Annotated in this window: 42 protein-coding genes, 1 tRNA gene and 2 pseudogenes (1 of these 45 running past the window's edge); 30 read left to right on the forward strand and 15 right to left on the reverse strand. The window is 71.9% G+C overall.

What is annotated here, in order from left to right; genetic code table 11:
• Positions 1-102: 102 nt before the first annotated feature.
• Both QIS96_RS19490 and QIS96_RS19495 read left to right on the forward strand, forming a co-directional pair.
• On the forward strand, positions 103-780 hold the full coding sequence (locus QIS96_RS19490; protein ID WP_282543935.1) for a DegT/DnrJ/EryC1/StrS family aminotransferase: 678 nt from the start codon (positions 103-105) through the stop codon (positions 778-780).
• An 85-nt stretch (positions 781-865) separates the two neighbouring features.
• Positions 866-938: transfer RNA gene (locus QIS96_RS19495), tRNA-Thr, on the forward strand.
• An 88-nt stretch (positions 939-1,026) separates the two neighbouring features.
• Here QIS96_RS19495 and QIS96_RS19500 read toward each other — a convergent pair.
• A complete protein-coding gene (locus tag QIS96_RS19500; RefSeq protein ID WP_282543936.1) occupies positions 1,027-3,696 on the reverse strand; it encodes a SpoIIE family protein phosphatase in 2,670 nt (889 codons plus the stop codon).
• 275 nt (positions 3,697-3,971) lie between these two features.
• Here QIS96_RS19500 and QIS96_RS19505 point away from each other — a divergent pair, with 275 nt between their 5' ends.
• The 9 genes from QIS96_RS19505 to QIS96_RS19545 all read left to right on the forward strand — a co-directional run bounded on the left by QIS96_RS19505 (position 3,972) and on the right by QIS96_RS19545 (position 18,457).
• Positions 3,972-9,503, forward strand: coding sequence for a HAMP domain-containing protein (locus QIS96_RS19505; RefSeq protein WP_282543937.1), 5,532 nt, complete (start codon positions 3,972-3,974; stop codon positions 9,501-9,503).
• A gap of 254 nt (positions 9,504-9,757) precedes the next feature.
• Positions 9,758-10,441 (forward strand): response regulator, encoded by a 684-nt coding sequence (locus QIS96_RS19510; RefSeq protein ID WP_282543938.1) that lies wholly within the window; start codon positions 9,758-9,760, stop codon positions 10,439-10,441.
• Positions 10,442-10,593: 152 nt separating this feature from the next.
• Positions 10,594-13,353: a DNA translocase FtsK gene (locus tag QIS96_RS19515; RefSeq protein ID WP_282543939.1), complete on the forward strand. Its 2,760-nt coding sequence runs from the start codon at positions 10,594-10,596 to the stop codon at positions 13,351-13,353.
• Positions 13,354-13,581: 228 nt separating this feature from the next.
• The gene (locus QIS96_RS19520; RefSeq protein ID WP_282544054.1) at positions 13,582-14,424 is read left to right on the forward strand and encodes a helix-turn-helix domain-containing protein; all 843 of its coding nucleotides are present in this window, start codon (positions 13,582-13,584) and stop codon (positions 14,422-14,424) included.
• Positions 14,425-14,584: 160 nt separating this feature from the next.
• Positions 14,585-16,057 (forward strand): 30S ribosomal protein S12 methylthiotransferase RimO, encoded by a 1,473-nt coding sequence (rimO, locus tag QIS96_RS19525; RefSeq protein ID WP_282543940.1) that lies wholly within the window; start codon positions 14,585-14,587, stop codon positions 16,055-16,057.
• Positions 16,054-16,713 carry a CDP-diacylglycerol--glycerol-3-phosphate 3-phosphatidyltransferase gene (pgsA, locus tag QIS96_RS19530; RefSeq protein WP_282543941.1) on the forward strand — a complete coding sequence of 220 codons (660 nt, stop codon included), beginning with the start codon at positions 16,054-16,056 and terminating at the stop codon, positions 16,711-16,713. The genes rimO and pgsA overlap by 4 nt, the downstream gene beginning before the upstream one ends.
• Complete coding sequence (locus QIS96_RS19535) at positions 16,710-17,240, forward strand: CinA family protein (RefSeq protein WP_282543942.1); 531 nt, start codon at positions 16,710-16,712, stop codon at positions 17,238-17,240. The genes pgsA and QIS96_RS19535 overlap by 4 nt, the downstream gene beginning before the upstream one ends.
• 109 nt (positions 17,241-17,349) lie before the next feature.
• Positions 17,350-17,751: a helix-turn-helix domain-containing protein gene (locus QIS96_RS19540; protein ID WP_282543943.1), complete on the forward strand. Its 402-nt coding sequence runs from the start codon at positions 17,350-17,352 to the stop codon at positions 17,749-17,751.
• Positions 17,752-17,986: 235 nt separating this feature from the next.
• Positions 17,987-18,457: a Dps family protein gene (locus QIS96_RS19545; RefSeq protein ID WP_282543944.1), complete on the forward strand. Its 471-nt coding sequence runs from the start codon at positions 17,987-17,989 to the stop codon at positions 18,455-18,457.
• Positions 18,458-18,995: 538 nt separating this feature from the next.
• Here the strand turns inward: QIS96_RS19545 and QIS96_RS19555 are convergent.
• The 3 genes and pseudogenes from QIS96_RS19555 to QIS96_RS19565 form a co-directional block, all read right to left on the reverse strand.
• Positions 18,996-19,781: an SDR family NAD(P)-dependent oxidoreductase gene (locus QIS96_RS19555; RefSeq protein WP_282543946.1), complete on the reverse strand. Its 786-nt coding sequence runs from the start codon at positions 19,779-19,781 to the stop codon at positions 18,996-18,998.
• 215 nt (positions 19,782-19,996) lie between these two features.
• Positions 19,997-20,717 (reverse strand): annotated as a pseudogene (locus QIS96_RS19560) (DNA-formamidopyrimidine glycosylase family protein); the annotation flags it as partial.
• Positions 20,718-20,799: 82 nt separating this feature from the next.
• Positions 20,800-25,458, reverse strand: coding sequence for an ATP-dependent helicase (locus QIS96_RS19565; protein WP_282543948.1), 4,659 nt, complete (start codon positions 25,456-25,458; stop codon positions 20,800-20,802).
• A 187-nt stretch (positions 25,459-25,645) separates the two neighbouring features.
• Here QIS96_RS19565 and QIS96_RS19570 point away from each other — a divergent pair, with 187 nt between their 5' ends.
• From QIS96_RS19570 to QIS96_RS19580, 3 genes are read left to right on the forward strand one after another with little or no spacing between them, the layout of a single operon-like run.
• Complete coding sequence (locus tag QIS96_RS19570) at positions 25,646-26,629, forward strand: AraC family transcriptional regulator (RefSeq protein WP_282543949.1); 984 nt, start codon at positions 25,646-25,648, stop codon at positions 26,627-26,629.
• 29 nt (positions 26,630-26,658) lie between these two features.
• Positions 26,659-27,402, forward strand: a complete 744-nt coding sequence (locus QIS96_RS19575) for an AzlC family ABC transporter permease (RefSeq protein WP_408907222.1) — start codon at positions 26,659-26,661, stop codon at positions 27,400-27,402.
• Positions 27,399-27,704, forward strand: a complete 306-nt coding sequence (locus tag QIS96_RS19580; protein ID WP_282543950.1) for an AzlD domain-containing protein — start codon at positions 27,399-27,401, stop codon at positions 27,702-27,704. The genes QIS96_RS19575 and QIS96_RS19580 overlap by 4 nt, the downstream gene beginning before the upstream one ends.
• 114 nt (positions 27,705-27,818) lie before the next feature.
• Here the strand turns inward: QIS96_RS19580 and QIS96_RS19585 are convergent, their stop codons facing one another.
• Both QIS96_RS19585 and QIS96_RS19590 read right to left on the reverse strand, forming a co-directional pair.
• The gene (locus QIS96_RS19585; protein ID WP_282543951.1) at positions 27,819-28,787 is read right to left on the reverse strand and encodes a hypothetical protein; all 969 of its coding nucleotides are present in this window, start codon (positions 28,785-28,787) and stop codon (positions 27,819-27,821) included.
• 309 nt (positions 28,788-29,096) lie between these two features.
• Complete coding sequence (locus tag QIS96_RS19590; protein WP_282543952.1) at positions 29,097-30,167, reverse strand: class I SAM-dependent methyltransferase; 1,071 nt, start codon at positions 30,165-30,167, stop codon at positions 29,097-29,099.
• 339 nt (positions 30,168-30,506) lie between these two features.
• Here QIS96_RS19590 and QIS96_RS19595 point away from each other — a divergent pair, with 339 nt between their 5' ends.
• The 7 genes from QIS96_RS19595 to QIS96_RS19625 all read left to right on the forward strand — a co-directional run bounded on the left by QIS96_RS19595 (position 30,507) and on the right by QIS96_RS19625 (position 39,547).
• Entirely contained in the window at positions 30,507-31,562 is a 1,056-nt protein-coding gene (locus tag QIS96_RS19595; RefSeq protein WP_408907216.1) for a FecCD family ABC transporter permease, read from the forward strand.
• Positions 31,559-32,617 (forward strand): FecCD family ABC transporter permease, encoded by a 1,059-nt coding sequence (locus tag QIS96_RS19600; RefSeq protein WP_408907217.1) that lies wholly within the window; start codon positions 31,559-31,561, stop codon positions 32,615-32,617. The genes QIS96_RS19595 and QIS96_RS19600 overlap by 4 nt, the downstream gene beginning before the upstream one ends.
• 32 nt (positions 32,618-32,649) lie before the next feature.
• A complete protein-coding gene (locus QIS96_RS19605; RefSeq protein ID WP_282544058.1) occupies positions 32,650-33,489 on the forward strand; it encodes an ABC transporter ATP-binding protein in 840 nt (279 codons plus the stop codon).
• 86 nt (positions 33,490-33,575) lie between these two features.
• Entirely contained in the window at positions 33,576-34,574 is a 999-nt protein-coding gene (locus tag QIS96_RS19610; RefSeq protein ID WP_282543953.1) for an ABC transporter substrate-binding protein, read from the forward strand.
• A gap of 230 nt (positions 34,575-34,804) precedes the next feature.
• Positions 34,805-36,769, forward strand: coding sequence for an oxidoreductase (locus tag QIS96_RS19615; protein ID WP_282543954.1), 1,965 nt, complete (start codon positions 34,805-34,807; stop codon positions 36,767-36,769).
• Positions 36,770-36,955: 186 nt separating this feature from the next.
• Complete coding sequence (locus QIS96_RS19620; RefSeq protein WP_282543955.1) at positions 36,956-38,554, forward strand: sodium:solute symporter family protein; 1,599 nt, start codon at positions 36,956-36,958, stop codon at positions 38,552-38,554.
• Positions 38,555-38,731: 177 nt separating this feature from the next.
• Positions 38,732-39,547 (forward strand): hypothetical protein, encoded by an 816-nt coding sequence (locus tag QIS96_RS19625; protein ID WP_282543956.1) that lies wholly within the window; start codon positions 38,732-38,734, stop codon positions 39,545-39,547.
• A 57-nt stretch (positions 39,548-39,604) separates the two neighbouring features.
• Here QIS96_RS19625 and QIS96_RS37890 read toward each other — a convergent pair whose 3' ends face one another.
• Positions 39,605-40,276: a GbsR/MarR family transcriptional regulator gene (locus QIS96_RS37890; RefSeq protein ID WP_408907218.1), complete on the reverse strand. Its 672-nt coding sequence runs from the start codon at positions 40,274-40,276 to the stop codon at positions 39,605-39,607.
• 192 nt (positions 40,277-40,468) lie between these two features.
• Here QIS96_RS37890 and QIS96_RS19640 point away from each other — a divergent pair, with 192 nt between their 5' ends.
• Entirely contained in the window at positions 40,469-41,659 is a 1,191-nt protein-coding gene (locus QIS96_RS19640) for a cytochrome P450 (protein ID WP_282543957.1), read from the forward strand.
• A gap of 114 nt (positions 41,660-41,773) precedes the next feature.
• On the opposite strand, the gene QIS96_RS19645 is transcribed toward QIS96_RS19640, so the two are convergent.
• Positions 41,774-42,889, reverse strand: a complete 1,116-nt coding sequence (locus tag QIS96_RS19645; protein ID WP_282543958.1) for a PP2C family protein-serine/threonine phosphatase — start codon at positions 42,887-42,889, stop codon at positions 41,774-41,776.
• A 354-nt stretch (positions 42,890-43,243) separates the two neighbouring features.
• On the opposite strand from QIS96_RS19645, the gene QIS96_RS19650 reads away from it, so the two are divergent.
• The 3 genes from QIS96_RS19650 (at position 43,244) to QIS96_RS19660 (ending at position 45,883) form a co-directional block, all read left to right on the forward strand.
• Positions 43,244-43,702 carry a DUF7144 family membrane protein gene (locus QIS96_RS19650; RefSeq protein ID WP_282543959.1) on the forward strand — a complete coding sequence of 153 codons (459 nt, stop codon included), beginning with the start codon at positions 43,244-43,246 and terminating at the stop codon, positions 43,700-43,702.
• Between the two features lie 28 nt (positions 43,703-43,730).
• Positions 43,731-45,173: a chloride channel protein gene (locus QIS96_RS19655; protein ID WP_282543960.1), complete on the forward strand. Its 1,443-nt coding sequence runs from the start codon at positions 43,731-43,733 to the stop codon at positions 45,171-45,173.
• A gap of 185 nt (positions 45,174-45,358) precedes the next feature.
• Complete coding sequence (locus QIS96_RS19660; protein ID WP_282544060.1) at positions 45,359-45,883, forward strand: potassium channel family protein; 525 nt, start codon at positions 45,359-45,361, stop codon at positions 45,881-45,883.
• Between the two features lie 6 nt (positions 45,884-45,889).
• Here QIS96_RS19660 and QIS96_RS19665 read toward each other — a convergent pair whose 3' ends face one another.
• The 4 genes from QIS96_RS19665 to QIS96_RS19680 all read right to left on the reverse strand — a co-directional run bounded on the left by QIS96_RS19665 (position 45,890) and on the right by QIS96_RS19680 (position 49,690).
• Entirely contained in the window at positions 45,890-46,855 is a 966-nt protein-coding gene (locus tag QIS96_RS19665; RefSeq protein WP_282543961.1) for a pirin family protein, read from the reverse strand.
• A 262-nt stretch (positions 46,856-47,117) separates the two neighbouring features.
• A complete protein-coding gene (locus QIS96_RS19670) occupies positions 47,118-47,921 on the reverse strand; it encodes a VOC family protein (RefSeq protein WP_282543962.1) in 804 nt (267 codons plus the stop codon).
• Positions 47,922-48,048: 127 nt separating this feature from the next.
• Positions 48,049-48,534, reverse strand: coding sequence for a nucleoside deaminase (locus QIS96_RS19675; protein WP_282543963.1), 486 nt, complete (start codon positions 48,532-48,534; stop codon positions 48,049-48,051).
• A 262-nt stretch (positions 48,535-48,796) separates the two neighbouring features.
• Positions 48,797-49,690, reverse strand: a complete 894-nt coding sequence (locus QIS96_RS19680) for a helix-turn-helix transcriptional regulator (RefSeq protein ID WP_282543964.1) — start codon at positions 49,688-49,690, stop codon at positions 48,797-48,799.
• A gap of 201 nt (positions 49,691-49,891) precedes the next feature.
• Between QIS96_RS19680 and QIS96_RS19685 the strand changes: the two genes are divergently transcribed.
• The 5 genes and pseudogenes from QIS96_RS19685 to QIS96_RS19705 all read left to right on the forward strand — a co-directional run bounded on the left by QIS96_RS19685 (position 49,892) and on the right by QIS96_RS19705 (position 54,533).
• Complete coding sequence (locus QIS96_RS19685; RefSeq protein ID WP_282543965.1) at positions 49,892-51,142, forward strand: MFS transporter; 1,251 nt, start codon at positions 49,892-49,894, stop codon at positions 51,140-51,142.
• A 206-nt stretch (positions 51,143-51,348) separates the two neighbouring features.
• Positions 51,349-51,960 carry an RNA polymerase sigma factor gene (locus QIS96_RS19690; protein ID WP_282543966.1) on the forward strand — a complete coding sequence of 204 codons (612 nt, stop codon included), beginning with the start codon at positions 51,349-51,351 and terminating at the stop codon, positions 51,958-51,960.
• 203 nt (positions 51,961-52,163) lie between these two features.
• Positions 52,164-52,376 carry a hypothetical protein gene (locus tag QIS96_RS19695; protein WP_282543967.1) on the forward strand — a complete coding sequence of 71 codons (213 nt, stop codon included), beginning with the start codon at positions 52,164-52,166 and terminating at the stop codon, positions 52,374-52,376.
• A gap of 436 nt (positions 52,377-52,812) precedes the next feature.
• On the forward strand, positions 52,813-53,235 hold the full coding sequence (locus QIS96_RS19700) for a VOC family protein (protein ID WP_282543968.1): 423 nt from the start codon (positions 52,813-52,815) through the stop codon (positions 53,233-53,235).
• 105 nt (positions 53,236-53,340) lie between these two features.
• Positions 53,341-54,533 (forward strand): annotated as a pseudogene (locus QIS96_RS19705) (LOG family protein).
• A 64-nt stretch (positions 54,534-54,597) separates the two neighbouring features.
• Here QIS96_RS19705 and QIS96_RS19710 read toward each other — a convergent pair.
• The 3 genes from QIS96_RS19710 to QIS96_RS19720 all read right to left on the reverse strand — a co-directional run.
• A complete protein-coding gene (locus QIS96_RS19710) occupies positions 54,598-55,296 on the reverse strand; it encodes a hypothetical protein (protein WP_282543969.1) in 699 nt (232 codons plus the stop codon).
• A gap of 121 nt (positions 55,297-55,417) precedes the next feature.
• On the reverse strand, positions 55,418-56,449 hold the full coding sequence (locus tag QIS96_RS19715) for an ABC transporter ATP-binding protein (protein ID WP_408907219.1): 1,032 nt from the start codon (positions 56,447-56,449) through the stop codon (positions 55,418-55,420).
• On the reverse strand, positions 56,449-57,671 hold the 3' portion of the coding sequence (locus tag QIS96_RS19720; protein ID WP_408907220.1) for an ABC transporter permease. The gene runs 409 nt beyond the window's last position; 1,223 of the gene's 1,632 nt are visible here — the last part of the coding sequence; the start codon falls outside the window, past its right edge; the stop codon is at positions 56,449-56,451. The genes QIS96_RS19715 and QIS96_RS19720 overlap by 1 nt, the downstream gene beginning before the upstream one ends.

The raw sequence follows: 57,671 nt of genomic DNA on the forward strand, positions 1-57,671 counted from the left end.
AATTTTGATAAAGACGCTGGTCCCTGAACTTCGGTTCAGGGACCAGCGTCTTTTTATTTTACGTCACCTTGCGTTCACGTTGCGCCTCCAACATCCCGAGGTATGGGGACAGTTGGAATGCTCAAGGCCGCCGGAGTCGGGCTCGGTGACGAGGTCATCGTGCCGGCCTACGGGAACGCCGCCATGGCCGAAGAAGTCGCCCGCGCCGGAGCGCTGCCCGTGTTCGCGGACATCGACCCGGCGACGTACTGCCTGGACGCAGCGGCAGTCGAAGCCGTCGTCAGTGCCCGGACCGCAGCAGTGATCGTCGTCCACCGCTTCGGACGGCCCGCAGACATGGGGCAGTTGGGCGATGTGGGACGGCGGCGCGGGCTGCTCGTCCTCGAACAGGCCGAAAGCAGCGAATCGTACGGCGAAGTCACGCGGCGGCAGGCGCACGCCAAGTACCTCGACGGGCGGCTCACCGGAGTCAGCACACCGGAGCCGGCGCGCGGACACACGTATCAGCAATACGTCGTGCGGATACCCGGGAACGGGCGGCCCGATCGGGACGCCTTCGCACGAGCCGTGAAGAGCAAGGGAGTTGACTGCCGGGTTCCAGTGAAGACGCCCGTGCATCGGCTGCCGCAATTCCGGCGGGACGTCGTGCTGCCCGAGACCGAACGGGCCGCCGACGAGACCCTGGCGCTGCCCGTCGCCGGAAGCATGACGCGGCGCGAACTCCAGCGGCTCGTGTCCGCGTGCAACGCGCTCGGCGGACTTCTGCAGCCCGCGTTCTGAGCTTCGGGTGCAGATGGTTCGAGGCACCCTTCGAAACGGGGTATGATCTATTCCGTTGCCGCGCGGGAGACCGCGAGGACAACAGGCCCCTATAGCTCAGTCGGTAGAGCGTCTCCATGGTAAGGAGAAGGTCTGCGGTTCGATTCCGCATGGGGGCTCAGAGCAAAGGCAGAGAAAGGCCCCGCCCGGGTGAACCGGGCGGGGCCTTTCTTCGTTGTACGGGCCCTGCGGGGGCGGGAGTTGGGCTCACTCCTGGTGCGGCTCCGGGACGCGCATCGCGAGGATCGCCATGTCGTCCGAAGGGGCGTCCGAGGCGAAGCGCTCCACCGCGCGCATGATGCGGGCCGCGACCGCGCCGGCCGTGAGGCCCGTGCACGTGGTGAGGACGTCGGCCAGGCCGTCGTCGCCCAGCATGCGGGTGCCCTCGCGGCGCTCCGTCACGCCGTCCGTGACGCACAGCAGGACATCGCCCGGGTCGAGCGTCACCGTCTGCTCGTACAGCTCCAGGTCGTCCATCACGCCGAGCAGGGGCTGCGGTTCGGCGTACGGCTCGACCGTGCCGTCCTGGCGGAGGCGGAGCGGGAGCGGGTGGCCGGCGCAGACGATCTTGAGGATCGCCGAGCCGTCCTCCTGGGGCCACAACTCGCCGTACAGGAGCGTGAGGAAGCGGCTGCGGGCGCCCTCGTCGAGGATTGCGGCGTTGAGCCGCTCCAGGACCGCGGGGCCGCCGAAGCCCTCCCGGGCGAGCAGGCGAAGGGCGTGCCGGGCGAGGCCGGTGACGGCGGCGGCCTCCGGGCCCGTACCGCAGACGTCGCCGATGGCGAAGCCGTACGCGCCGTCGCGGATGGGGAACAGGTCGTAGAAGTCGCCGCCGACCTCGTTGCCCTCGCCGGCCGCGCGGTAGATGACCTCGACCTCGACGCCGGGGACCTCCGGGAGCTCCGGGGGCAGCAGGCTGCGCTGGAGGGACTGGCTGATGGCCATGCGCTCCGAGTACAGGCGGGCGTTGTCGAGGGCGAGAGCGGCCCTGCGGGAGAGGTCCTCGGCGAGTTCGAGGATCTCCTGGCGGAAGTGCTCCTCGGTGGGCTTGCCGAGGGTCAGCATGCCGATGACGCGGTTGCGGGCGACCAGGGGTAGCACGACGGTCTCGCCGCCCACTGCGGCGGCCGTGGCGAGCGTCGTGCCGATGCCCGCGCCCAGGGGCGTGGTCTCGCCGCGGCCGAGGCTGCGCATGGAGGACCGCAGGGCGGCCTGGTGGGCGGCCTCGCCGGGGGCGTTCCAGACGCGCGCTCCGGGCGTCGGGACGGGGTCGGGCGGGGCGATGCGGGAGAGCAGGGCCTTGAGGCCGTCGATGCGCTCCTCGTCCTCGTGCAGGACGTACGAGAGATACGGCTCGGAGGACTGGTCGGCGATCGTGTAGACCGCGCACCAGGTGGCCAGGGTGGGGACCGTCATCTGGGCCATGAGCGCCAGGGTCTGGTTCCGGTCGAGGGTGCCGGCCAGGAGGTCGGAGGCCTCGACGAGGAAGGAGAGGGAGCCTCTGCGGAGCCGCTCCAGCTCGCCGAGGCGCGCCGACTCGACGGCGAGGGCGATGCGGTCGGCGGCGAACTGGAGGCGGAGCGCCTCCTCGTTGGAGTACCGGCCGGGGGCTTCCGCGGCGACGCCGAGGGAGCCGGTGAGGCGCCCCTCGACCTTCAGCGGGACCGTGACGACAGAGCGCATGCCGGTGCCGTTGAGGAGCGGGGCGGCGCCGGGGACGACGGAGAGGTCCTCGTGGACGGAGGGCATCCGCGCGGAGCCGTACCGTCCCGTGCCGGCCTCGACGGGGACGCGGGCGAACCGCTGGCGGGCGGAGGGGAGGCCGGTGGAGGCGCGGACCTCCAGCTCCGTCTCGTCGTCCGTGGCGAGGAGCAGGAAGGCGGCGTCGCCGTCGAGCATGTCGCGGGCGCGCTCGACGGTGCGCTGGAGCAGGCCGTCGAGGTCGTCGGGGGCGGGGGAGCCGATGAAGGCGTCGAAGGGGTCGGCGCCGGGCTTGCCCTCGGAGACGGAGGCCGCGTCGGGTGCGGGGCCGCGCAACGGGGTTTGCAGGACGGCGCGTTCGTGGTCGCGGACGAGGAGGCAGACCGTGGACGGGTCGCCCTCGGTGTCGCGTACGCGGAGGTGTGATGCGTAGACCGGGACGACGCGGCCGTCGGCGCCGCGGATGCCGTAACTGCCTTCCCAGCGCGAGAGTTGGAGGGCCTCGGCGATGCCGGTGCCGGTGCCGGGGGTGTGCGGCCAGGCGGCGAGTTCGACCAGGGGCTTGCCGTTGACTTTTTCCGCCGGGTACCCGAAGAGTGTCTCGGCGTCCTCGTTCCAGGCGGAGACGTTGCCGGTGCGGTCGATCTGGACGACGGCCACGCGGACCCGGGTGTCGGCGAGGGGCAGGAGGTCGGTGGCGATCTCGGGCCCGGCCGTGCGGGTGCCCACCGGGCGTTCCGGGAGGTCGAGTTGGAACCAGACGCGTTTGTGCGTCGGCGTGTAGTCCACGCCCCAGCGGGCGGCGAGGGCGGCGCAGAGTTGCAGGCCGCGGCCGCCTTCGCGGTCGGGGCTGCCCATGGTGTGCAGGGACTGCTGGAGCGGGATCTCGCGTTCCGGGTAGCGGTCGGCGACCTCGATGCGTACGGAGTCCTCGGAGCGCAGGCACAGGACGTCGGCGTTGGTGCCGGCGTGGACCACGGCGTTGGTGACGAGCTCGCTGGTGAGGACGACGGCGTCGTCGACGATGTCGGCGTGGCCCCAGCCCTGCAGGGTGTCGCGTACGAACGTGCGCGCCGCCGCTACGGAGCGTCCGACGGGGTCGAAGGTGGCAGCCGCCCGCGCGGTGATCACAGAGCTCCTAGTTCGAGTGTCGACGCCGAGATCTCCCATGCCCATGCTGCGGCCGCCCCTCCGATCGCGTCTGCCCGCCGTTCTGTCTTCCGCCGCCCAGGCCGGGCGTACCGGGGTGGTTGGACAGCCGGATGCCAGGTTACTTACCTTCGCGGTCCATGCGGATGCCGGTCGACAGTGTTTCCGCCCGGAGGGTGCGGGGACGCTGTGCAAAGCTGCCGAACTGTTATGGCCTGGTTCAGGCATGGTGAAACACTGGGCAGGCTCTGAATGAAGGCGGAGTGCCCTAGGAAGTGGTCGACCCCTGCGGGAGGGACACAGTGGAGTCTGGCGCGGCGGCGCGTGGCACTGGCACGCGCGCAAAAGGCGGCCCGTCCCGAAGCAAACAGCGAAGTGGGACCACCGCGGTCGACACCGCGGCTCTGAACCGGCTGCTCACGGCGCTCGTCGCGATGAGAGACGGCAATTTCCGCAAGCGTCTGACCGTCTCCAACGACGGTGTGATGGCGGAGATCGCCGCGGTCTTCAACGAGGTCGCGGACCGCAATCTGCACCTGACCAGCGAGCTGGCGCGGGTGCGGCGCGTGGTGGGGCGTGAGGGAAAGCTCACGGAGCGCCTGGAGCACGGTGCGGGCGAGGGTTCGTGGGTCGCGGCGATCGACGCGTCCAACGCGCTCGTGGACGATCTCGTACGTCCGGTCTCCGAGGTCGGACGGGTGCTCTCCGCGGTCGCGGAGGGTGACCTGGAGCAGCGTATGGAGCTCAAGGCGCCCGCTCCGGACGGGGTGGCGCAGCATCCGCTGCGGGGCGAGTTCCTGAAGGTCGGGCGTACGGTCAACAACCTCGTCGACCAGCTTTCGCGGTTCACCGACGAGGTGACGCGGGTGGCCAGTGAGGTCGGTACCGAGGGCAAGCTGGGCGGCCAGGCCCGGGTGCGCGGTATGTCCGGTTCGTGGAAGGACCTCACGGATTCGGTCAACACCATGGCGTACCGGCTCACCGCGCAGGTACGTGACATTGCTCTCGTGACGACGGCGGTGGCCAAGGGCGATCTGTCACGCAAGGTGACCGTCCATGTCGCGGGCGAGATGCTCGAGCTGAAGAACACCGTGAACACGATGGTGGACCAGCTGTCGTCGTTCTCGTCCGAGGTGACCCGGGTCGCCCGCGAGGTGGGCACCGAGGGCGAGCTGGGCGGTCAGGCGAAGGTCCCCGGCGTGGCCGGGGTGTGGAAGGACCTCACCGACTCGGTGAACCTGATGGCCGGCAACCTCACGGCGCAGGTGCGGGGCATCGCGCAGGTGACGACGGCGGTGGCGAACGGCGATCTGTCACAGAAGGTGACGGTCAATGCACGCGGCGAAGTGGCCCAACTCGCCGAAACGATCAACCAGATGACGGAGACGCTGCGCACGTTCGCCGACGAGGTGACCCGCGTGGCCAACGAGGTCGGCGCCTCCGGTCAGCTCGGCGGTCAGGCCAATGTGCCGGGCGCGGCGGGTACGTGGAAGGACCTGACGGACTCCGTCAACACGGTCTTCCGGAACCTGACGACGCAGGTGCGGGACATCGCGACGGTGACGACGGCGGTGGCCAACGGCGACCTGTCGCAGAAGGTCACCGTCGATGTCGCGGGCGAGATGCTGGAGTTGAAGAACACCGTCAACACGATGGTGGACCAGCTTTCGGCCTTCGGTTCCGAAGTCACGCGTGTGGCACGGGAGATCGGCGTCGAGGGTGAGCTGGGCGGCCAGGCGCAGGTGGTCGGCGCGGCCGGCACGTGGAAGGACCTGACGGACTCGGTCAACACGGCCTTCCGCAACCTGACGGGCCAGGTGCGGAACATCGCCCAGGTGACGACGGCGGTGGCCAACGGCGACCTGTCGCAGAAGGTCACTGTGGACGTGTCCGGCGAGATGCTCCAGCTGAAGAACACCGTGAACACGATGGTGGACCAGCTCTCCAGCTTCGCCGACCAGGTGACCCGTATGGCCCGTGACGTGGGCACGGAGGGCCGCCTCGGTGGTCAGGCGCGGGTGGACGGCGTCAGCGGTACGTGGAAGGAACTGACCGACTCCGTCAACTTCATGGCGGGGAACCTGACTTCACAGGTGCGGCAGATCGCTCAGGTCACGACGGCGATCGCCAAGGGCGACCTGACGAAGAAGATCGACATCGACGCCCGGGGCGAGATCCTGGAGCTGAAGAACACCATCAACACGATGGTCGACCAGCTCTCCGCGTTCGCGGACCAGGTGACCCGGGTGGCCCGCGAGGTGGGTACGGAGGGCCGCCTCGGCGGTCAGGCGCAGGTGCCCGGCGTGGACGGCACGTGGCGGGACCTGACGGACTCCGTGAACGGCATGGCCGGCAACCTCACCACGCAGGTGCGGAACATCGCGCAGGTGGCGACCGCGGTGGCCCGTGGTGACCTGTCGCAGAAGATCGACGTGGACGCGCGCGGCGAGATCCTGGAGCTGAAGAACACCCTCAACACGATGGTGGACCAGCTGTCGGCCTTCGCCGAGCAGGTGACGCGGGTGGCCCGCGAGGTGGGTACGGACGGCATCCTGGGCGGTCAGGCCGAGGTGCAGGGGGTCTCCGGCACCTGGAAGGACCTCACGCAGTCCGTGAACGGCATGGCCAACAACCTGACCAGCCAGGTGCGGAACATCGCCGAGGTCACCACCGCGGTGGCCAACGGCGACCTGTCGAAGAAGATCACCGTCGACGCGAAGGGCGAGATCCTCGAACTCGTCACCACGGTGAACACGATGGTCGACCAGCTCTCCAGTTTCGCCGAGCAGGTGACCCGGGTGGCCCGCGAGGTGGGCACGGAAGGCCAGTTGGGCGGTCAGGCGCGGGTGCCGGGTGTCATCGGCATCTGGAAGGACCTGAGCGACAACGTGAACCTGATGGCCAACAACCTGACCAGTCAGGTGCGGAACATCTCCCAGGTCGCGACGGCGGTGGCCAACGGCGACCTGACGAAGAAGGTCACGGTGGAGGCGCGCGGCGAGGTCGCGCAGCTCGCGGACACGGTCAACACGATGGTGACGACGCTGAGTTCGTTCGCCGACGAGGTCACCCGAGTCGCCCGCGAGGTGGGCACGGACGGCATCCTCGGCGGCCAGGCGCGGGTGCCGGGCGTCGCCGGTACGTGGAAGGACCTCACCGAGTCGGTGAACTCGATGGCGTCCAACCTGACCGGTCAGGTGCGGAACATCGCGATGGTCACGACGGCCATCGCCAAGGGTGACCTGACGAAGAAGATCGACATCGACGCGCGCGGCGAGATCCTGGAGCTGAAGACGACCATCAACACGATGGTCGACCAGCTCTCCAGCTTCGCCGAGCAGGTGACCCGAGTGGCCCGAGAGGTGGGCACCGAGGGCCAGTTGGGCGGCCAGGCGCGGGTGCGCGACGTGGACGGCACGTGGCGCGACCTGACCGAGTCCGTGAACGAGATGGCCGGGAACCTGACCCGGCAGGTGCGCGCGATCGCGGCGGTCGCCACTGCGGTGACCCGCGGCGACCTGAACCTGAAGATCGACGTGGACGCCTCGGGCGAGATCCAGGTCCTGCAGGACAACATCAACACGATGATCGCCAACCTGCGCGACACCACGATCGCGAACAAGGAGCAGGACTGGCTCAAGGGCAACCTGGCCCGTATCTCGGGTCTGATGCAGGGCCGCCGCGACCTGGAGGACGTCGCGGGCCTGATCATGAGCGAGCTGACGCCGGTGGTGTCGGCGCAGCACGGCGCGTTCTTCCTCGCGCTGCCCACGGACGACGGCGCGGAGCTGGCGGTCGAGGAGGACGACGAGGCGTACGAGCTGCGGATGCTGGGCAGTTACGGCTACTCGATGGGCTCGATGCCGACGTCGTTCAAGCCCGGCGAGACGCTGATCGGCACGGCCGCGACGGAGAAGCGCACGATCCTGGTGGAGAACGCGCCGAGCGGCTACCTGAAGATCGCCTCGGGGCTCGGGGACGCGCCGCCGGCGCAGGTGATCGTGCTGCCGGTGCTGTTCGAGGCCAAGGTGCTCGGCGTGATCGAGCTGGCGTCGTTCCAGCCGTTCACGCAGATCCAGCGGGACTTCCTGAGCCAGATCGCCGAGATGATCGCGACGTCCGTGAACACCATCTCCGTCAATACGAAGACGGAGGTGCTGCTCAAGCAGTCGCAGGAGCTGACCGAGCAACTCCGGGAGCGTTCGGCCGAGTTGGAGAACCGGCAGAAGGCGCTGCAGGCCTCCAACGCGGAGCTGGAGGAGAAGGCCGAGCTGCTCGCCCAGCAGAACCGCGACATCGAGGTGAAGAACACCGAGATCGAGGAGGCGCGGCAGGTCCTGGAGGAGCGTGCCGAGCAGCTGGCGATCTCGATGCGCTACAAGTCGGAGTTCCTGGCGAACATGTCGCACGAGCTGCGCACGCCGCTGAACTCGCTGCTGATCCTCGCCAAGCTGCTCGCCGACAACGCGGAGGGCAACCTCTCGCCGAAGCAGGTCGAGTTCGCGGAGACGATCCACGGGGCGGGTTCGGACCTGCTGCAGCTGATCAACGACATCCTGGACCTGTCGAAGGTCGAGGCGGGCAAGATGGACGTCTCGCCGACGCGGATCGCGCTCGTACAGCTCGTGGACTATGTGGAGGCGACGTTCCGCCCGCTGACGGCGGAGAAGGGTCTCGACTTCTCCGTACGGGTGTCGCCGGAGCTGCCCGCGACGCTGAACACGGACGAGCAGCGGCTGCTCCAGGTGCTGCGCAACCTCCTTGCGAACGCGGTGAAGTTCACCGAGAGCGGCGCGGTCGAGCTGGTGATCCGGCCGGCCGGCGCCGATGTGCCGGACGGCATCCGGGAGCAGCTCCTCGAGGCGGGCTCGCTGCGGGAGGCGGACGCGGAGCTGATCGCGTTCTCGGTCACCGACACGGGCATCGGCATCGCGGGCAGCAAGATGCGGGTGATCTTCGAGGCGTTCAAGCAGGCGGACGGCACGACGAGCCGCAAGTACGGCGGTACGGGCCTCGGCCTGTCCATCAGCCGGGAGATCGCGCGGCTGCTCGGCGGCGAGATCCACGCGGCGAGCGAGCCGGGGCGCGGCTCGACGTTCACGCTGTACCTGCCGCTGCACCCGAGCGAGCTGCCGCCGCAGGGCTACTCGCAGCTGCCGACGGTGCTGCCGGCCGGGATGCAGTCGATGGCACCGGCGCTGCCCGCGGCGCCGGAGGAGGACGACGAGGCGCCGGTGGTCGAGGAGAGCGCGCCCGAGCCGGCGGCCGCCGAGCCGCAGGCGCCCACGCCGACCTCGGGGACGCTCTTCCGGCGGCGCAGGCGCAGCGTGCAGGCCCCGGAGCAGCGTCCGGCGCTGCCCGGCCAGCCGGCGCCCGGCGGCTCGGCGGCGGCGCAGCAGGCGTCCGAGCAGTGGCCCACGGACGAGCCGGAGGAGAACGCGCGCCCGACGTTCCACTTCGGCGGCGAGAAGGTGCTGATCGTCGACGACGACATCCGCAACGTGTTCGCGCTGACGAGCGTCCTGGAGCAGTACGGCCTCTCGGTGCTGTACGCGGAGAACGGCCGTGAGGGCATCGAGGTCCTGGAGCAGCACGACGACACGACGCTGGTCCTGATGGACATCATGATGCCGGAGATGGACGGGTACGCGACGACGACGGCGATCCGCAGGATGCCGCAGTTCGCGGGGCTCCCGATCATCGCGCTCACCGCGAAGGCGATGAAGGGCGACCGGGAGAAGGCGATCCAGTCCGGAGCCTCCGACTACGTGACCAAGCCAGTGGACCCGGATCACCTTCTTTCGGTCATGGAGCGGTGGATGAGCGGAGAGTGAGATGTCATGGCGTATTCGCGGACAGACCAGGCGTAGTTGCTGACTGAACGTGGCCGATTCCGTGTAAGGGTGCGGGGATCGGGGAACCTTCCCGACTCCCGCGCCGTTTCTGGTATGGGCGCAGTGACATCGCGGTGACAGGGTGTGGCGACGAGTGGGGTGCAGTTACCATGACCGGCACAAGGACGGGCGGCGAGACGGAGTCGTCCCCTGGGGCGGCGACCGGTGCTCAGCCGGGGCGAGGAGGACGGGCCATGGTGCAGAAGGCCAAGATCCTCCTGGTCGATGACCGGCCGGAGAATCTGCTTGCGCTGGAGGCCATCCTCTCCGCGCTCGATCAGACGCTGGTGCGGGCATCGTCCGGGGAGGAAGCGCTCAAGGCGCTGCTCACGGATGACTTCGCAGTGATCCTGCTGGATGTCCAGATGCCCGGCATGGACGGCTTCGAGACCGCCGCGCACATCAAGCGCCGGGAGCGGACCCGGGACATCCCGATCATCTTCCTCACGGCTATCAACCACGGCCCGCACCACACCTTCCGCGGGTACGCGGCGGGAGCGGTGGACTACATCTCGAAGCCCTTCGACCCATGGGTGCTGCGCGCCAAGGTCTCGGTGTTCGTCGAGCTGTACATGAAGAACTGCCAACTCCGGGAGCAGGCGGCGCTGCTGCGCCTCCAGCTGGAGGGCGGCGGCAAGGCAGCCGTCGGCGAGGCGCAGGAGCCCACCGGGCTGCTCGCCGAGCTGTCCGCCCGCCTCGCCGCGGTCGAGGAGCAGGCCGAGGCGCTCTCCAAGCAGCTCGACGACGACTCGGCGGACGCCGCCGCGGTCGCCACCGCGGCCCACCTGGAGCGCAAACTCACCGGACTTCGCAGGGCACTTGACGCCCTGGAGCCCGGCGCCGAAGCCGGCGCGCCCACGCTGCCCTCGCAGAACTGACCGCGGCACGGCCGTAGAGACTTCCGTAGAACTGCCCGCAGGGCCCCGGCCGCTGAGTACACGTCAGCCGCCGGGCCCGGTGCGGGCGACACGGAAGGGTGAAGCGGTGGGCACACGTGTCCGCTGTGGCCCGCGCAGGTAACCTCACCCTCATGGCCTCACGTCCGTCCGCAGCCAAGAAGGCGCCCGCGAAGAAGGCGGCCGCCGCCAAGAAGGCTCCGGCTAAGAAGGCCGTGGCGAAGAAGGCGCCCGCGAAGCCCGCGAAGAAAGCCCCCGCCAAGAAGGCGGCGGCGAAGAAGCCCGCACCCAAGCCGGCCCCCAACCCCACCGGCGGTGTGTACAAGTTCGCGCGCGCCTGCTGGCTCGGCCTCGCTCACGCCGTCGGTGCGATGTTCCGCGGCATAGGGCGCGGAGCGAAGGGACTCGACCCGGCCCACCGCAAGGACGGGCTCGCGCTGCTGCTGCTCGGCCTCGCCCTGATCTGCGCGGCCGGCACCTGGTCGAACCTGCGCGGCCCGGTCGGCGACCTCGTCGAGATGCTCGTCACCGGCGCCTTCGGCCGACTCGACCTGCTCGTGCCGCTGCTGCTCGGCGCCATCGCCGTACGGCTCATCCGGCACCCCGAGAAGCCCGACGCCAACGGGCGGATCGTCATCGGCCTGTCCGCGCTCGTCATCGGCGTGCTCGGCCAGGTCCACATGGCGTGCGGGGCACCGGGGCGCGACGCGGGCACCGAGGCCATAAGGGACGCGGGCGGACTGATCGGCTGGGCCGTCTCCCGGCCGCTGGTGTTCGCGATGGGCGAGGTCCTCGCCGTACCGCTGCTCGTGCTGCTCACCGTGTTCGGGCTGCTCGTCGTCACCGCGACGCCCGTGAACGCCATTCCGCAACGCCTTCGGCAGCTCGGCGAGAAGCTCGGCGTCGTCCAACCTGACGCCGTGGACGAGCAGTTCACCGACGACGACGTGCGGTACGAGGAGCAGTGGCGCGAGTCCCTGCCCGCCCGGCCGAAGCGCCGCACGCGCCAGAGTCCGCCGGACGCGTACGACCCCGACCACGCCGAGGAAGAGGCGCTCAGCGGCCGTCGCAGCCGGCCCCGACGCCCCAGCGCACAGCCGGACTTCGACAAGCCGATGGACGCCGTGGACGTGGCCGCCGCTGCCGCCGCGGCACTCGACGGCGCGGTCCTGCACGGCATGCCGCCCTCGCCGCTCGTCGCCGACCTCACGCAGGGCGTCTCGCCCGCGGAGCGGCCCGAGGAGACCACGCCGACGCCCGTGCCGACGGCCCGCGGCGCCGAGAAGAAGGCCCCCAAGGCCCCCGCGGCCCCCAAGGGCGCCGACACGGGCGAGCGGTCCGTGCCCGACCTCACCAAGGCCGCCCCCGAGACGCACCGTGAACTGCCGCCCCGCGCCGAGCAGTTGCAGCTCTCCGGCGACATCACCTACTCGCTGCCCTCCCTCGACCTGCTCACCCGAGGCGGCCCCGGCAAGTCCCGCAGCGCCGCCAACGACGCGGTCGTGGAGTCGCTGTCGAACGTCTTCACCGAGTTCAAGGTCGACGCTGCCGTCACCGGCTTCACCCGCGGCCCGACGGTCACGCGGTACGAGGTCGAGCTCGGCCCCGCCGTGAAGGTCGAGAAGATCACGGCCCTGACCAAGAACATCGCGTACGCCGTTGCCTCCCCGGACGTGCGGATCATCTCGCCGATCCCCGGCAAGTCCGCCGTCGGCATCGAGATCCCGAACACCGACCGGGAGATGGTCAACCTCGGCGACGTGCTGCGCCTCGCCGACGCCGCGGAGGACGACCACCCGATGCTGGTCGCGCTCGGCAAGGACGTCGAGGGCGGCTACGTGATGGCCAACATGGCGAAGATGCCGCACATCCTCGTCGCCGGCGCCACCGGATCCGGCAAGTCCTCCTGCATCAACTGCCTGATCACCTCGATCATGGTGCGCGCGACGCCCGAGGACGTCCGCATGGTCCTGGTCGACCCCAAGCGCGTGGAACTCACCGCGTACGAGGGCATCCCGCACCTGATCACGCCGATCATCACCAACCCGAAGCGGGCCGCCGAGGCGCTGCAGTGGGTCGTACGGGAAATGGACCTGCGCTACGACGACCTCGCGGCGTTCGGGTACCGGCACATCGACGACTTCAACCAGGCCGTGCGCGAGGGCAAGCTCAAGACGCCCGAGGGCAGCGAGCGGGAGCTGCAGCCGTACCCGTACCTCCTCGTCATCGTCGACGAGCTCGCCGACCTGATGATGGTGGCGCCGCGCGACGTGGAGGACGCGATCGTGCGCATCACGCAGCTCGCGCGGGCCGCCGGCATCCACCTGGTGCTCGCCACGCAGCGGCCCTCCGTCGACGTCGTCACCGGCCTCATCAAGGCCAACGTGCCGTCCCGGCTCGCCTTCGCCACCTCCTCGCTCGCCGACAGCCGCGTCATCCTCGACCAGCCCGGCGCCGAGAAGTTGATCGGCAAGGGCGACGGACTCTTCCTGCCGATGGGGGCGAACAAGCCGACGCGTATGCAGGGCGCCTTCGTCACCGAGGCCGAGGTCGCCGCGGTCGTGCAGCACTGCAAGGACCAGATGGCGCCGGTCTTCCGCGACGACGTCACCGTCGGCACCAAGCAGAAGAAGGAGATCGACGAGGACATCGGCGACGACCTCGACCTGCTCTGCCAGGCCGCCGAGCTGGTCGTCTCCACCCAGTTCGGGTCCACTTCGATGCTGCAGCGCAAGCTGCGCGTCGGCTTCGCCAAGGCCGGCCGGCTCATGGACCTCATGGAGTCACGGAACATCGTCGGACCGAGCGAGGGTTCCAAGGCGCGTGACGTTCTTGTGAAGCCTGACGAACTGGATGGAGTGCTCGCCGTGATCCGCGGGGAGGCTCAACCGTAGGAACACGTCAGCCGAGACTCCACCGAAAGGATTCGGCAGGCAACCGTTTCCCTTTCCCGTACGTCAAGTTGGAGAGGTTGACGGAAGGATGCCTCACCTCTGGTTCGCCACTGGTGAGACCGGCCATACCGATGGCGTAACCACTGCATCCGCCCGCTTGCCCCACCCTTTCGTACCCCCCCTAGACTGAACCTCCAGCAGGTGGCTGCACGCTCGAAAGGCGCCCTCGTGTCCATCGGCAACTCTCCTGAAGAAGACCGTCCTTCGATCCACGAAGACGACCGGCCTTCGGTCGGCCGTGCCCTCCAGCAGGCGAGAATCGACTCGGGTCGCACCGTCGAAGAAGTCAGCGCGGCGACGCGGGTGCGCGTCCCGATCGTGCACGCCATCGAGCAGGAGGACTTCTCCCGCTGCGGCGGCGACGTGTACGCACGCGGCCACATCCGCACGCTCGCGCGCGCCGTCGGCGTCGACCCCGAGCCGCTCCTCGCCCAGTACGACGCCGAGCACGGCGGCCGTCCCTCACCCACCCCCGCCGCGCCGCTCTTCGAGGCCGAGCGCATCCGGGCCGAACCGCGGCGGCCCAACTGGACCGCGGCCATGGTCGCCGCCATCGTCGCGGTCATCGGCTTCGTCGGCTTCACGCTCGTCAACGGCGGGGAGGACGGCCAGGGTTCGAAGAACCCGGTCGCCGAGGGCTCCCCGTCGAGCGGTGACAGCGAGTCCAAGCCCGCGCCCAACAAGCCGACCGACTCCACGCCCGCGCCGACGGACAGCGCCATCGCGGGCGCCCCGAAGGACAAGGTCACCGTGATGGTCAGCGCCACCGAGGGCCGCAGCTGGATCTCGGCGAAGGACCACAACGGCGCGATCATGTTCGACGGCCTCCTCGAAGAGGGGCAGTCCAAGTCCTTCACGGACAAGCAGAAGATCGACCTCGTGCTCGGCGACGCAGGAGCGATCAAGCTCTTCGTCAACGGCAAGGAGGTCAAGGACGAGTTCAAGCCCGGCCAGGTCGAGCGCCTGTCGTACACCCGCAGTGACAACGGCGGAGCGCCCGAGGTCGGCTGATCCCGGGCACCTGAGCCACCGCCCTCATGAGGCCCGGTTCCCTTCGGGGGCCGGGCCTCAGGCGTGCCCAGGGCCCGAGAGGCAGGCCCTGGGGCGCTCTCGCGTACCGCCGGGAACCTCGCGGCAGGGGGGCCGGTGGGGACGAAGTACGCTTGTCCCCATGCCCGAACGCCGTACCGTCGCTCTCGTCACTCTTGGCTGCGCCCGTAACGAGGTGGACTCGGAGGAGCTCGCAGGCCGCTTGGAGGCGGACGGCTGGCAACTCGTCGAGGACGCCGCGGACGCGGACGTAGCCGTCGTCAACACCTGCGGATTCGTCGACGCCGCCAAGAAGGACTCCGTCGACGCCCTCCTCGAAGCCAACGACCTCAAGGATCATGGCAAGACCCAGGCCGTCGTGGCCGTGGGCTGCATGGCCGAGCGGTACGGCAAGGAGCTGGCCGACGCCCTCCCCGAGGCCGACGGTGTGCTCGGCTTCGACGACTACACCGACATCTCCAGCCGTCTGAACACCATCCTCAGCGGCGGCAACGTGGAGGCGCACGCCCCGCGCGACCGCCGCAAGCTGCTCCCGCTCAGCCCCGCCGAGCGCCAGTCCGGCGCAGAGGCCGTGGCCCTGCCGGGGCACGCGCAGGTGCCCGAGAACGCCCCCGCCGACCTCCCGGAGGGCCTCGCTCCGGCCTCCGGGCCGCGGGCCCCGCTGCGCCGCCGCATGGGCAGCTCGCCCGTGGCCTCGGTGAAGCTCGCCTCCGGCTGCGACCGGCGCTGCTCGTTCTGCGCCATCCCGTCCTTCCGCGGCTCGTTCATCTCCCGCCGACCCAGCGACGTACTCAACGAGACGCGCTGGCTCGCCGAGCAGGGCGTCAAGGAGATCATGCTGGTCTCCGAGAACAACACGTCGTACGGCAAGGACCTCGGGGACATCCGGCTCCTCGAGTCGCTGCTGCCCGAGCTGGCCGAGGTCGACGGGATCGAGCGGGTGCGGGTCAGCTACCTGCAGCCCGCCGAGATGCGCCCCGGCCTCATCGACGTGCTGACCTCCACCCCGAAGATCGCGCCCTACTTCGACCTGTCGTTCCAGCACTCCGCGCCCGGCGTGCTGCGCGCGATGCGGCGCTTCGGCGACACCGACCGCTTCCTTGAGCTGCTCGACCAGATCCGTGCCAAGGCCCCGCAGGCCGGTGCCCGGTCCAACTTCATCGTCGGCTTCCCCGGCGAGACCGAGGAGGACGTGGCCGAGCTGGAGCGCTTCCTGAACGGCGCGCGCCTGGACGCGATCGGCGTCTTCGGGTACTCCGACGAGGACGGCACCGAGGCCGCCACGTACGAGAACAAGCTGGACGAGGACGTCGTCGCCGAGCGGCTCGCGCGGATCTCGCGCCTGGCCGAGGAGCTCACCGCGCAGCGCGCCGACGAGCGAGTCGGCGAGACGCTGAACGTCCTGGTGGAGTCCCTGGACGGCGAGGACGGCGCCTTCGGCCGGGCCGCGCACCAGGCGCCCGAGACGGACGGCCAGGTGGTGTTCGCGGACGGTGCGGGCTTGACTGTCGGTCGTATGGTCGAGGCGAAGGTCGTCGGAACCCTGGGTGTCGACCTGGTGGTGGAACAGGTTTCTGAGGAGGCGGGCAGATGACCGGAGCCCCGGCATCGGCGGCGGGTGGCACCGGCCGGCAGCCGGCAGCACCCGGCGGCAAGCTGGGCGCTGCGGCCGTCAACCAGGCCAGCCTGTGGAACATCGCGAACATCCTGACGATGCTGCGGCTCGTCCTCGTGCCCGTCTTCGTCGTGCTGATGCTCGCCGAGGGCGGTTACGACCCGGTCTGGCGCGCGTTCGCCTGGGCCGCGTTCGCCGTCGCCATGATCACGGACGTCTTCGACGGCCATCTGGCTCGTACGTACAACCTGGTCACCGACTTCGGGAAGATCGCCGATCCGATCGCGGACAAGGCGATCATGGGCGCCGCCCTGATCTGTCTCTCCTCGCTCGGCGATCTCCCGTGGTGGGTGACCGGAGTGATCCTCGGCCGGGAGCTCGGGATCACGCTGCTGCGCTTCTGGGTGATCCGCTACGGCGTGATTCCGGCCAGTCGCGGCGGCAAGCTGAAGACGCTCTCGCAAGGCATCGCCGTCGGGATGTACGTCCTGGCGCTGACCGGTCCGCTGGCGACGCTGCGGTTCTGGGTGATGGCCCTCGCGGTCGTCCTGACCGTCGCCACCGGCCTCGACTACGTCCGCCAGGCGATCGTGCTGCGGCGCCAGGGACAGGCCGCCGAGGAGCCCGCGGCGTGACCGCCTCCAGGGCGGCCGAGGTGCTGGAGCGGCTCGCTCGGCACGGCCGGACCCTGGCCGTCGCCGAGTCCCTGACCGGCGGACTCGTCGCCGCCGAGCTCACCTCGGTGCCCGGCGCCTCCGCCTCCTTCCGCGGCTCCGTGACGGCGTACGCGACGGAGCTCAAGCGGCGGATCCTCGGCGTCGACGGCACCCTGCTCGCCGAGCGCGGAGCGGTCGACGCGGACGTCGCGCAGGAGATGGCGCGGGGCGTGCGGGAGGCGCTCGGCGCGGACTGGGGGATCGCCACGACGGGCGTCGCGGGCCCCGAACCACAGGACGGAAAGCCCGTGGGAACGGTGTACGTGGCAGTGGCCGGTCCCGGCCACCGGGACGGGCAAGGACCCGGCAAAGTCGTCGCACTGCGGTTGAACGGCGATCGTTCGGAAATCCGTAGGGAGAGTGTACGGAGCGTGCTCGACCTGCTCGCAGACGAACTCATCGCGAACGAGCGGGCAAAGGATACGGAACAGAACGGGGGGAATTGATGTTTGCAGCCCTGAGTGAACACGACATCGCTCCCCGCACGGCCGTCGCGCTAGGCGGTACGGTGGGGCGTGAAGGATGCGGCTACGCGGTCCGAGGAGGGAGCCACCGATGATTCTGCTCCGTCGCCTGCTGGGTGACGTGCTGCGTCGGCAGCGCCAGCGCCAGGGCCGTACTCTGCGCGAAGTCTCCTCGTCCGCCCGAGTCTCGCTCGGCTATCTCTCCGAGGTGGAGCGGGGGCAGAAGGAGGCATCTTCCGAGCTGCTCTCCGCCATCTGCGACGCGCTTGACGTACGGATGTCCGAGCTCATGCGGGAAGTGAGCGACGAGCTCGCGCTCGCCGAGCTGGCCGAGTCGGCTGCCGCGGGCGAGCCCGCGCCGGTCCGCGAGCCGGTGCCCGCTGTGCCTGCCGGAGTGCGTTCCATGCTCAATTCGGTGTCCGTGACGGGTGTGCCACCCGAGCGCGTGACGATCAAGGCGCCTGCCGAAGCTGTGGATGTCGTAGCGGCCTGAGGCGGCTGCGGCGCTGCGGCGCCGAGGAGGTTCTGGGTTTCTGCGAAGGCCCCGACCGGATTTTCCGGTCGGGGCCTTTGTCGTGCCGCGGCGGTGCTCTGCTGTCGTGCTGCGGCGGTACTGGGCGGGCTTTGGGGGTTCGCTTCGAAGTGCCCGGTTTTAGGGCTCTGTGGGATGGTTTACGGAGAGGGGGACGATCACCCGCCTTGCCCTCGATGCGTTCGGGAGGACACGTATGTACGTCGTGAAGAGCCCCTTGTCCGACGCCGACCTGAAGACGGTCGGCGAAGCCTTGCAGGGCGCCCTGGTCGATCTCGTGGATCTTTCGCTGGTCGCCAAGCAGGTGCACTGGAACGTTGTCGGACCCCGGTTCCGGTCCGTGCATCTTCAGCTCGACGAGGTCGTCGACACCGCGCGGATGCACTCCGACACGGTCGCGGAGCGGGCGGCCACGCTCGGGGTCTCGCCGGACGGCAGGTCGGCGACGGTTGCGCAGAGCAGCGGGATCGGCGGCGTACCGGACGGCTGGGTCAAGGACGCCGACGCCGTGCAGACGCTCGTGGACGCGCTCGGCGCGGTGATCGCGCGGATGCGGGAGCGGGTCGACGCGACCGGCGAGGCGGACGCCGTCAGTCAGGACATCTTCATCGGCATCACGGCCGACCTGGAGAAGCATCACTGGATGTTCCAGGCGGAGAACGGGTGAGGGGCGTTCGCGGAGCCCGCGGGACTCAGGGGGCCCACGGAGTCCGCGGAGTTCGTTGCTGAGGGCGGAGGCGAGGGGCGGCGCCGGACTGCGGGACGCCCTCGGCCTGATGGGCAACACGGTTGTTCCCGTGGGGGGTTGTGTGCCTTTGATGCTTCTGGCGTCCCCTGTGCGCCGCCTGTTCGGGCGGTCGCGTCACGGGTGCGATGTCGGCCGGAGGAGGCTGCCATGACGTGGCTCGGACGGGAAGTGGGAGCGAGGCCGCTGCGAGGTGTGCGGGGCCTGAGGGGTGTGCGGGGTGTGGTGCTTGTGGGGGTGGCGCTGGTTCTCGGGGCGGTGTGGTGGTGGGCCGCTCTGCGGCTCTTACTCGAGCCCGGACGTACGGGAGTTGTGGAGGGCGCCGTCTTCGCCGGTGGCTGGGGGCTGAGCGTGCTGCCGGTGCACAGTGTGCCGTTCGCGCGCGCGGTGAGCGCGCGCCGGCGGGCGCGTCAGGAGGCCGCGCGCTGGCGGGCCGAGGCGCTGCGGCTGCGCGGCGCGGTCACCAGGGCATGGCGACGCCGCCGTTGGGGCGGAGGATCTGGCCCGTCGTGAACGCGGAGGCGTCCGAGGCCAGATGCAGCACAGCGTGCGCGATGTCCTCGGGCGTACCGACCCTGCCGAGCGGCGACATCCGGGACATCAGGGTCTCGGTGTGCAGCTGCACTTCGTCGTTGTTGCGCCGCTCGGTCATGGGCGTGCGGATCCAGCCCGGCGCGACGGCGTTGACGCGGATGCCGTGCGGCCCGACCTCGGTGGCCAGGGTCTTGGTGAGCTGGACGACGGCGGCCTTCGCGGCGCCGTAGCAGAGCAGTCCGGGGCCGCCCGTGTCGACGGCGCCCGAGGCCATCGTGACGATCGAGCCGGGGCGGCCCGCGTCGATCATGGCTCGGGCCGCCGCCTGGCACGCGTACAGGACGCCCTTGAAGTTGATCGCCAGGACGCGGTCCAGGTCCTCGTCCGTGGTCTCGAGGACGGGGCTGCTGTGCATGATGCCCGCCACCGCCGCGAGCACGTCCAGGCCGTCCTCCTGCTGCGCGGCCCGGATCGCGGTCTCCACCTGGGCGCGGTCGGAGACGTCGAGGGTGTGCGTGCGGGCGGTGCCGCCGGCGTTCTCGACGGCCTTCGCCGTCTCGTGCAGGCCTTGGGCGTCTCGGTCCGCGCAGTGCACGACGGCTCCCGCGTCGGCGAGCAGTAGGGCGGTTGCGTGGCCGATACCGCTCGCGGCGCCGGTGACGAACGCGGTACGGCCGGTCAGGTCCTGGGCGGTGCGCACGGATGTCGACATGCTCGGACGGTACGGAGTATCTGACGGATCGTCAATTGATGGGTGGGGGTGGGGCTTTTACGGTCAGGCAGGGTTGGGGTTTTACGGTCCGGCAGGGGTCGGGCCCTGCTGGCAGGTGGGGCACCAGTACGTGATGCGGTCCTGGGCGTTGGTCTCCCGGGCACTGGCCTCCGGGGCGCTGGTCTCCGGGGCGGTGGTGGCCGCGCTCCGGTCGGTGACTTGGATCGGGGTTCCGCAGCGGAGGCAGGGGCGTGGGGCGCGGCCGTACACGTAGAGGTGTGGGTCGCGGCGGCCCGTGGTGGTGCGGTCGGGGCGGTCGCGGTTGGCTTCGAGGAGCCGCTTCGCGGCCGCGACAAGGCGTACGGGGACGTCCTCGGGCAGTTCGCCGACCGGGAGCCAGGGGGTGGCGCGGGCCAGGAAGCACAGCTCGGACTTGTAGACGTTGCCGATGCCGGCGAGATTGCGCTGGTCGAGCAGGGCCTCGCCGAGGGTGCGGGCCGGGTCGGCGAGGAGGTTGCGCACCGCCCGGTCCGCGTCCCAGTCGGGGCCGAGCAGGTCGGGGCCGAGGTGGCCCACGGCTCTGTCCTCGTCGGCGGTGCGCAGGAGTTCCAGTACGGGCAGTCGGTACCCGACGGCCGTGTGGTGGGCGTTGCCGAGGATCGCGCGGATCTGGTGGGCGGGGCCGCCGCGCCAGCGCTCGCCCGGCGCGTACACCTTCCACGAGCCGTCCATGCGCAGGTGCGTGTGCAGGGTGAGGCCGCCCTCGACGCGGGTGAGCAGGTGCTTGCCGCGCGGGGTGACGTCCAGGACCGTGCGGCCGGTGAGGTCCGCCGTGGCGTATTTCGGTACCCGCAGGTCGGAGCGGGTGAGGATCTCGCCGGCCAGGGCGCTGTGCAGTCGGCGGGCCGCCTGGTGGACGGTGTCTCCTTCTGGCATGTGCTCACCATCCAGGGGAGTGTGGGGAGTTGCGAGGGTCGGGCCTCCGGAGGCGTCTCTCGAGGGCTCTTTGCGGGTGTCGTCAGGCTCTGAGGCGGAGGCCTCTGGGGGTGGCGATGAAACCTGCGGCTTCGAGCAGGGGGCCGTGGGGTGCGGTGAGCGCCGCCGTGCCGTTGATGCGCTCCACGGTGACCGTGCCGAGTGCGCCCGCTCTGGCCGCAGAGGCGAGGGCTTCGGCGGCGGCGTGGAGGCGGGCGTCGTCCGGCGAGGCGGGGTCGTCCGGGTCAGTGGGCCAGGCGAGCAGGGTCTTGCCGCCGCGCTCCATGTACAGCGTGAGTTCGCCGTCCACCAGGACGACGAGGGCGCCCGCCTTGCGGCCGGGTTTGTGGCCCGCTCCCGTGGGCGGCTCGGGCCAGGGGAGCGCCGCGCCGTACGCGTTCGCCGGGTCCGCTGCGGCCAGGACCACCGCGCGCTCGCCGCCCGCGGGTGCGTCGCCGCGGTCGCGGGCGTTGGCGGCCGCCCGCAGCCGGTCCACCGCGCCGTCCATCGCGAACTGTGCGGCGCCCAGGCCCTCCACCACGTACCCGCGGCGTGCCTGCCCGCTGTCCTCGAAGGCGGACAGGACGCGGTACGTCGCGGAGAAGCCGCCCTCCACGCCCTCGGCGCCGACCGCGCCGCGCGTCACCACGCCGTGCCGGTCCAGGAGCGTCCGGGCCAGGGCGTGGGCCCGCCGGGTCGTGTCGGGCTCGTGGCCCGGGAGCAGCGACCAGCGGCCCGCGACCGTGGGCGGGCCGGTGCGGGAGACCGGGCGGGCGCCGGTGTGGGCGGCGGCCGTCAGTGATCCGTACCTGCCGCGCGGGACGTTGCGTCGGGCGCGGTGGGCCGTGGAGCCCGCGGTGCGGCCGGAGCCGAGGAGGGCGCGCATCGGGGCGAGGGTGTCGTTGGTGAGGCGGCCCGACCAGGCCAACTCCCAGATCGCGTCGGCGAGTTCCGGATCGGTGGCCTCGGGGTGGGTGGTCGCGCGGACCTGGTCGGCGATCTGGCGGAAGAACAGTCCGTACCCACCCGCCAGGGTCGTCAGGACCGACTCCTGCAGGGCGGTGATCTCCAGCGGGTGCGGCTCGGGGAGCAGCAGGGGCGCGGTGTCGGCGAGGTAGAGGGAGACCCAGCCGTCCTTGCCGGGCAGGGCGCCCGCGCCGGCCCACAACACCTCGCCCGTGGTGGTGAGTTCGTCGAGCAGCGCCGGGGTGTAGTCGCGCACGCGCGACGGCAGGATCAGCTTCTCCAGGGCGGAGGCGGGCACGGAGGCGCCCTGCAGCTGCTCGACGGCGCGCACCAGGCCGTCGATGCCGCGCAGTCCGTGGCTGCCGACGTGCTGCCACTGCGGCAGGAAACCGGCGAGCGCGGCGGGCGGCACCGGCTCCAGCTCGTGCCGGAGAGCGGCGAGGGAGCGGCGGCGCAGCCGGCGCAGGACCGTGGCGTCGCACCACTCCTGGCCGATGCCCGCCGGGTGGAACTCGCCCTGTACGACACGGCCGTTGGCGGCCAGGCGGTGCAGCGCACCGTCGGTGACGGCGACGCCGAGGCCGAAGCGGGCGGCCGCCGCAGTGGAGGTGAACGGGCCGTGGGTGCGCGCGTACCGCGCGAGGAGGTCGCCGAGCGGGTCCTTCACGGGTTCGGTGAACGCCTCGGGCACGCCGACCGGCAGGGCCGTGCCGAGCGCGTCGCGCAGCCGGCCCGCGTCCTCGATCGCCGCCCAGTGGTCGGCGCCCGCGATGCGGACCCGGATGGCGCGGCGGGCGCCGGTCAGCTCCTCCGCCCAGTGCGGCTCGGCGCCGCGCAGGGCCAACTCCCCGTCGGTGAGCGGGCCGAGGACGCGCAGCAGGTCGGCGACGCCCTCCACGTCCTTGATGCGGCGGTCGTCGGTGAGCCACTGCAGCTCGCGCTCAAGGTCGGTGAGCACGTCCGCGTCGAGCAGCTCGCGGAGCTCCGCCTGGCCGAGCAGCTCGGCGAGCAGTCGGGAGTCCAGGGACAGGGCGGCCGCGCGGCGCTCGGCGAGCGGGGAGTCCCCCTCGTAAAGGAACTGCGCCACGTAACCGAAGAGCAGGGAGCGGGCGAACGGGGACGGCTCCGGGGTGGTGACCTCGACCAGGCGGACGCGGCGGGACTCGATGTCGCCCATCAGCTCGACCAGGCCCGGCACGTCGAAGACGTCCTGGAGGCATTCGCGGATCGCCTCGAGGACGATGGGGAAGGACCCGAACTCGCTGGCCACTTCCAGGAGTTGGGAGGCGCGCTGGCGCTGCTGCCACAGTGGCGTGCGCCTGCCGGGGTTGCGGCGCGGGAGGAGCAGCGCGCGGGCCGCGCACTCGCGGAACCGGGAGGCGAACAGGGCCGAGCCGCCCACCTGGTCCGTGACGACCTGGTCGATCTCGCCCTTGTCGAAGGCGACGTCCGCGGCGCCCACCGGCGCCTGCTCGTCGTCGTACTCGAGGCCGGGCTCGGCCGGGTCCTGGTCGAGCAGGTCCAGGCCCATCAGATCGGCGTCGGGCAGGCGCAGGACCAGGCCGTCGTCGGCGTGCATGGCCTGCGCGTCCATGCCGAAGCGCTCGGTGAGCTTCGCGCCGAGGGCGAGCGCCCAGGGTGCGTGCACCTGGGCGCCGAAGGGGGAGTGGACGACGATCCGCCAGTCGCCCAGCTCGTCGCGGAAGCGCTCCACCACGATCGTGCGGTCGTCGGGCACATGGCCGCAGGCCTTGCGCTGCTCGTCCAGGTACGACAGGACGTTCTCGGCGGCCCACCGGTCGAGGCCCGCCGCGGCGAGGCGCTCGTGGGCCGCCTCCTCCGTGAGGCCGCCGATCTCGCGCAGGAACGCGCCCAGCGCACGGCCCAGTTCGAGCGGGCGGCCCAGCTGGTCGCCCTTCCAGAACGGCAGCCGGCCCGGCACTCCGGGGGCGGGGGAGACCAGGACGCGGTCCCGGGTGATGTCCTCGATACGCCAGGAGCTCGTGCCGAGCGTGAAGACGTCCCCTACGCGGGACTCGTACACCATCTCCTCGTCGAGCTCGCCGACACGGCCGCCGCCCTTCTTGGGGTCCGAACCGGCGAGGAACACCCCGAACAGGCCGCGGTCCGGAATCGTGCCCCCAGAGGTGACGGCCAGGCGCTGCGCTCCGGGGCGCCCCGTGACCGTGCCCGCCACCCGGTCCCACACCACGCGCGGGCGCAGCTCGGCGAAGGCGTCCGAGGGATAGCGCCCGGCGAGCATGTCCAGGACGGCCGTGAACGCCGACTCGGGCAGGGCCGCGAACGGGGCCGCACGGCGCACCGTCGCCAGCAGGTCATCCACCTGCCAGGTGTCCAACGCGACCATGGCGACGAGCTGTTGGGCCAGCACGTCGAGCGGGTTGGCCGGGACCCGCAGCGACTCGATGGCGCCGGACCGCATCCGCTCGGTGACGACCGCCGACTGCACCAGGTCGCCCCGGTACTTCGGGAACACCACGCCCGTGGAGACCGCCCCCACCTGGTGTCCGGCGCGGCCCACGCGCTGCAGGCCGGAGGCGACCGACGGCGGCGACTCGACCTGCACGACCAGGTCGACCGCGCCCATGTCGATGCCCAGCTCCAGGCTGGACGTGGCGACGACCGCGGGGAGGCGGCCCGCCTTCAGGTCCTCCTCGACCAGGGCGCGCTGCTCCTTGGAGACCGAGCCGTGGTGGGCGCGCGCTAGGACCGGCGGGGCGCCCTTCGCCGCCCCGGACTCCGCCATCAGCTCGGCGGGCGAGTGGTCCTCGGGCAGCGTCTCGCCCGTGGCCCGCTCGTACGCGATCTCGTTGAGGCGGTTGCACAGACGCTCCGCCAGGCGGCGGGAGTTGGCGAACACGATCGTCGACCGATGCGCCTGCACCAGGTCCGCGATGCGCTCCTCCACATGCGGCCAGATCGAGGGGCGCTCGCCCTGCTCGTCGTCCGCGTCCCGCGCCGGGGAGCCGCCCAGCTCGCCCAGATCCTCGACCGGGACGACCACCGACAGGTCGAACTCCTTGCCGGAGGGCGGCTGCACGATCTCCACCCGGCGCTGCGGTGAGAGATAGCGCGCGATCTCGTCCACCGGGCGCACCGTCGCGGACAGGCCGATGCGGCGGGCAGGGCGCGGCAGCAGCTCGTCGAGCCGCTCCAGGGAGAGCGCCAGGTGCGCCCCGCGCTTGGTGCCCGCGACGGCGTGCACCTCGTCCAGGATCACCGTCTCGATGCCGGTCAGGGCCTCGCGCGTGGACGAGGTCAGCATCAGGAACAGCGACTCGGGCGTGGTGATGAGGATGTCCGGCGGCTTCGTGGCGAGGGAGCGGCGCTCGGCCGCCGGGGTGTCTCCCGAGCGGATGCCGACCTTCACCTCGGGCTCCGGCAGGCCGAGGCGCACCGACTCCTGGCGGATGCCGGTCAGCGGCGAGCGGAGGTTGCGCTCCACGTCCACGGCGAGGGCCTTCAGCGGTGACACGTACAGGACGCGGCAGCGCTGCTTCGGGTCCGCGGGCGGGGGCGCGCTCGCGAGGCCGTCCAGCGCGGACAGGAACGCGGCCAGGGTCTTGCCCGAGCCGGTCGGGGCGACGACCAGCACGTCCGAGCCCTCGCCGATCGCCCGCCAAGCGCCCTCCTGGGCGGATGTGGGCGCGGAGAAGGCCCCCGAGAACCAGCTGCGGGTCGCGGGCGAGAACGAGTCGAGCGCTGTCCGTGCCATGGTCCCCATCGTGCACCGCCCCACTGACAATCGGCCCGACCTGGGGAAACGGAGGCGCGAGGCATCCGCCGGTCTGGCAGCCGACCGCGAGCGCCGGGCAGGCCGGCCGCGGACACCTGGCCGGCCGTGGTCGCCGCGGGGCTCCTGGCCGCCGTGAGGAGTGCGCTCGCTTTGCGAGAATGCGGGTATGGGGTCGGGCAAGGACGAGTGGGCGCGGTACTGGCAGCACGAGCAGCTGCCGGGCATCGACCTGCTCCGCGCCCGGTACGTCCGGCACTCCTTTCCCCGGCACAGCCACGAGGGCTATGTGTTCGGGGCGGTCAGCGGCGGCGTCGAGGACGTGGTGATGCCCGACCGCACGGTCCACGCGGCCCCCGGCAGCGTCGTGATGATCAACCCCGAGGTGCCGCACTCGGCACGCGCCGGGGTCCCCGAGGGCTGGACGTACTCGACGCTGTACCCGTCCACGGAGGTCGTCGCCGAGATCGCCGCCGAGACGACCGCCCTGCGCGGCACGGTGGGCTTCGCCGAGGTCGACGTGGACGACCCGCAGGGCGCGCGGATGATCCGGGAGGTGCACCGCGCCGCGGAGGAGGGCAACGCACTCGCCGCCGACAGCGTGCTGCGGATCTTCGTGGCCAGGCTGCTGCGCCGGTACGGCGGTTCGCTGCCCGCCCGCACCCTGCGCTCGGCGGGCTGTCGCGACGCCGCACGCGCGCGTGACGTGCTGGCGGCCCGCATGGCGGAGCCGCCCTCCCTGGAGGAGCTCGCCGCGGAACTGGGCACCAGCCCGTTCGCGCTCCTGCGCGCCTTCAAGCGGGAGTACGGGATGCCGCCGCACACCTGGCTCACCAACGCGCGCGTGCGGCGGGCCCGCGCGCTGCTCGACGTCGGCACCGCTCCCGCCGATGCGGCGGTTGCCGTGGGGTTCACCGACCAGCCTCATCTGAACCGGCACTTCACCCGCATCGTCGGAGTGCCCCCGGGGGCGTACCAGCGCGAGCGCGGGGGAGGACCGCTGCCCGGGGCCGAACCGCGCCGCTCTGCGGCAGGACCACACGCGGGAGCAGGGCCGCATGCGGCTCCCGGGCCACACACGGCGGACGGCCCGCACCGTGCGGTGCGCAAGAACGTACAAGACCGGGCGGAGCCGTTCACCGTACGTTCCTAGGCGTGGCAGAACAGACAGCATCCGCAGCAATACGCGCCGGAGACGACCCGGAGGACGTGGGCGTGCCGACCGCGCAGGGCGCCGGGAAGGCGGACTCCGCCGTCGTCCGGGACGCGCTCGGCGTGGGCCTGGCCGTCGGGCTCTCCGGCTTCGCCTTCGGCGTGACCTCCGTCGGGAACGGCCTCAGCCTCCTTCAGACCTGCGCCCTGAGCCTTCTCGTCTTCACCGGCGCCTCCCAGTTCGCGCTCGTCGGCGCGCTCGCAGGCGGCGGAAATCCGGTGACCGCGGCGGCAGGGGCCTTCTTTCTCGGCGTGCGCAACGCGTTCTACGGCTTGCGTCTCTCGCAGCTCCTGCAACTGCCGCGCGCTGTGCGCCCGTTCGCCGCGCACTGGGTGATCGACGAGACCACGGCCGTGACGCTGGCCCAGCCCACCAGGCGAGCCCGCCGTATCGGGTTCACCGTCACGGGCCTCACCCTCTATGTGCTGTGGAACCTCACCACCCTGCTCGGCGGTCTCGGCGCCGAAGCCATCGGCGACACCGACGCCTGGGGCCTGGACGCCGCGGCACCCGCCACGTTCCTGGCGCTGCTCGCGCCGATGCTGCGTACGGCCACGGAACGCGCGGTGGCGCTGCTGGCCATCGTGCTCGGCCTCGTGCTGCTTCCCGTGCTGCCCGCGGGCGTGCCCGTTCTGGTGGCGGCCCTCGCTGCGCCGCTCGTGCTGTTCGTGGAGGGCCGCAAGATCCGGGCCCGGGAGAGGAACGACCGTTGAACATCTGGCTCGCCATCGCCCTGACCGCCGCCGGCTGCTACGCCGTCAAGCTGCTCGGCCTCCTGGTGCCCGCCGGAGTCCTGGAGCGGCCCCTCGTGCAGCGCCTCGCCGCGCTGCTGCCCGTGGCGCTGCTGGCCGCTCTCACGGCGCAGCAGACCTTCGCCGAGGGGCAGCAGCTCGTTCTCGACGCCAAGGCGGCCGGTCTCGCCGCAGCGGGCGTGGCCTTCCTGCTCCGGGCGCCGTTCCTGCTGATCATCGCGGCCGCGGTCCTCGTCACCGCGGGCGTACGGGCGCTCGGCTGAAAACAGGCGCTCGAGGAAAGCGAAAAGAGGCGCTAGAGGAAAGCGAGAACAGGCACCACGCGCGCGTGGTGCCTGTTCTCGTGTGCTGTCGCAGGGGGAGGGCGGCCGTCGTCGTCAGCTCAGCTTCCGCCCGTACGCGCGCAGGGTGCGCAAGGCGTCGATGGTCACGACCGGACGCCACTCCAGGGCCGAACCGGGAGCCCACATGCGCCAGTTGACCGGCCAGCCCCCGTCGTCCTGCTGCTCGCTCTCCAGGTGGTCCAGGGACCGGCCGACCTCCTCGTCGGTGAACCAGGAGCGGGCCAGGGACTCCGGCACGCGCGCGTAGTCGTGCGGGAAGTGGTGCTCGCCCGGCGCGTACCCCGGCGCCACCGGGTACGTGTCCCGCCGCCGCGGGTCGAGCACGGCGAGCCGCTGTTCCCGGACGAGCCGGCCGAGGCGGTCCGCGGCGGACCGGGCGCGGGAGCGGTCGGGCGCCCCGTCGAGGAAGGCCACCGCGGCCTGGATCTCGTACGGGTGGGACGTGGTGAGCGACTCGACGGCGTTCCAGCAGTAGTCCGTGGCGCGGAACAGCCAGGCGTGCCACACCTCGTTGCGGTGCAGCAGGCCGACCACGGGGCCGGTGGCGAGCAGGTCGCTCGGCGGGTCGTCCACGACGGGCACGAACGGCGCCACCGGGTAGCCGCGCTGGCTCGGATGGATCGCGGGCAGCGCCCCGTCGGGCGTCGACAGCTCCGAGAGGTGGCGGCACACCCGCTCCACGCGCTGCCCGCTGCAGCGCCCGATCGAGTCGAGCACCCGCAGCGCGTGCGCGGTGTGCAGCGGCTGGCTCACGGGGCCCCGCAGATCGGGTTCGAGTGCGTGACCGTATCCGCCGTCCTGGGTGCGGTACGCGGCGAGTGCCTCCTCGACGGCATCGGCGGAACCGCCGAGGAAGTGGTGGGCGAACCTGCGCTGTTCGAGCACACGCGCGGTGAGCCACACGAAGTGCTCGGCGCGGGCGAGCCGGGAGGGCCGAGCGGCCGTGGGGCGCGGCAGGCCCGCGGCTGCGTCGGGCGTACCGGATGCAACGGATTCAGCCATGCCCCGAACCGTAGGACGGCGGACGGGGACGGACAGCCGTAACGGCCGGGGCCCACCCTCAGGGGCGGGACCCCGGGGGCACGCGGTTGACGCCACTCGCCCTCCCCGATGCGGGCGAAAACGGGAGCTGACCTGCGAGGGCGCCGCCGATAGGAGCTCCGATCGGCACTGTTGTGCGGGACCGGCACCGGTCGTGTCCCGGCGCACATCGGCCCTCGATTTCAGGCCCCCTTATAGGCCCCCTTATAGGGCCCCTTTACGGGGCCCCCTCTCAGGCCCCTGTCTCCGTGCCGCCCCCTGGGGCTGTTTTCAGGGCTTCTTCCGGGCCACGTAGTACACGTTCAGGATGTCGCCCTCCACGTGCCGCTCTGTGACGTCGTCGAAGCCCGCCTCGGCGAGCATGCGCTGGGCGGTCTGCCTGCCCCACACGGTGCCGAGGCCCGCACCGCCCTCTCCGAGGGAGACCGTCATGCAGTAGAAGACGGAGAACGTGTAGAGCGCGGGCCCGAGCAGGTGGTCGACGTTCTCCTCGAGTCTGCTGGAGGCGTCGATGTCGCCCATGAGGAACGTTCCGCCATCCCGCAGGGCGGCTGCGACGGCGCTCAGGGTCTGCGCGGGGCGGGCCAGGTCGTGGATCACGTCGAAGGCCGTGATCAGGTCGTACGCGCCGGTCAGCGCCGCGGAGTCGCCGATGTCGAAGCGGACGTTCCGCAGCCCCATTTCCTCGGCCTCCCGGCGCGCCGCCGCGATGCCCGTCTCCGACATGTCCAGGCCGCGGAACCGGCTCTGCGGGAAGGCCTCGGCAAGGAGGTTGACGGCGTGCCCCTGCCCGGTGCCGATGTCCAGGGCGTCGATGCCCTCGCGCAGCCGCTCGGCGAGGCCGGGCGCCAGCGGCACGACGGAGTCGATCAGGGCGGCGTCGTACACCCGCGCCGTCTCCTCGGCCTGGAGTTCCTGGAAGCGCGGGTAGGACGAGTAGGGGACGCCGCCGCCCTTCCGGAACGCCTCGAAGACCTCGTCCTCGACGATGCCGATCAGCGCGAGGTTCTGCATGAAGGACGCCATGTTGTCCGGCCCCGCGGCGCGCGTGAGGGCGGCCGCGTGCTCGGGCGGCAGCCGGTAGGTGCCGTTCTCGGGGGCATACTCGACGATCCCGCCCACGGTCATCCCGCCGAGCCATTCGCGTACGTACCGCTCGTCGAGGCCGGTGGCCGTGGCGATCTGCTCGCTCGTGGAGGGCGGGAGCTCCGCCATGGTGTCGAAGAGCCGGGTCCGGTGGCCCAGGCTGCACAGGTATCCCAGACAGGCGTCGTTCAGGACCTGCACTATGCGGCCGGCGAACGCTTCCTGCTTCGCGAGGTCGAGGGTGTCCGTGGTCATCGCCGTCTCCTTCCGTCAGAGGTCGGAGAGCGAAACAGGACGCCGAGCCGCAGACCGGCCAGGGATGTCGTTTCGAACCATGCTACGCCGCACCGGCCGGCCCGCCCCTCGGCGCGGGTCGAGGGCAACTGGGCGGCAGCGGCCCGGAGTTACCCTCCGTCTTCATGTGGAGACCGACCTCGAAGAGCGGACGGCGGACCGGACGGCGAACCGGGCTGCGACCGTACCGCGGACCACATCCGGCCAGGTGACCGAGGCTGATCGATTGGTCGCCCAATGGAATCACCGGTCTACACACAGTTGACAGAGTTAGGTGTGCCTAACTTAATCTGTCGCCTCGTGTCTACGAACTCGTCGGACGCTCCGACCAGGGGGCTCCGCGCCAGGGGGCTCCGCACCGGCGGGCTCCGACCCGAACGCCTCAGGCGCATACCGTTCTTCGTCGTCGGGGGTGCCGCCCTCGCGCTGTGCGTCGCGTTGAGCCTCGCGATGGGGGCGCGGCCGGTGCCGTTGTCGACCGTGGTCGGCGCGCTGTTCGGTGACGCTTCCGGTGCGGACGCCGTCGCGGTCACCGGGCTGCGACTGCCGCGCACGGTGATTGGGCTCGCGGTCGGCGCAGCGCTCGGGGTGGCAGGCGCGGTCGCGCAGGGCGTCACCCGGAACCCGCTGGCCTCGCCGACCACGCTCGGCATCAATGCGGGAGCGGGCTTCGCCGTGGTCGTCGCGATCTACGCGCTGCACCTCACGCAGCCCGTCGAGTACCTCTGGTTCGCCTTCGCCGGAGCCGCCGGCGCCGCACTCTTCGCTCAGGCGCTCGCCCGAAAGAGCGACCTCGACCCCGTACGCCTCGCACTGGGCGGGACCGTGCTGCAGCTGGTGCTGCTCTCCTGGACCGCCGCGCTGATGCTGCTCAGCCAGCGCACCCTGGACGAGGCGCGGTTCTGGCTCGCCGGCTCGATGGCCGGGCGGCCCCTCGACGTGGTGTGGCCGGTACTGCCCACGCTGGTGATCGGGCTCGTGCTCGCCTTCGCCGTCTCGCCCGCCCTCAACGCCCTTGCCATCGGGGACGATTCGGCCCAGGCACTCGGTGTGCCGGTGGCCCGTATCCGCCTGGCGGGCGGGGTCGCGGTGATCCTGCTCGCCGGTTCGGCGGTCGCGGTGGCCGGGCCCGTCGCGTTCGTCGGGCTCGCCGCACCGCACATCGTGCGCGCGCTGCTCGGCTCGGACCATCGGGTGCTGCTGCCCGGCTGCCTGGTCGTCGGGCCGCTGCTGCTGCTCGCCGCCGATGTGCTCGGACGTGTCGTCATCCGGCCGTCGGAGCTGGAGGTCGGCATCGTCACCGCGTTCCTCGGCGCACCGCTCCTCGCGCTGCTCGCACGGAAGGCGGCCCGGTGACCGACACCCTGCGGACCGCGCCGTCCGCCCCCGCCGTACGCACGAAGCTCGTCACGCCCGCCCGGCGCACCGCGCTGCTCTGCGGCTCCGCCGTGGTCGTCCTCGTCGTACTGGCCACGTTCTCGCTCACCCACAGCGACATCCCGATGTCCGTGTCCGTCGCGCTGCGGGCCCTCGTCGGCTCCGGCGACGGCGGAAGCGTGCTGGTCGTCCAGGAGTTCCTCGCGCCCCGGGTGGCGGCCGGGATCGTCGCCGGGGCCGGGCTCGGGGTCGCGGGCTCGCTGCTACAGCGGCTCTTCCGCAACCCGCTCGCCTCCCCGGATGTCATGGGCATCACCGGCGGCGCGTCCTTCGGGGCCGTGTCGCTCCTCGCGGCGGGGGCCTCGCAACTCCTCATCCCGCTGGGCGCGTTGGCCGGCGGGCTGCTCGCGGCCCTGCTGCTCGGAGTCTTCGCCTGGCGCTCCGGCCTGGGCGTCACCCGGCTCGTGCTCGTCGGCCTTGCCGTGCAGGCCGGTCTGGCCGCCGCGGTGAACTTCATGGTCGTACGGTTCCCCACCGAGCTCGCCGGGGCGGCGCTGCAGTGGACGACCGGGTCGCTCTACGGCCGGACCTGGACCGAGGTGTGGGCCGCCGCGGGCGCGACGGTGCTCGTCCTCGCGGTCGCCTGCTGCCTGCACCGCCGCCTCGCCGTGCTCGACCTCGGCGACGAATCGGCTGGCGCGCTCGGCATGAACACCTCCGTCGTACGCCTCCAACTCCTCGTCACCGCCATCGTGTTGGCGTCCCTCGCGGCGTCGGTCAGCGGTCCGGTCGGCTTCGTCGCCCTCGCCGTACCGCATCTGGTGCGCTTCCTCGCCGGGCCGCCGACCCTCGGAACGCTGACGCTCACCGGGCTGACCGGGGCCGTGCTGCTGCTCGGCTCCGACCTGGTCGTCCAGCATCTGCTGCCGGTCGAGGGGCTGCCCGTCGGGGCCGCCACCGCCACCCTGGGCGCCCCGTTCCTGCTGGCACTCATGATCCGTCAGGGCCGGCCCGTCGACAGGAGTACCGCATGACCGCCGCCGAACAGACGGGCCGGAAGCAGCACATGGACCGGCCCACGACCGACCAGCCCCAGCCCAACCAGCTCGCCGCCCGCGGCCTCGACCTGCGCTACGGCGAGCGGACTGTCGTCGACGGCCTCGACCTGGTGATCCCCGGCGGCGCCGTCACCGCGATCGTCGGCCCCAACGCCTGTGGAAAGTCCACCCTGTTGCGCGGTCTGACGCGGCTGCTCGCGCCCGCCGACGGCACCGTCACCCTGGACGGCGCGGACATCCACCGCATGTCCGCGCGCGCCCTCGCCCTGCGTCTCGGCCTGCTCCCACAGCAGCCGGTCACACCCGAGGCCGTCACCGTCGAGGCGCTCGTACGGCTCGGCCGCTACCCGCACCAGCGGCTCCTCAGCCCCTGGTCCGAGAAGGACCAGGCCGCCGTCGAGGCAGCCCTGGAGCGGACCGGCACCGCGTCCCTGCGGGATCAGCCCGTGGACCGGCTCTCCGGCGGCCAACGGCAGCGCGTGTGGATCGCCCTGGCCCTCGCGCAGGACACCGAACTGCTGCTCCTCGACGAGCCCACGACCTTCCTCGATCTACGGCACCAGCTCGACGTGCTCGACCTGGTCGCCGAACTGCACTCCGAGGCCGGCCGCACCGTGGTGATGGTGCTGCACGACCTCGGTCAGGCCGCCCGTTACGCGGACCACCTGGTGGTCCTCAAGGACGGTCGGCTCGCCGCGGCCGGGCCACCGGCCGAGGTCCTCGACGCCGAACTGGTCAAGTCCGTGTTCGACGTCGACTGCCGGGTGATCCCCGACCCGGAGACCGGCACCCCACTGGTCATCCCGCGTGGCAGCGCGGCGCGGCTCGCCCAAGCCCCGACCGCCTGACCGACCCGACCCCTCTTCACCCACCTCTCTTCACCCGAACCCGACCCCACCTCACCCCAACCGCTCACCCCAGAAAGCGAACCCTCATGCCTGCGTACAGACGCCTCAGCGCCGCTCTCCTGGCCGCTGCCGTCGGCGCCACCGCCCTCACCGCCTGCGGTGGCGACAAGGCCGCCGACGATGCGAAGAAGCCCGCCGCCGACGAGGCCGGCGCGTTCCCGCGCACCGTCAAGCACTCCATGGGCAGCACCAAGATCCCGGCCAAGCCCAAGCGTGTCGTCGTCCTCGACACCGGTGAGCTGGACGATGTCACCATGCTCGGCATCAAGCCGGTCGGCGCGGTCTCCCCGCACTTCAAGACCGCCGGCGGCTTCCCCGAGTACCTGGGCGACAAGGCCAAGGGCGTCACGGACGTCGGCCCGGCCCTGGAGCCGAACCTGGTCAAGATCGCCTCGCTGAAGCCGGACCTGATCCTCTCCTCGAAGGTCCGTCACGAGAAGGTCTACGACAAGCTCAACGCCATCGCCCCGACTGTCTTCACCGAGACCACCGGCGGCCCGTGGAAGGAGAACCTGGCCGTCCACGCCAAGGCCCTCGGCAGGGAGAAGCAGGCCGCCGCGGAGCTGAAGAGCTACGAGGACCAGGCTGAGGCCCTCGGCGAGGCCGTCGAGAAGAAGTACAAGGGCGAGATGCCCACCGCCTCGGTGGTCCGCTTCATCGCCGGGCCGACCCGCCTCTACCAGAAGTCCGCGTACAGCGGCGTCGTCCTGGACGACATCGGCCTGGAGCGCCCGAAGTCGCAGTCCTCCGAGGACCCCGAGGTCTCCATGAAGGACGTCAGCCCGGAGCAGATCGACCAGGCCGACGCCGACCTCGTCTTCGTCACCCTCGCCGACGCGCCGGAGAAGACCAAGCAGAAGGACGTCACATCCAACCCGGTCTGGAAGGGCCTGAAGGCCGTCAAGAACGACAAGGTCTTCACCGTCCCGGACGAGACCTGGATGTCCGGCATCGGCGTCCAGGCCGCCCGGCACATGCTCGCCGACGTGGCCGAGGCGACCGGCGTCGAGCTCCCGAAGGCGTGACCCCGCGCGGGGGGGGGGGGGGGGGCCCCCCCCCCCCCCCCCCCCCCCCCCGCACCGCCCTGATCGGTGGGTGCGCCCCACGTGTGCCGCGCACACCGGACCGCCTCTCATACCCCGCTATGAACGCCCCGCCCCGGTTGCGTCGTCGGGCGCATTCCTCGGGATGGTGACGGGGCCCACACTGACGGTTGTTCCGAGCCGGGCCGTCGATCGGGAGGCATCAACTCGTCATGCTCACACGCCTGTTCACCCCCCTGCCCATCGGCCCCGCGACGATCCGGAACCGGATCGTGTCCACCGGCCACGACACGGTGATGGCGGAGGACGGCAAGGTCACCGACCGCCTGGTGGCCTACCACCGGGCCCGAGCGCAGGGCGGCGTCGGCCTGATCGTGCTGCAGGTCGGCGGTGTGCACGACAGCGCCCGCTACACCTCGCACGCGCTGATGGCCGACACGGACGCCTGCGTCGAGGGCTACCGGCGGCTCGCCGACACGGCGCACGAGCACGGGGCCACGCTCTTCGCGCAGCTGTTCCACGGCGGCGCCGAGGTCATGGACACCGCGGACGGCGCGCTCGGCGTCTCCTACTCCGCCTCGACCGTCCCCACCGAGCGGTTCCGGGTCTTTCCCCGCGCGATGCCGCGCGCCATGGTCCGCGAGGTGATCGACGGGTTCGCGGCCGCCGCCCGGCGGCTGCGGCGGGCGGGCCTGGACGGCGTCGAGATCGTCGCTTCGCACGGGTATCTGCCCGCGCAGTTCCTCAACCCGGCGACCAACCTGCGCACCGACGAGTACGGCGGCTCCTGGCCGAACCGTCTGCGCTTCCTGCGGGAGGCGCTCACCGCCACGCGCGAGGCCACCGGCGGCGAGCTCGCGGTGGGCGTGCGGATCAGCCTCGGCGAGACCCACGAGGGCGGGCTCGGCGAGGACGACGCGCTCCGGGCGGTCACCGAGCTCGACGGGGCCGGTCTCCTCGACTATGTGTCCGTCACCCATGGAACCTCGGCGACCCTCGGTGGCTCGGACCACATCGTGCCGCCGATGACGATGGATCCGCTCTGCACCACCTCCCTTTCGCGGCGCGTGAAGGAGGCGGTGTCCGTGCCCGTGATCGTCGCGGGCCGCATCAACCAGCCGCAGGACGCGGAGCTCGTACTGGAGCGCGGCGACGCCGACGCGGTGGGCATGACGCGCGCGCTGATCTGCGACCCCGAGATGCCCGCGTACGCGCGACGCGGCGACCTGGACGGCATCCGCGCCTGCATCGCCTGCAACCAGGCCTGCATCGGGCACTTCCACACCGGCCACCCCATCTCCTGCATCCAGCGGCCCGAAACCGGCCGCGAGCAGCTCTACGGGATCCTCACCCCGGCCCGCCGCCCCCGCGACGTACTGGTCGCCGGGGCCGGGCCCGCGGGCCTGAAGGCGGCGGTGGTGGCTTCACGGCGCGGCCACCGGGTCACGGTCTACGACGCGGGCCGACGCCCCGGCGGCCAGGTGCTGCTCGCCGAACGGCTGCCCGGACGAGCCGAGTTCGGCGGCGCGGTGACCAACCTCCTCGAGGAAGCGCGCCGTTCGTCGGTGCGGATCAAGAGCGGCGTCACGGTGGACGCGGAGCTCGTACGCGAACAGGCCCCCGACGCGGTCGTGCTTGCGACCGGCGCGCGGCCCTACCGCCCGCCCCGGCTGGTGACCGACGGCGCGACCGTGCGCGACGCCTGGGAGGTCATCGGCGGCGGCGAGCTGCCGAAAGGCCGGGTCCTCGTCGCCGACTGGCGCGGCGACTGGGTCGGCGTCGGCGTGGCGAACCTGCTCGCCGAGCGGGGCCACAAGGTCGTCCTCGCCACGACCGGGTACCAGGCCGGGGAGACCCTGCAGCAGTACACGCGCGACGAGTCGCTGCGCCGCCTGATGCGCCACAAGGTCGAGGTCGTCCCGCTCGTACGGCTGTACGGGGCGGACGACGACACCGCCTATCTGCAGCACGTCCTCACCGAGGAACCGGTGCTCGTGGAGGGCGTGACGTCGGTGGTGCTCGCGCTCGGGCACGAGCCGGTGGTCCAACTCGCCGACGAGCTGGCCGAGTTGGCCGAGGGCGAGCGGCCCGACGTCCATCTGATCGGCGACTGCCTGGCGCCGCGCACGGTCGAGGAGGCCGTCCTGGAGGGCATGCGCATCGGCCACGCCCTCTGACTCAGCACCACGCGAATCCGGCTCCGCACCACGTGCATCCGACTCCGCACCACATGAACGGGAGGCACCACCCATGGGATCCATCGCAGTCACCCTCTACTACGGCCTCGTCCCCTTGGCCGTCATCGCCTTCGGCTGGCGGGTCATCCGCCGTGACTACGGCAGCCGGGACGGGGGTGAGCAGTGATGTTCATCGCCGGAGTCATCGGGTCGTTCCTGCTCTATCTGGTCATCGGCGCCGTCGTGGGGCGGCGCGTCAAGGACCGGTCGGACTACTTCGTGGCCGGGCGGCGCGCCCCCACGCTCCTCGTCGCGGGCACCCTTGTGGCGTCGTTCCTGTCCACCGTGGCCTTCATGGGCGAGGTCGGCTTCGCCTACGACGGTTTCCCGCTGGTGCTGCTCATCGTGACGGCGCTCAACATCTCCGGGTACGTGGTGGGGGTGCTCGGCTTCGGCCGCTACCTGCGGCGCTCCGAGGTGCTCACGGTGCCGGAGTACTTCGGCAAGCGCTTCGACTCCCGCGCCGTCCAGTCCGTCGCGGGCGTGATGGTGGTCGTCGGCATCGGCTTCTACCTGATCGCCGTGACGCATGGACTGGCCCTGGTGATGGGGCAGTTGCTGGGCTGGGACACCTGGGTCTCGGTGCTGGTCGTGTGGCTGGGCTACACGGTGTTCACGTTCATGTCGGGCTCGCAGGGCATCCTGATCAACGACACGATCATGTTCTTCATCTTCATGCTGGCGGGTGTGGGCGGCATGTCGTGGGTCGTGTACCGGGCCGGCGGTCCGAGCGAGGTGCTCGACAAGCTGCAGGCGCTGCCGGGCAAGCCGGACGGCCTGAGCTGGCACGGCGTCACCGGTGAGGGCGCGTACATGGGCAGCCCGGGAGAGGTGCTCGTGTGGGCGCTGGCCATCGGCCTGGTGTGGATGGCCGTCGTCGCCGTGAGCCCGTGGCAGTCCTCGCGCTACCTGATGGCGCGGAACGAGCACGTCTCCATCCGCAGCGCCTTCATCTCCATGGGCACGGTCGGCGTCCTGTACGTCTTCCTGGCGTTCGGCGCGTACGCGATCAACGTCTTCAAGGCGGACATCGACCCCTCGGAGGTGGCGTTCATCTGGGCGGCGCAGCATCTGATGCCGCCCGTCCTCGGCGTGGTCGCGATCACCGGCATCGTCGCGGCGGGCCTCTCCTCGGCCTCCTCGTTCCTCGCCCTGATCGGCTTCAGCGTGGCCTACGACGTACTGCCGCAGCGGGAGGACGGCACGGTGCCGGAGGAGGTCGCGCTGCGCCGGTCCCGTCTGGTGATGCTCGCCGTGGGGGTGGTGGTGCTGCTGGTCACGCTGGTGACGCCGCCCGCTGTGCTCACGATCGGGTACTTCGCGGCCACCTTGTTCGCCGCGGCGTGGGGCCCGGTCTCGTTCTGGAGCATCCGCAGTGAGCGGCTCAGTGCGCGCGGGGCCCTGGCCGGGATGGTGGCGGGGTTCGTCGGGGTGGCCGTGATCAGCGGCCTGAAGGACTTCGCCGGGCTCGAACTGCCGATCTGGGCGCACCCGGTGTTCCTCGGCTTCGCGCTGAGCGTCGCGGCGACCTGGATCGCCGACCGGGGTGTGGAGCCGAGCCCTGCGGCCAAGGCGTTCCGGGCGAGCCTGCTCGCGACGCCCGCCGCGGAGCGGCAGCCGCGGAAGCTGCGGCGGACGTCCTGGATCGCCACCGGCACGACCGCCGCGTTCGTCGCCGCGGGCCTGGGCCTGCTCGCCTTCTACGGAATCCCGTTGATGTCCTGAGCCCACATGTCTTGAACCCACATGTGCCGAACCCACATGTCCAGGGCCCACATGAGCCGGAGTGCGCCCGTGCGCCCCCGATGCACACGTCCGAGCCCCTGCCGTACCCCACAAACATGGGGGCGGCAGGCGGTACGGACGGGATCCGTGGGGAGCAAGGGTGCGGAGCCACAGGGCATGACCACACAGGGCGGCAGCGGCAAGTCCCGCTTCGAGGACATCTACGAACAGCCGGACCCGCGCGCGTACTTCACCCGGCTCGCGCCGCTGGAGTACGAGATCCCGCACCACGCCCAGCCCGTCTTCCGCCGGGCCGCCGCCGAACGGGCCGCGCTCGACGACGGCCGTGCCCGCCCGCCCGCGGTGCTCGACCTGTGCTGCTCGTACGGCATCAACGCCGCCCTGCTCAACCACGAGGTGACGTTGGCGGAGCTTTACGAGCGGTACACGTCTCCCGCCGTGCAGGCCCTGACGAGCACCGAACTCGCCGACCTGGACAAGGAGTTCTACGCCGAGCGCCGCCGCCCCGACGCCGTCCCGGTGCTCGGCCTGGACGTCTCGGCACCCGCGGTCGGGTACGCGCGGGCGGTGGGCCTGCTCGACGGGTCGTTCACCGACAACCTGGAACTGGGCCCGCCCGGCGGTGAGTTGAGCCACGCGTTGGGGGACGTCGGTCTCGTCACGGTGACGGGCGGAGGCAGCTACGTCACCGCCCGGACGTTCACCGCACTGCTCACCCAGGCCCAACGGCCGCTGTGGATCAGCACGTTCGTCCTGAGGACCGTCTCGTACGGCCCGATCGAGCGGGCCCTGGCCGCCGCGGGCCTGCGCACCGACCTGGACGCCGGCCACACCTACCCGCAGCGGCGCTTCACCGGCCCCCGCGAGCAGCGGTACGCCGTCGAGGCGGTGCGGGCGGCGGGCCACGACCCGGCCGGTCGCGAACAGGCGGGCCGCTTCCACACCTTGTACTACGCATCCCGGCCGGTCTGACCTCAGCGCCCGCCACCGCCGGCGCTGCGCGCGCGTCGCGAGACCGAACGCGGACCCTCACTCCAGGACCGAGCGCCAGCGGTCGGCAGACTTCAGCATGTCCTCGATGACGTGCTCCAGGAACGTGCCCGCCTTGGCGAGGCGGCGGCCGACGGGGGTGTCGAGGCCGAGCTGCTCCGCGGTGGCGAGGGAGGCCCTGGCCGAATCGAGGGTCTGGCGGGCGCTGATCACCACGGAGTTGTACCAGGCTTCGTCGTCGATCACATAGATGTCGCGCCGCCGCTCCGGATCGCGTTCGCGCCGCACATATCCCTGCGCCACAAGGAAGTTGACGGCCACGGAGACGGACGCCGGGCTGACGTTCAGCCTGCGGGCCAGCTCGGCGGCGGTGCGTCGGCCGTCCTCGGCGAGGAGCAGGTCGATGTGCACCCGCGCCGTCATCCGCGGCAGCCCCGACCGGACCGCGAGCTCGACGACGTGCTCCATCGCGCTGTCCGACGGGGATTCGGTGCGCTCGGGCGCCGGGGTGCCGCGCCGGGCCCGCCGCACCGTGGCGTGCTGCGCCTGCTGGGGCCGGTAGTCGCGCGGGCCGCCGTTGCGTGTGACCTCCCGGCTGATCGTCGACGTCGGACGTTCGAGCCGCCTGGCGATCTCCGCGTACGAGAGTCCGTCGGCGAGTCCGGCCGCGATACGGCCTCGGTCCTGCTGGGTCAAGCGTCCTCCTGGCATGCCGTCAGTATTGCCTTCGGCAGATCTCATTGCAATGCCTCATTGCATTCGACTTCACCGTCATTGCATCAAAATTACCCGCCTGACCTGCACAGATGCATTTTAGAAGATTGACGATATGTCGAATGCAACGTAGCTTTCGTGATGCGCCAAACACGTCATGTCGCGAGTTGAGGATGGGCAGGAAAAGCCATGAGCGAATCCCTTCACACCGTCACCGCACTGCCGACCGAGCGGCCCTCCGGCTGCCCCTTCGACCCGCCGCCGGAGCTGCTCGACGCCCGCCGGCACGGTCCCGTCAGCCGCTTCACCCACCCCGGCGGCAAGCCCGGCCGGCTGATCACCGGCCACGAGCTCGTACGGTCGGTACTCGCCGACCCCCGGTTCAGCTCGCGCAAGGAGCTCCTGAACGTCGTCGACTACGAGCTCCCGCCCGCCCCGCCCGGCGAGTTCCTCCTCACCGACGACCCGCAGCACGGGCGCTACCGCAAGCCCCTGATCGGCAAGTTCACCGTGCGGCGGATGCGGCTGCTCACCGAACGCATCGAGCAGATCACCGCCGACTGCCTCGACGCCATGGAGAAGACGGGCCCGCCGGCCGACCTGGTGACCGCGTTCGCGAAGCCGATCCCCACCATCGTCATCTGCGAACTCCTGGGCGTGCCCTACGAGGACCGGACCTCCTTCCAGGAGCAGATCGACAAGTTCATGAACGGCGAGACCAGCGACGAGGACCTGATAGCGGCCTACACCGCGACGCAGCAGTACCTCGCGGACCTCGTCGCCGCGAAGCGCGCGCACCCCACGGACGACGTGCTCAGCGAACTCGCCGCCGGTGACCTGAGCGACGAGGAGTTGCAGGGCATCAGCCTGATCCTGCTCGCGGCCGGCTTCGACACCACCGCGAACATGCTGTCCCTCGGCGCCTTCGCGCTCCTTCAGCACCCGGACCAACTCGCCGCCCTGCGCGCCGATCCCGGGCTCGCGGACCGTGCCGTGGAGGAGCTCCTCCGCTACCTGAGCGTCGCCAAGTCCTTCATGCGGACCGCGCTCGTGGACGTGGAGCTGGGCGGCCGGACCATCGAGGCCGGCACGACGGTCGTCCTCTCGTACCACACCGCCAACCACGACCCCGAGCGCTTCACCGATCCGCACCGGCTCGACCTGCGACGGCAGGAGGGCGGCCATCTGGCCTTCGGCCACGGCCCCCACCTGTGCCTGGGCCAGCAGTTGGCGCGCGTCGAGATGCGGGTCGCGTTCTCCGCGCTCCTCGCCCGCTTCCCGACGCTGCGGCTCGCCGTACCGGCGGAGGAGGTCGCCCTCCGCCCGGAGACGGCGGACGTGTACGGGGTGAAGAGCCTGCCGGTCACCTGGGACGTGTGAACCCCACATGTGCACGGGCCCCATGCGTGCGCGAGCTCTATGTGCGCGAACTCCATGTGTGCAGGCCCCATGTGCGCGGGCCCCATGTGCGCGGGCCCCATGTGCCCACAACCCTCAGCCCGTCGGGCGGCGTTCGATCGCGATCATGGCGACGTCGTCGCGCAGCCGGCCGCCGACATGGTCGAACAGGTCGCGCCGGAGGCGGCGCAGAAACGCCTCCGGGCTGCTCTCCTGCCAGCCGTCGATGCGCTCGACGAGGGGATAGAACGCGCCGGCGGAGTCGCGGGCCTCGATGACCCCGTCCGTGTAGAGGAGCAGCAAGTCGCCCACGGCGAACGTGAACACGTCGACGTGGTAGTCGGGGTGCGCCACTTCGCCGAGGCCCAGCGGGGGTGCGGGCTGCCGGGCCTCGACCGTCGTGACCCGGCCGCCGCCGCGCCGCACGACCGGCGGCGGGTGCCCGCAGTCGACCATCGAGATCCCGCTGCCCTCGTCGGGGATGTCCAGGACGGCGGCGGTGATGAACGTCTCCCCCGTACGGTCCGTCTCGCCGGGCTCGGACAGGCTCCAACACACGCTGCCGTCCAGGTACTTGACCAGTTCGACGAGTGTGGCCTCGCGGTGCGCGGCTGCCCGGAACGCTCCGAGCAGCAGCGCCGCGTCGCCGACGGCGGTCATCCCCTTGCCCCGTACGTCGCCGATGATCAGCCGGGTGCCGGAGCTGGTGCGCACCGCCGCGTACAGGTCGCCGCCTATCTCCGCCTCGGCCTCCGCGGCGAGGTAGAGGGAGGCGACGCGCAGCGGCCCGATCTCCTTGGGCAGCGGCCGCAGCACACCGCGCTGGGCGGCCTCGGACACGTACCGCACCTGCGACAGCTCCCGGGCGCGGCGCTCCCGCACCACGCAGAACACCACCAGGCAGGAGCCGACGAGGATCAGGGCGGCGATCTGCGCCTGATGGTTCGCCGAGAACAGCTCGTCGGGATCGCGCAGTACGGCGATGACCGCCTGCGCCGCCACCGCGAGGGCGGCGATGAGCCCGGTCGTCCAGGGTCCCGCGAACGCCGCGGTGATCGCCGGGGCCGCGACGAGGAGGGGGCCCAGGTGGATGTCGGGCGGCGCGAACACGTCGACCACGGTCACCAGCGCGACCAGCGCGATCGGGAGGGCGACCAGTGCGTGGCCCCGCCCGCCGCGCGCCGACCGCCGAAGACCCACGAACCGCGTCACCGTTCTCCTTCTCGGGCTGGAGCGCCGAAGGCACTCCCGGGCACTCCAGGGCGCTCCCGGTCACTCCCGGCAGGAAACACCGAAGGCTCCCGGCAATTCTGTGCGCATCGGCCTCCGTTGCGCATGTCGCAGCCCTGGTCGGGCCCGCCCCGTACGAGACGGACGGGGTACGCCCGCACCCGCCCGGCCGCGGGTGGGCGCGGTTGCGGGGTGCGGGTGGAGAGCCGAGGGTTGATCCACCGGTACGACCACGGGAAGCGCCGTGGACCCGACGGTGACCGCACTGCGGCGCACGACCGACTCGTCCTGTCGCCGGCGCGTTCCGGCCCGGACAGGACGGCCCCGGAGGAAGCCATGTCCGACCCCTCGTCTCGCATGCCCTACGCCCACGACCATCAGGAGCACCACCACAAGGAGAGCGACAGCGTGCTCGCCTCCGGCGGCGTCATGTTCGCCGGCGTCCTGATGATGCTCGACGGGATGTTCTCCGCCATCGCCGGCATCTCGGCCATCGCCGAGGACGACGTCTACACCCGCGTCGGCGACTACGTCTTCGAGCTCAACCTGACCGCGTGGGGCTGGATCCACCTGGCCGTCGGGGTGATCGTGGTGGCCGCGGGGGCGGGCGTGATGCGGGGCGCGGGCTGGGCCCGCGGCATCGGCGTGACACTCGCGGCCCTGATCGTGCTGCTGCAGTTCCTGTGGCTGCCCTACCAGCCCGTCTGGTCCCTGGTGAGCATCGCGATCGCCGTGTTCGTCATCTGGGCGCTGTGCACCGAGACCGGTCGCGCGCCCGCCCGTCCCACGGACTGAGCCCCGGCGCCGTCCCCATGGCTGTGGCATGAAGAGCGCCGCGGGCGAAGGTTCCGCGACCCCGCCGGAGGACCCGCGCGGCGACGACGACGCGCGGCTGCGGGCCACGCTGCTGAGCCGCGGCTATCTGCGGCTGCTGGTGCTCTGCGCCCTGATCGGGATCCCCGTCGCGCTCGCCTGCTTCGCGTTCCTGACGGCGCAGCACGCCCTCCAGAACGTCGTGTGGGAGACGCTCCCGGAGGCCCTGGGCTTCGACCGCGCGCCCTGGTGGTGGCCGCTGCCCGCGCTGCTGCTCGCCGGCCTGATCCTCGCGCCGATCGTGACGCGGATGCCAGGTCGCGGCGGCCATGTGCCCGTACACGGCCTGGGCGGTCCGCCGCTCGGGCCGGCCGCCCTGCCGAGCGTGGTCCTGGCCGCGCTCGCCACGCTCCCGCTGGGCGTGGTGCTCGGTCCCGAGGCGCCGCTCATGGCGATCGGCGGCGGCCTCGCCCTGCTCGCGCTGCGCGCCCTGCGCCGGGCCGCCGAACCGGACGCCCGGGGCCGCATGCTGCTCGCCACGGCGGGCTCGACGGCGGCGATCTCCAGCATCTTCGGCGGGCCCGTCGTCGCGGCCGTGCTGGTCGTCGAGGGCGCCGGGATCGGCGGCGCCCAACTCGTCGTACTGCTCCTGCCGTGTCTGATCGCCGGCGGGACCGGGGCCCTGGTGTTCACCGGTTTCGGGAGCTGGACGGGCCTGTCCATCGGCGCGCTCTCCCTGCCCGAGGTGCCTCCGGACGTCACCCCGGACGCGGGCGACTTCCTGTGGGGCGTGCCCGCCGCCGTGCTGATCGCCGCGGCCGTGGCGGTGCTGCGCAGGCTGGGCCGCAGGACCGAGCGGTGGACCGCCGGGCACAGCGGCGTACGAGTCGTCGCGTGCGGTGCCGCGGCAGGCGTCCTGATGACCGCGTACGCGCTGCTCACCGGCCGGTCGGCGGAGGAGGCCGCGCTGTCCGGGCAGTCGGCGCTCGGCGGCCTCGCGGCCGCGCCGCACTCCTGGTCCGTGGGGGCGCTGCTCGCGCTCGCCGTGTGCAAGGGACTGGCCTGGAGCATCTGCCTAGGCAGCATGCGCGGCGGGCCGATCTTCCCGGCCGTCTTCATCGGCGCGGCCCTCGGCATCGCCTGCGCGGGCCTGCCGGGGCTCGGCGCGACGCCGGGCCTCGCTCTCGGCATGGCCTCGGCCACCGCCGTCGTCACCGGCCTGCCGTTGACCAGTGCGGTGCTGACGGTGCTGCTGCTCGGCGTTGACGCGCACAACCAGATGCCGCTGATCGTGATCGCGTCCGTCGTCGGCATCGTCACGGCGCAACTGATGCGCGGCCGCCCGCCCGCCGCGGAGCCGGGCACGGAACCGGGAGCCGAGCCCGGCGCGAGGGAAACCGGGAAGCCTGCAGGGAAGCGCACCGCGGACGCGGCTCAGGAGCCCGGCGGGTGACCGGCGGGGAGGACACGAACGGTCGCGCGGGTCGCGCTGGCACGAACGGTAACGAGGAGACGAACGGTCACGCGGGGACGAACGGCGGCGGACCGGGGAGCGGCCGGCTTCTGGCGCGCCTCGTCCACCGTGTCCGCACCGATGGGCGGTGGCTCGTGACGGCGGCGGGCGCGGCGACGGCCGCCATGACCGCCGCCTACTTCCTCCTGCCCCTCGACCTCCTCGGCCCCCGACGCCCCGTGCTCAGCTGGACGTTGCTGGTCCTCGCCCTCGGCGTCATCGCGCTGCTGCTGCTCCGCCAGACCGGCGACGTGCTCACCGACCGGCCCGGCACCCGCCCCGGCTTCGCGATCCCGCTGCTGATGTGCGCGTCCGTCCTCGTCTTCGCGGGCGCGTACTACGTACTGGCCTCCGAACCCGGCGGGTTCGACGGGCTCCGCACCCGGGTCGACGCCCTGTACTTCACGCTGGTCACCCTCGCCACCATCGGCTACGGCGACATCACCGCGACGGGCCAGTCCGCGCGCGTGCTGACGATCCTGCAGATCCTCTACACCTTCGTCTTCCTCACCGCGGCGGCCACCGCCTTCAGCCGCCGCGTCCGTGGGGTGGTGTCCCTGCGCCACCGCCGTGCCGACCCGGCCCACCCGCCGGAGTCCGACGACACCCGAGGGAACGGCGGGGATAACGGCGGGGACCAGAACGGCTAGTCGGGCTCAGCGCACCCGTCCCCGCGGCTTCAGCGGTGTCGGCGGCAGTTCCGGGGCCGGCAGCGGGGCGCCCTCGTACCCCTTGACCTCGCCGAAGCGGTCCCCGTTCATCCAGTCCGAACGGGCCTGTGCGATCTCGTCGTTGGTGCGGCCGATGAAGTTCCACCACATGACGATCTCCTCCGCGAACGGCTCACCGCCGAGCAGCATCAGGCCCGCGTCCGAGGCCGCGCGCAGCGGGAGTTCGCCGCGGCCGCAGCCGAGGTAGAGCATCGAGCCCGGCAGGACCGGGACGCCGTCGACGTGGACCTCGCCGGACATCGACAGGACCGCGTACTCGAAGTCGGGCTCCAGGGGCAGCCGGAGGTCCGCGCCCGCCGTGAGCGCCAGGTCGGCGCCGACGATCGGGGTGTACGTCGTGCCGGGGGACGCCGCGCCGTCGACCGAGCCGAGGATCACCGTGGCCGTGAGCCCGGGGGCCGTGGCCTGCGGCAGCTCGGCGTGGTGCTCGAAGTGGGCGTCGACGTGCCGGTGGCTGTCGGGCAGCGCTACCCAGAGTTGGGCGCCGTGCAGATAGCGGGGGTGCGGGGCCGGGGACTGCTCGGCGTGGCTGATCGCGCTGCCGGAGGTCATGAGGCCCAGTTCGCGGGGGCGCACGGTCGCGCGGCAGCCGAGGGAGTCCTGGTGCAGGACCTCGCCCTCGTGCAGCCAACTGACGGTCTGCAGGCCCTGGTGCGGGTGCGGCGGGACCTGCATGCCGGGTTCGGAGGTGATGTCGTCGGGGCCGTAGTGGTCGACGAAGCACCAGGCGCCGACCATGCGGCGGCCCAGGTTGGGGAGCAGTCGGCGGACTTCGGTGGACTCGCCGAGCTGGACGCGGCGCGGGGCGAGGAGTTCGCGTACCGGCTCGGCGACGACGAAGCCTCGCCCGCCGCAGACGGACAGGGCGGCCTGACGGTCAAGGTTGCTCATGGCGCACAACCTAACCGAGACATCTGCGTACAGACATGGCTCGAAAGGGTCCCGTCCCCCGCACGGGGGTGCTTCCGCCGGCCCGGCCGAACCACCACGGAATCCCCCGCCCCCGCAGCCGCTCCGGCCCCTTCCGCCCCACGGGTCGGCCGCCTGGGCGAGCGCCACCCTGATCGTGCGCCGCCGCGCCCCTGGGCGTACGACTTCCGCGCAGACGCAAGGGAGTTACGAGGGTCCGGAGCCGTGCGGGAGCGGGCGGGGTTCAGCTCTCCGGGTCCGCCAGTTGCGGCGGTTCGCCCTCGGTCGTGGCCGTGTCGATCACGGCGAAGGCGGCGCCCTGCGGGTCGGCGACGACGGCGAAGCGGCCGAAGGCCATGGTCATCGGCCCGAAGTAGAGCCGCCCACCGAGGCGTTGGACGGTGGCGACGGCCTCGTCGCAGTCCTCGACGCCGAAGTACACGCTGATGTACGAGGGCGCCTCGGCCGGCACGTCGTCGGTCATCTTGAAGCGGCCCATCACGGGCTGCCCGTCGACCTCCCACAGCCGGAAGTCCATCGCGTCGTCCACGATCCGCTTCACGCCGAAGTCGAAGACCGCCGGGAAGAAGGCGTCCGCCGCGGCCGCGTCCCGCGTGAAGACCTCGGCCCAGCAGAAGGAGCCGGGCTCGCCCGTCTTCGCGAAGCCCTCGTGCTGCCCTGCCTGCCACACGCTGAAGTGCACGCCGCTCGGGTCCTGGGCGGTGACCATCGTGCCGAACTCGCCCACGGCCATCGGCTCCATGAGCAGCTTGCCGCCGTTGGCGGTGATCCTCTCCGCGGTGGCCGCCACGTCGGAGGAGGCGAAGTAGAAGTTCCAGGCGGCGGGCTGCCCGGCCATCTCGGGCAGCTGCGGTACGACGGCGGCGACGGCCTTGCCGTTCGAGTGCGCCTGGGTGTAGCCGCCGAATTCGGGTGAGCCCTCGTCGAAGGTCCAGCCGAGCAGCTCGCCGTAGAACTCCTTGGCGGCGCCGATGTCCGGGAACATGGCGTCCACCCAGCAGGGTGCGCCGTCCGCGAATGCGGTCATGGTGGTCCAGCCCTCTCCCGCCCCCTGCCTGATGTGCGTTGACTCTTGTCACGGTAGGGGCGGGGGCCGGGCGGCGCACGGTGGGGAGGCGGGCGCCCCGCCCCCCCCTTACGCGCGGGTCAGCCGGTCAGCTGCCGGTCGCCCCGGTGTGCAGGCGGCGATGCAGTTCCCGCACCTCGTCGGCCAGCTCGGGGACGGGGCCCTCCACCGGTACGTCCGGGGCGACCTCGTTGATCGGCAGGGACCGCACGGGTCCGGCCGGGACCCCCAACTCCTGGAGCCACTCGCCGAGTTGGGCCGCCGAGCTCACGTACACGATGCGGCCGAGGCCCACCCAGGCGTGCGCGGCGGAGCACATCGGGCAGTGCTCGCCGGAGGTGTAGACGGTGGCGGCGGTGCGCTCCTGCGGGCTCAGGTTCCCGGCGGCCCAGCGGGCGAGGGCGAACTCGGGGTGCTGGGTGTGGTCGCCGCCCGCCACCCGGTTGCGGTCCTCGGCGAGGATCTCGCCCTCGGCGTTCACGAGCACGGAGCCGAAGGGCTCGTCCCCGGCGTCGAGCGCCTCGGCGGCGAGCTCCACGCACCGGCGCAGATAAGGCAGTTCGGAGGCTTCCATGGATGTCTCCCTCTCTTCGCCGAGGCGGCCGGGGCGGCTCTCGCGGCCTCGCCGGCTCGGCTGTGCTTGGCGTATCGGTCCTGCTCTCCGGCTCCTCCTCCGAAGGCCTGTCCGTGATCGTATCGCCGGGGGCGGAGGCGTTGTACGGGCCCCGGGGGGGGCGTTGTCGCGGGGCTGCGGGAGGGGCTGAGCAGGGAGTTCGCCGAGCAAGGGTTGAGCAGGGGGTTCGCTGACAGGGGTTGAGGAGGGGCTGAGCAGGGCTTCAGGGAGAGGGAGATGTTGAGCGCCGGGGTGCGGTGAGGCTGGCGAGGAGTTTGAGGCGCTCCTCGGAGGCGCTGCCCGGCTCGGCCGTGTAGAGGGTCAGGTCGTGCATCGCCCGGTGGGCCATCGGCAGGTCCAGGGACACATAGGTCAGCTCCAGCTCGCCGACCTCCGGGTGCTGCAGGCGCTTCGCCCCGTCGTGGCGGATGCGGACGTCGTGCGCGGCCCACATGGTGCGGAAGTCGGGGCTCAGTGTGGAGAGCTCGCCGATCAGGTCGCGCAGCGCCCGGTCGTGGGGCTCGCGGCCCGCCTCGGCGCGCAGCAGCGCCGCGGTGGCCACGGCTGCGGCGTCCCAGTCGACGAAGAACTCCCGCGCGCCGGGGTCGAGGAAGACGTAGCGGGCGTTGTTGGGGCGGCCGTGCCGGTCGGCGGTGCGGCTCTCGTACAGGGGCGCCTGCAGGGCCCTGGCCAGCGCGTTGTCGGCGACGATGTCCTGGCGCCCATTGCGTACGAAAGCGGCGGACAGCGTCACCGAGTCGAGCAGCCACTGCACGTTCGGCGGGACCTGGACGTCCCTGCGGCGGGACGGCTTGCGGTGGGCGGAGCGGGCGGCGTGGGCCAGGTCGAAGAGATAGGTCCGCTCGTCCTCGTCCAGCTGCAGGGCCTGGGCCACGGCGGCGAGCACGTCCTCGGAGACGCCGCTGATGTGGCCCTTCTCAAGCCGCGTGTACCACTCGGTGCTCACTCCGGCGAGTACGGCGACCTCCTCGCGCCGCAGCCCCGGGACGCGGCGGCGGCCGCTGGTGGGGAGTCCGACCTGCTCGGGCGTGATCTTCGCGCGCCGGCTGGCGAGGAAGTCGCGGATCTCGGTGCGGTGGTCGGGGCGCTGGTCCATGACCTCCACGGTAGCCAGGCGGGGCCGCTGGAGGGGGGTCGAGTTTGTACCCCTGTAAACCCGACCTTCTCCGCCCGCGGGAAGCCCGCTTTTCTGGGATCACCACCCCCTCGTTCCCGGGCTCACCCCCCTTCGTCTCCGGGACGAGCACCCGGACCTGCCGGGCTCACCGCCCCCTCACCACCTGCACGGAGTTGACGTATGAGTTCGCGAGGCGCAGTCCTCGACGCCCCCGCCCACGGGCGTCCCGAAGACCTCGACAAGCAGTCCGCACCCCGGCTTCCGCTCGTCGTCCACATCCTGGCCCTCGGCACCTTCCTGATGGGCACGACGGAGTTCGTGGTGGCCGGGCTGCTGCCGGAGATCGCGGGCGACCTGCGGGTCGGCGTCGCCGGGACCGGCCTCCTGATCACCGTGTTCGCCGTCGGCGTGATCGTGGGCGCACCGCTCATGGCGCTGCTCACCCTGCGGCTGCCCACCCGGCTGACGCTGATGCTGGCCCTCGGCGTCTTCTCCGTCGGACACGTCGTCGTCGCCCTCGGCTCGCACTTCGCGCTGCTGCTCGCGGCACGGTTCCTCACCGCGGTCGCCACGGGCGCTTTCTGGGCCGTGGCCAACGTCGCCGCCGCCCGCGCCGCGGGCCCCGCGGCCGCCTCCCGCGCCCTCGGCGTGGTGGGCGCAGGGGCGATGCTCGCTAACGTCGTCGGCGTGCCGCTGGGTGCGTTCGCCGGTCAACTCATGAGCTGGCGCGGCCCGTTCTGGGCCCTGGCGGGCCTCTCCGCGGCGGCCATCGTGCTCATCGGCCGCGCCGTCCCGCACGACGGCCCGGCCGAGCACACCGTGTCGATCCGCGGCGAGCTGACCGCGCTCCGCTCCGGCCGCCTGTGGCTGGTCCTGGCCGCCTGCGCCACCACCACCGGCGGTGTGCTCGCGGCGTACTCGTACATCGCACCGCTGCTCACCGGCCGCGCCGGGATCTCCGCCGGGGTCGTGCCGCTGGTCCTCGTCGGATTCGGCGTCGGCTCGCTCATCGGGTCGATCGTCGGTGGCCGCATCGGCGACCGCCGCCCGCACACCGTCACCCTCGTCGCCGCCGCGAGCACCGCGCTGCTGCTCCTGGCGCTCGTCCTGCTCTCCGCGCTCGCCGTCCCCACGGTCGTGCTGATCGCCCTGCTCGGCTTCTTCGGTCTCGGCGCCAACCCCGTACTGATGGCGCTCGCCGTCCGGTACGCGCGGCAGGCGCCCACTCTCGCCTCCGCGCTGACCGTGTCGGCGTTCAACTTCGGCACCGCCATCGGCTCCTGGGTCGCCGGCCTCACCCTCGACACCATCGGCGCGACCGGCCCCGCCATCGTCGGAACGGCCGTCGCCGCCCTCACCCTCGCCCCTACGACCGCCATCGCCCTGATCCACCGTCGACGGAGTGTTGACAGCGAGTTCCCGACAGATTGAGGAAGCGGTCCCGTTGAAACGTTGCTCCCGTTGAAAATCGGCCAGGGTTGAAGAATCGGCCCCGTTGAAGAATCGCTCCCGGCACGCTCACACTCGTGCGCCTCGTTCGACTCGTACCCGTCGTCCAGGAGATGAGGGCAGGCGCCGGTGCCGGCCCGCGTCCCTGACGTTCTGGCCATCACCGCACGAGATCCGGAGCGAACCACATGACCGAGTCCATCGAGAGCCCGCTGGCGCTGCCCGCGGCTCGGCGCCGCTTCCTCAAGCCGGCCGCCGGGGCGCGGCCCGACGCCGGGGTCGAGGACAAGATCCTGAAGCTGGAGCGGCAGTCCGGCTCCTTCAAGCGGCTCATCGCGGCACGCGTCGGACGCCGCTTCGCCGAGGACGTCTGGCAGAGCGCGCTGCTCCAGATGACCGAGCATCTGCAGCGCGGCCACGAGGTCGCCAACCTGTACGCGTACATGCGCACGGTGTGCGTCAACTGCGCCAACAAGGAGTTGGGCCGCCAGTACCGGCGCTCGGAGGTCATGGTGGGCGGCGCCGCCGAACTCGACCTCCAGGGCGCGGAGGACGCGGAGTTGGACGACTCCGGGCTGCGCTACAGCGACGTCCGGGACATCCTCGCCGCCGCCCTGACGCCTCTGGAGCACCAGGTGTACGTGCTCCGGCACGTGTTCGGCATGACGTCGAAGGACATCGGCCGGCACCTCGACCGCTCCCCCGCCGCCGTACGCCAGACGCTCTCCCGGGCCGACGGCAAGCTGCGGGACCCGGAGGTGCTCGCGTGCTTCGACCACCGCCTCACGTACGACGCGTAACGGCCGGTAGATCCCTTCGCGTGCCTACGGATCCCCGCCCCGGCCCCGAACTCCCTTGAGGGAACGGGTGGTTGACGGGACGCCTCCGCAGGACCGAGTGGGGACCGCATCGATCCGTCGATCCGTCGATCCTCAACGGCCGGGCCCGAGTGGCATCGGGCCCGGCCGTCCACCGAAACCCGCAGAACCTCGGGGAGACACCTATGGCCCGCTTGCTCCATCTCATCGTCGTGTTCGCGACGAGCCTCTGCACCGCCGTCCACCGCTTCATCGATCGGCTACTGACCCGGCGGCCGGTATGGGCCGTCGCCCGGCCCCGGCGCGGCGGGGCCCGGCAGCGCCGACTCGTCCGCCAGATCGCCCTTCCGAGCGACTCAGGGGATTCGGTGCAGAGTCTCAAGCCCCGCGAAGTGTGAGCAGCACCGGGCCGGTTCCGAGATCGGGGGCTGGAACCGACACGGTGCTGAACCACCCACGCCGGAGCGCACACGAGTCGGGGGGGGGGGGGGGGGGGGGGGGGGGGGGCGGGGGGGGGGCGGGGCGGGGGGGGGGGGGGGGGGGGGGCCCGGGGGCGCGCCCCCCCCCCCCCCCCCCCCCCCCCCCCCCCCCCCCCCCCCGCCCCCCCCCCCCCCCCCCCCCCCCCCCCCCCCCCCCCCCCCCCCCCCGCCCGCCCCGCCCCCCCCCCCCCCCCCCCCCCCCCCGCCGCACATCCCCGTAAAAAAATTTCTCGAATTCCCGCCGCACACCGATGAGTTCCGTACGCCCGCTCCGTCTACCCCCTCGGACACCCCTCGCACGGCAAGCAGCAACGGCAGGCCGGCAGGCACGGAGACGGAACCCCGAGGAGCCCACATGGCCGCGCGCACCCACCAGCAGATGGTCTTCATCAATCTCGCGGTGAAGGACATCGAACTGTCGAAGAAGTTCTTCGGCGAGGTCGGGTACGAACTCAACCCCCAGTTCTCCGACGACGAGACCGCCTGCGTCGCGGTGAGCGACAGCATCGTCCTGATGCTCCTGCAGGAGGAGAAGTTCGCGCGCTTCACCGTGAAGCCCGTCGCGGACGCCACCCGCTCCACGGAGGCGCTGATCTGCCTGAGCGCGGGCAGCCGCCGCCAGGTCGACGAGCTCGTGGACCGCGCCCTGTCCGCGGGCGGCTCCCCCGCCGCCGAGCCGAGCGAGATGGGCTTCATGTACGGCCGCTCGTTCCTCGACCCGGACGGCCACCACTTCGAGGTCATGTGGATGGACGAGAACGCCGTGCAGGGCTGCTGACCGAACCGACCGAACGAACGGCATGGCAGCAGCGGACAAGGGCGTGCCAAGTTCATGGCAAGGGTGCGGCGGGCCGGGCGGCCGCACCGCCTCTACGATGTCCGCGTGTCAGACCATCCCGCCCCCGAGGCCCCGACCCCCGGCCCGGTCCCGGCCCCGTCCGCCGACCGCGAGGTCGAGTCGCTCGCCGAGTTCGACGCCGCGGTCGCCGCCCACGGCACCCTCGCCCACCACCGCGTCCAGGGCATCGACCTGACCCGGCGGACCTACGCGCTGCTCTCCGTCGACACCCAGGGCGCCGTCTTCCTCGGCTGCACGATGCGGCCCGACGCCGCCGCGAAGGTACGTGCGGACGGCGCCCTCGTCTTCCCGCCGGTGCCCGGCCTGCCCGTCGACCCGTACCGCGGGACGCTGTACTCCCCCGACGAGCTCTTCGCCGGCCTCGCGCAGGGGTACGAGGCGACTCCGGACGCCCGCGCCTACGCCTGGTTCCAGGAGACGAAGGCGGGCGGCGACGTGTTCGCGTCGATGCTCCGCGCCGTGCACGACGACTCCATCTCGGACGCCCTGGACGAACTCCTCGTCGGCCGCCGGGTGGTGGGCGTCATGGGCGGCCACGCCATGGGCCGCGGCACGGACGCGTACGCGGGCGCGGCACGCCTCGGCCGCACCCTCGCCCGCACCGGCCTGACCGTCGCGACCGGCGGCGGCCCCGGCGCCATGGAGGCCGCGAACCTCGGCGCGTACGCGGCCCCGTACGAGGACGAGATGCTCGACGAAGCCCTCGAACTCCTCGCCAAGGCCCCCTCGTTCACCCCCTCGGTCACCGACTGGGCGCGGGCCGCGTTCACCGTCCGCGAGAGCTGGCCCGCGGGCGGCGACTCGGTGGGCATCCCCACCTGGTTCTACGGCCACGAGCCGCCGAACGCCTTCGCCGGGCACATCGGCAAGTCTTCGCCAACTCCCCCAAGCTCTCGGCTTCGCTCGACCAGGGGGGGACCCCCACCCGCGAGGACGGCCTCCTCGCCCGGTCCACCGCCGGCGTGATCTTCCTGCCGGGCGCCGCGGGCACGGTCCAGGAGGTCTTCGACAACGCCACGCCCAACTACTACGAGTCGCGCGGCGAACCGACCCCGATGGTCCTGGTCGGCCGCGCGCACTGGACGGAGCGCCTCCCGGCCTGGCCGCTGCTGCGCTCGCTGGCCCGGGAACGCTCGATGGACGCGCGGATCGCCCTGGTCGACACGGTCGAGGAGGCGGCGGACACGCTGAGCCGCCTGGCGGCCGCGGCCTCCTGAGCCTCAACACACGGAAAGGCCCGCGCCGTTGGAACGGCGCGGGCCCTCTCTCGTACGTACAGTCTCAGCGGCGCGAGCCGACGAGGCGGGCGATGCCCCAGCCTGCGGCGGCGGCGAGGACGAGGCCGAGCAGGGAGAGCATCCCGGAGCTCGCGTCCGGACCCCACCAGGCCTCGGCGGGGAAGAACGGCGCCTCCTTCAGGAGGTAGATGAGGTCGCCGTTCGAAGCATCCATCTGCACCATCACGATGGCATTGGTCTGCCCGAAGAACGCGCCAAGCGCAGCGACGATCCCCGCCGAGACGTGCGCACCGCTGCTGCGCCTCCCGACGAGCCCGGCGACGGCGCCGACGGCTGCGCCGTTCAGCACACCGTGCCCCATGTACAGGGCGCGGCCCGTGGCCTCGTCAGTCAAGTTCTCGTACGAGGCCCAGATGATGGCCACATAGATCAGCGAGACCACGAACGAAACGAGCCAGCCGAGGAAGAACGCCCCGACCGCGCTGCCGCCGCCGCGCTGCGGTCCCGCGTACGGCATCGGGGGCTGCATGCCCGGCATCGGCGCGGGCTGGCCCGGGAACTGCGGCTGGCCCGGCGGCGGTCCGGGCATGCCCTGCTGCTGCGGCGGCATGGGCGGCGGCCCGGCCGGCGGCTGGGGAGGCATCGGCGGGGGCGCGCCGGGCCCGGACGGCTGCGCGTACGGGTTGCCGCCGTCCGGCTGGGGCGGCTGCGGCTGAGAGGCGGGTTGCCAGGGCTGGCTCATTGGTCCCCCGTGAAGCGGAATGAAGACTGAGGGTCCAAGTTATCAACGCGGTCAACAGGGCTGAACAGGCAGGACCGGGCAGGACCGGCGGGACCTGGCGGAACGTGCCGGGTTGCGCGGCTCAGCCGAGGACCACCACGTCCGCCATGTCGAACACGACCCCCACCCGGTCCCCGGACTCTGGCGCGTCCCGCAGCGCGCAGGCCGCTTCGAGCCGGGGCGCGGAGGCGTCCTCGGGCTGCAGGTGGACGGCGACGTGCGTGCCGCGGAAGGTGCGGGCCGTGACCGTGCAGGCCAATCCGTCCCGCGCGGCGACGAGTTGGACTCCGGCGGGGCGTACGAGCACGTCGTGGCTGCCCTGGGGGGAGCCGGGCGGCACCGGCAACTTGCCCCAGACGGTGTCGGCGGCCTCACCGCTGACCGTGCCCGGGGTGACGTTGTCGAAGCCGAGGAAGCGGGCGACGAACGCGTCGGCGGGCCGCTGCCACACGTCGAGGGGCGTGCCGCTCTGCGCGATCCGCCCGTCGCGCATGACGACGACCCGGTCGGCGAGCGCGAACGCCTCACCCTGGTCGTGCGTGACGGCGAGCACGGTGGTGCCCAACTCCCGGAAGAGTTCCCGCAGTTCGACGACGAGGCGTTCGCGCAGCGACCGGTCGAGCTGGCCGAGCGGCTCGTCCAGCATCAGCAGCCGCGGCCGCGGGGCGAGCGCGCGGGCGAGGGCGACACGCTGCTGCTCGCCGCCGGACAGCGAGGCGACGGCGCGGCGCGCGGCCCCGGGCAAGCCGACGAGTTCGAGCAACGCCCGTACGCGGGCGTCCTGTTCGGCGCGCGGTACGTGGTGCATGCGCAGGCCGAAGGCGACGTTGGCGCCGACGTCGCGCTGCGGGAACAGCTGGTGGTCCTGGAACATCAGGCCGACGCCGCGCTTGTGCGCGGGCACGCCGCCCTGGTCGCGGCCTTCGAGCAGGACATGGCCGCCGTCGGTGGTCTGGAGTCCGGCGACGACGCGCAGCAGTGTGGACTTGCCGCTTCCGCTGGGCCCGAGCACGCACACCGTCTCGTGCTCGGCGACGTCGAGTTCGACGCCGTCGAGCGCGGCCTGCCCGGCCGGGCCGCCGAAGCGTACGGACACGTCGTCGAGGCGCAGCATCAGAACTCTCCGGTCCGGTCGGTGCGGATGCGTTCGAGGAGCAGCAGCGAGGCCGCGCACACCAGCATCAGCAGGGTCGAAAGGGCCATCGCCTGCCCGTAGTTGAGCTCGCCGGCCCGGCTGAGCAGGGTGGCGACGGCGACGGGCAGGGTGGGCTGGTCGGGCCGTGCGATGAACACGGTCGCCCCGAACTCGCCGAGGGACACGGCGAACGCGAACCCGGCGGCGACGAGCAGGGCGCGCCGCACCATGGGCAGGTCCACCTCGCGCCACACCCGCCACGGCGACGCGCCGAGCACGGCGGCGGCCTCGCGGAGCCGTTCGTCGACGGCGCGAAGGACGGGCAGCATGGTGCGCACCACGAACGGCACGCCGACGAGGGCCTGCGCGAGCGGCACGAGGATCCAGGAGGCGCGCAGGTCGAGCGGCGGTTCGTCGAGCGTGATGAGGAAGCCGAACCCGACGGTCACGGCGGACACCCCGAGCGGCAGCATCAGGAGCGCGTCGAAGCCCCGTACCAGCCGTCCGGCCCTGCGCGTGAGCGCTGCGGCCGCGAGACCTCCGATGACCAGGGCGATCGCGGTGGCGGCGAGCGCGTACTCCAGGGAGTTCCCGACGGCCTCGACGGGCGGTACGAGGAAGGCGCCGCCCTCGGCGGAGCCGAGTTCCCGGAAGTAGTCGAAGCCGTAGCCGTCGGAGGGGTGCAGGGAGCGTTCGACGAGGACGGCGAGCGGGACGAGGACGAGCAGCAGCACGGCCAGCAACACCCCGCCGAGCAGCGCCCATTGGGCCGGGCCCTGCGGGCGGCGCGCGGTCTGCGCGGCGTCGACGAGCTTCAGCGCGGACTCGCGGCGGCGCACCGTCCAGGCGTGCACGGCGAGGACCGCGCCGACGGCGGCGAACTGCACGAGGGTGAGGACGGCGGCGGTGTCGAGGGCGAGGAGCTGCGCGGTCTGCCGGTAGATCTCCACTTCGAGGGTGGTGAAGCCGGGCCCGCCGAGGATCTGCACGACGCCGAACGACGTGAACGTGAACAGGAACACCATCAGCGCGGCCGCCGCGACGGCCGGCCCGAGCGCGGGCAGCGTCACCTGCCGCCAGGCCGCGAAGCGGGAGGCGCCGAGCATCCGCGCGGCCTCCTCCTGCCGCGGGTCGAGCTGCGCCCAGAGGCCGCCGACGGTGCGGACGACGACGGCGTAGTTGAAGAAGACATGCGCGAGGA

It is taken from the genome of Streptomyces cavernicola (genome assembly GCF_029968035.1).
Taxonomy (GTDB): domain Bacteria; phylum Actinomycetota; class Actinomycetes; order Streptomycetales; family Streptomycetaceae; genus Streptomyces; species Streptomyces cavernicola.

Bases quoted from the DNA above. Each gene is read 5' to 3' on its own strand.
- QIS96_RS19490 (WP_282543935.1), top strand. From the start codon at position 103: ATGGGGACAGTTGGAATGCTCAAGGCCGCCGGAGTCGGGCTCGGTGAC.
- QIS96_RS19500 (WP_282543936.1), bottom strand. From the start codon at position 3,696: ATGGGCATGGGAGATCTCGGCGTCGACACTCGAACTAGGAGCTCTGTG.
- QIS96_RS19510 (WP_282543938.1), top strand. From the start codon at position 9,758: ATGGTGCAGAAGGCCAAGATCCTCCTGGTCGATGACCGGCCGGAGAAT.
- QIS96_RS19515 (WP_282543939.1), top strand. From the start codon at position 10,594: ATGGCCTCACGTCCGTCCGCAGCCAAGAAGGCGCCCGCGAAGAAGGCG.
- rimO (WP_282543940.1), top strand. From the start codon at position 14,585: ATGCCCGAACGCCGTACCGTCGCTCTCGTCACTCTTGGCTGCGCCCGT.
- pgsA (WP_282543941.1), top strand. From the start codon at position 16,054: ATGACCGGAGCCCCGGCATCGGCGGCGGGTGGCACCGGCCGGCAGCCG.
- QIS96_RS19540 (WP_282543943.1), top strand. From the start codon at position 17,350: ATGATTCTGCTCCGTCGCCTGCTGGGTGACGTGCTGCGTCGGCAGCGC.
- QIS96_RS19545 (WP_282543944.1), top strand. From the start codon at position 17,987: ATGTACGTCGTGAAGAGCCCCTTGTCCGACGCCGACCTGAAGACGGTC.
- QIS96_RS19555 (WP_282543946.1), bottom strand. From the start codon at position 19,781: ATGTCGACATCCGTGCGCACCGCCCAGGACCTGACCGGCCGTACCGCG.
- QIS96_RS19565 (WP_282543948.1), bottom strand. From the start codon at position 25,458: ATGGCACGGACAGCGCTCGACTCGTTCTCGCCCGCGACCCGCAGCTGG.
- QIS96_RS19570 (WP_282543949.1), top strand. From the start codon at position 25,646: ATGGGGTCGGGCAAGGACGAGTGGGCGCGGTACTGGCAGCACGAGCAG.
- QIS96_RS19585 (WP_282543951.1), bottom strand. From the start codon at position 28,787: ATGGCTGAATCCGTTGCATCCGGTACGCCCGACGCAGCCGCGGGCCTG.
- QIS96_RS19590 (WP_282543952.1), bottom strand. From the start codon at position 30,167: ATGACCACGGACACCCTCGACCTCGCGAAGCAGGAAGCGTTCGCCGGC.
- QIS96_RS19605 (WP_282544058.1), top strand. From the start codon at position 32,650: ATGGACCGGCCCACGACCGACCAGCCCCAGCCCAACCAGCTCGCCGCC.
- QIS96_RS19610 (WP_282543953.1), top strand. From the start codon at position 33,576: ATGCCTGCGTACAGACGCCTCAGCGCCGCTCTCCTGGCCGCTGCCGTC.
- QIS96_RS19615 (WP_282543954.1), top strand. From the start codon at position 34,805: ATGCTCACACGCCTGTTCACCCCCCTGCCCATCGGCCCCGCGACGATC.
- QIS96_RS19620 (WP_282543955.1), top strand. From the start codon at position 36,956: ATGTTCATCGCCGGAGTCATCGGGTCGTTCCTGCTCTATCTGGTCATC.
- QIS96_RS19625 (WP_282543956.1), top strand. From the start codon at position 38,732: ATGACCACACAGGGCGGCAGCGGCAAGTCCCGCTTCGAGGACATCTAC.
- QIS96_RS37890 (WP_408907218.1), bottom strand. From the start codon at position 40,276: ATGCCAGGAGGACGCTTGACCCAGCAGGACCGAGGCCGTATCGCGGCC.
- QIS96_RS19640 (WP_282543957.1), top strand. From the start codon at position 40,469: ATGAGCGAATCCCTTCACACCGTCACCGCACTGCCGACCGAGCGGCCC.
- QIS96_RS19650 (WP_282543959.1), top strand. From the start codon at position 43,244: ATGTCCGACCCCTCGTCTCGCATGCCCTACGCCCACGACCATCAGGAG.
- QIS96_RS19655 (WP_282543960.1), top strand. From the start codon at position 43,731: ATGAAGAGCGCCGCGGGCGAAGGTTCCGCGACCCCGCCGGAGGACCCG.
- QIS96_RS19660 (WP_282544060.1), top strand. From the start codon at position 45,359: ATGACCGCCGCCTACTTCCTCCTGCCCCTCGACCTCCTCGGCCCCCGA.
- QIS96_RS19665 (WP_282543961.1), bottom strand. From the start codon at position 46,855: ATGAGCAACCTTGACCGTCAGGCCGCCCTGTCCGTCTGCGGCGGGCGA.
- QIS96_RS19670 (WP_282543962.1), bottom strand. From the start codon at position 47,921: ATGACCGCATTCGCGGACGGCGCACCCTGCTGGGTGGACGCCATGTTC.
- QIS96_RS19675 (WP_282543963.1), bottom strand. From the start codon at position 48,534: ATGGAAGCCTCCGAACTGCCTTATCTGCGCCGGTGCGTGGAGCTCGCC.
- QIS96_RS19680 (WP_282543964.1), bottom strand. From the start codon at position 49,690: ATGGACCAGCGCCCCGACCACCGCACCGAGATCCGCGACTTCCTCGCC.
- QIS96_RS19685 (WP_282543965.1), top strand. From the start codon at position 49,892: ATGAGTTCGCGAGGCGCAGTCCTCGACGCCCCCGCCCACGGGCGTCCC.
- QIS96_RS19690 (WP_282543966.1), top strand. From the start codon at position 51,349: ATGACCGAGTCCATCGAGAGCCCGCTGGCGCTGCCCGCGGCTCGGCGC.
- QIS96_RS19695 (WP_282543967.1), top strand. From the start codon at position 52,164: ATGGCCCGCTTGCTCCATCTCATCGTCGTGTTCGCGACGAGCCTCTGC.
- QIS96_RS19700 (WP_282543968.1), top strand. From the start codon at position 52,813: ATGGCCGCGCGCACCCACCAGCAGATGGTCTTCATCAATCTCGCGGTG.
- QIS96_RS19710 (WP_282543969.1), bottom strand. From the start codon at position 55,296: ATGAGCCAGCCCTGGCAACCCGCCTCTCAGCCGCAGCCGCCCCAGCCG.
- QIS96_RS19715 (WP_408907219.1), bottom strand. From the start codon at position 56,449: ATGCTGCGCCTCGACGACGTGTCCGTACGCTTCGGCGGCCCGGCCGGG.